We start from the raw sequence: 57,671 nt of genomic DNA, 5'->3' as shown, positions 1-57,671 counted from the left end.
CCCTACCGGCCGCCCTGTCCGTACCCGTCGCGTCCGCAGCATCGCCCTCAGGTTCGCCGGCCTCGGCGCTCAGGCCGCCAACCAGCTCACCGGCCTGCTCCAGGACCCCAATGACGGCCCGCTTCAGGTCCTCCGGGCGCCGGAAGGTGGGGATGACGATCGTCAGCCGGCTCATGCGCTCCTCCTGCCGGCCGACGTTGTGCTCCGCCGGCGGCGGGGGCGGCCGTACTCGCGCACGTGCCCGCCCAGCGCACCCACGACCATTCCCAGTCCCCCGCGTGAGGAGACCTCGTAGCGGGCCTGGGCGGGCACATCACCGCGGATACGGGCCACACCGGCGCGCACCCCGTCGACACCGGCCTTGGCCAGTCCCTTGGCGCCGTACCCCAGGCGCAGCCTGAGCCGCGAGAGCCGGCCGGAGGCACCGCCGTCGGCGGGCCCTGCCGTGTCGATGCGCACCCGGGCCCAGGACGAGCCCGAACGCAGGGAGCGCTCCAGCACCCAGGTGCGCCGGGCGCGGGCCGCGGGCACGCGCTTGGTGACGACCGCCCCGGCCGCGAAACGGATGACGCCGCCGGCGCGGGTGAGCTGGCGGGTGAACAGGGAGTCCTCGCCGCCAGTGAGCCCGTAGCGCGGGTCGAAGCGCAGCCCCAGGTCCTCGACGACGGCCAGGTCCAGGAGCAGGTTGCCGGTGTCGGCGCTGCGGACCTGGGCGCCGTCGGCGGCCTCCCAGGAGTCGAAGGCGCCTGAGGCGGTGACCCACGGGGAGGGGTCGACCTCGAAGGTCGGCGGCGTGGGGCCGGTGACGGCGGCGCAACCCTGGTCGCGCCAGGTGCTCACGAGGGCCTTGAGCCAGCCCGGCGAGGGGATCTCGTCGTCGTCGATGAAGATGAGGGCGTCGGAGCCGTGGGCCTGGCTCAGGGCGCGGTTGCGTCCGGCCACGATGCCCGGCTCGGGCTCGTGGACATAGACCAGCCTCGACGTCGCAGCCGCGGTGACCGTATCAGCCCGCCCTGCTGGCTCCGACGCCTCCGCCTGCTCGCCTGCCAGCGCAGCCCGGGCTGCCTCGACGACGGCCCGAGCCCCGGCCTGCGGGTCGTTGTCCACGATGAGCACGCTCGCCGTCGTCTGCGCGTCGGAGACGTCGTCGGCCTGAGCCAGCAGCTCGGGGATCACCTGGGCGAGGTAGTCGTTTCGGCGGTAGGTGAGCATCGCGATGGTCAGGTGCACGTCCAGCCCCGTCCTTCCTCCCGCCTGCCGGCGGATCGCGGCGTGATATCAGGGTCTAACGGTACTATCACGAACCGGGTGCGCCCCACGGCGAGAGCACCCGGGACACGACGTCGCACCACCGGCCCCTCGGAGGCGTGACGCCCGCAGCAACCGATCCCGCCTGCACCACTCCGACACCGTCCTGCACCAGGAAGGCTCCTGCTCCAATGACCGCCACCCCTGACCCCGCCCAGGGCACCGACTCCGCTGAGAACTCCGAGCCGACCGGCCCCAAGACCAGCGCTCCGGCCAAGACAGTCGAGATCACCGAGGCGTCCGGCGGGCTCTCCGGTGGCGAGCTGCTCTCGCGCACGGCGGTCATCGTCGTCAGCTACGACTCGGCGGCGCTGCTGGAGCGCACGCTGGTGCGCGTGGCCGAGGAGTCCCCCGAGGCCCGCATCATCGTCGTCGACAACTACTCCACGCCCACCGCCCGCGAGGAGCTGGTGGCACTGACCTCCTCACGGGGCTGGGAGGCAGTCCTGCCGGAGACGAACACCGGCTTCGGCGGCGGCATGAACCTGGGGGCGGCCAGGGCCCGCGAGCTCGGCGCCGACCTGCTCGTCCTGCTCAATCCCGACGCCGTCATCGCCCGGGCCGACCTCATCCGTCTGGCGGCGAGAGCGCACGCGGACAGACTCGCCCTGGTGGCGCCGGTGCTCAAGGACTCCGGAGGCCGCATCGTCTCCGACGGGATCGTCGTGTGCCTGGCGGACGGCTCGATGCGCTCGCGCCGCTCACCGCGCCCGATTCCTCCGGGCGGTACGCAGCCGTGGCTCTCGGGGGCCTGCCTGGCTCTGTCGGCCGACCTCTTCGAGGCCGCCGGCGGCCTGGACGCGCGCTACTTCCTGTACTGGGAGGACGTGGACTTCTCGGCCCGGGTGCTGGCGGCCGGAGGCAGCCTGGCCCTGGTGCGCGACGCCGTCGCCGTCCATGACGAGGGCGGGACCCACTCCGAGGGCGACCAGTCCGATCGGGCCAAGTCGGACATCTACTACTACTACAACGTGCGCAACCGGCTACTGTACGCCGGGCTGCACCTGGACCGGGCCACGCAGCGCCGGTGGGTGGCCACCGCGGGCCGGGCCGCCCGCGAGATCGTCCTGCGAGGTGGCAGGCGCCAGCTCCTGAGCACTCGCCGCCCGCTCCTGACGGCGGCGCAGGCCACCCGTGACGGAATGAGGCTCCTGCGTGCTGCCCGTCGCGGCGAGCTGCCCGACGTCGACGAGCCCCTCATCCGCGGCTGACTCAGCCGCTGCTTCGGCGTCCCGCCGCCGGCTCGACGCCGACGACGGGACGCCCCTGGCTGTCCGCCCGCCTCACAGGTAGTGGGCGCGCAGGTCCTCAGGAGTCGTGGGCGAAAGATCGGCGAGCGTCACGTCGAAGACGGTGCGCGCACCGGACTCGCCGCGGGCGGCCAGCCTCGCCACCGCACGCGCCGTGGCGACCAGGACCGAGCCGGTGAACTCCGGGTTGGAGCCGAGCTGCAGCTCGAAGCTCATGGTCTCGGCGACGCCCTCGGAGGTGTGCCCGCGGCGGATGACGGAGCCGCCGTGCGGAATCCCGGAGTGCTCGGCGGCCAGCTCCTCGGCGGTGATGAAGGTGACGGTGGTGTCGTAGTCGGCGAAGTAGTTGGGCATCTCCACGATCTCCCGCTCGATGCGGGCCAGGTCAGCGCCCTCCTCAGCCACCACGTAGCAGTCGCGCGTGTGCATGGAGCGGGTGGTCAGCTCGACGTCGTCGCCGGCCTTGACCGCGGCGACGGTGGCCTCCACCGGGCGGGTGTACTGCTTGGCGTCCACGACGCCGTCGATGCGGCGCAGGGCGTCGGAGTGCCCCTGGGAGACACCGGGCCCCCAGAACGTGGTGGTGGCGCCGTCGGGCAGAACGGCCTCACCCAGGACCCGCAGCATGGAGAACAGACCCGGGTCCCAGCCGGTGGAGATCAGGGCGACGTGACCGGAGGCCTTGGCGGCGGCGTCGACGGCGGCGAAGTGCTCGGGGATGCGGGCGTGGGTATCGAAGGAATCGACCGTGTTGAACAGGGCCGCGGCGGCCGGGGTCTGCTCGATCAAGTCGGTGGCCGAGCCTCCGCAGTTCAGGCAGACGTCGACCCTGTCGGCCCAGGCGGCCATGTCATCGACGTGGGCGACGGGAGTCCCCTGGGTGGCGACGGTGGCCGGGTCGCGCCGGGTGAAGACGACGGCGACCTCCATGTCCGCGTTCTTGGTGATGGCCTGCTCGACGCCGCGGCCGAGGTTGCCGTATCCGTTGATCGCTACCCTGATCATGGTTCCTCCTAGTGGGTCCTCGCTACAGGGTGATCCTAGGGACGCACCGTGTTGCCTCCGTGTGACATGTCGGGGAGTGGCCACCTCTTGGACGCCGGGGCCGCGGATACAGCACGCACCGACACGGGGCGGGCCGGGAAGCTCCTGAGATCTTCCCGGCCCGCCCCGTATGCGCACTGCGCTCGACGGCGTCAGCGCTGCTTGATGGTGACCTTGTCGACCGCCAGGGTCACGGTCTCCGGCCCGGCCGAGCTGGACATGTAGGTGGTCAGCCCCACGGTGCCGGCCTCGTTGAGGGTCTTGTCGTTGTCGACGGCCTCGATCCCCCACTCGGCGGGTTCGGCGTCACCGGCCCAGAGCTTGGCCTGGATGTTGGTCGACTCCGCACCGTCGACCACCATACGCAGGTGGAGCGGCTGACCGGCCGTGTAGGGCTGCGTCAGCACGTAGGAGCCCAGGGAGGTCTCCCGACCCTTGACCACGCGCGAGACCGTGACCACCGGGTTGCCGGTGCTGCCGATGCGGACCGTGGCCTGGTACTGACCGGCCTTGGTCGTGCGGGCGGCGTAGGAGATGAAGGCACCGTTCCCGGACGGCACCGCGTCCAGGGAGAAGTCCACGACGGCGTCGGTGGAGGTCGACTTGATCGGATCGGAGATGATGGAGGCCGAGGAGCGCGGACCGGCCATGGCGATCCGACCGCTGGTGCCGTCGACGGAGAATGCCGCCGCGTTCCAGGTGGTCTTCCACTCACCGCCGGCCTTGGCCTTGCCCCAGCCGCCGTTCACGCTGCGCTCGAAGGGGTCCTCCAGCAGAGCGCTGCCCTCGGGCTGCTTGTCCTTGCCCTTATCCTTGCCGGCGTTGTCCTTGCCGTTGTCCTTGCCGTTGTCCTTGCCCTTGTCCGGCTCGACCTGCTTACCGGTGGCAGCGGTGTAGTGCTCGGCGATCTGCCGTGCGGACAGCGGCGTGCTGTAGACGGCGGCCTCGTCGATGTCGGCCTGGATGTTGGTGTTGGAGGGCTGGCCGTTGACCCCGCTGAGGGCGTCCCCGCCGATGCGCCAGTAACCGGAGTAGCTCTGTCCCTCAGTCATGGAGCCGTCGAAGGCGGCGAGGTTGCCGTCCACGTAGAGCATGGCGCCGGTGGTGGGACTCATGGAGGCCACGATGTGGTGCCACTGTCCGTCGTTGTAGCTCTTGGGAGTCGTGATGGTGGTCAGCTTGCCCGGATAGAGCATGAAGCTGAGCGTGCCGTCATTGCGCATGTACACCACGCGGTCACGGCTCCACGACTGGTTGGCTGCAGAGGAGCCGTAGCCCATGATATGGCCACCCGAGGTGGAGTTCGTGCGGACCCACGCCTCCATGGAGAAGGCGGTGGGAGCCTGGGAGGCGACGCGCGTCGCGGCGTGCGACTTGTTCCCACTGTCCGAGGTCAGGCCCAGCGAGGCCCCCGAGTCCAGGACGGACTTGCTTCCGCGCTTGTAGGCCTTGCCGCGGATCGTCAGGTTGCGCTGGCCCACGAAGTCCTCGGCCTTGTCGCCGTCGGTCTCGTCGAAGGACCAGTAGTGGGCGGCGCCGTCGGCCAGGACGCGGGCACCGTACTTGCTCAGGCCCTGGCCCTCACCGGCCTTGACCGTCACCCAGTCCGAGACCGTGGAGGCCCCCCACTGGTCAGTCACCTGGACCCGGTAGCGGTGGGTGCTTCCGGGCTCGACGACGTCGGTGGCGCTGAGATCGGAGCGCTCCCAGAAGCCGGCGCTCACCGTCTGGCTGGTGACCGGCTGACCGTTCATGGCGTCGCGGTAGACGTTGTAGGTCAGGGCCTTGTCGTCCCTGTCCCAGTTGGCCTTGAAGGACAGGGAGACGACCCCGGCGCGCGGCGAGGAGCCGGTGACCTTGAAGGCACCGCCCTTGTCCATCGGGCCCTGCTTGTTCGGGGCGATGTCGCGGCGGGCGAATCGCACCAGCCCCTGCTGGGCAGCGCCGTTGACGGCCAGGAACTCGCCGCCGTAGACGACGTACTTGTCGTTGCCCTCAACGGTCCAGGTCGCCTGGATGGCACCGGAGATCTTGCCCGGCGTGAAGTCGGGGTAGAAGTTGAGGTTGGTGGTGGCGTTCTGCCCGGCGTAGTTCTTGTAGCCCGCGGCGCTGTTGTCCTTCACCGTTCCAGTGGCGGCGTTCGTGTAGGCCACCGCGTTGTGGTAGTGGTAGGAGACGTCCGGGAAGCCCCCGATGTTGGAGCAGTCGTGGGAGTGGCTGGCGGCGTAGACGACGTCACCGGCGGGCAGGACGTCGTAGGAGTCGCCGTGGCAGTCAGCCATGTAGTCGATGTCCCCGGTGGTCCAGTTCAGACGCATGACGCCTTCGAAGGTGCCGAGCCGGGAGTAGCTCGCCGCGTACAGGCCCTGCTCGTCGGCCTTGACGCTCATGACGGAGGCCTCGGCGCCGGCGCCGCGGACCACGCTGGAGACGTTGTTCTTGCGCAGGCTGCCGTCCTTCTCGAAGATGGCGATCCCGTGACCGGGCTTGTCGCTGCCTCCGACGGACTCGAAGGCCCCGCCGATAGCCACGGCCGAGCCGTCAACGGCTTCGACGATGCTACGCACGTAGTAGTTGTCGATCTTCGGCGCGAAGTTCGTCAGCTGCTGGCTGCCCAGGTTGAGCGCGGCGACGCGCTGGCGGGCCGAGGAGTTGATCTGAGTGAAGGCCCCACCGATGTACAGGGTCTGTCCGTTAGGGGAGACACTCAGGGCCTTGACGCTGCCGTTGGCCGAGGCGCCCAGCGGAGCGCGCTGACCGTCGGAGGTCCTGACCGCTCCGACGCGCCAGGCCGTCTGGTTGTTCAGTGTCGTGAACTCGCCGCCCAGGTAGAGGGTCTGACCATCGGCGGAGGCGGCAATGGTGTTGATGGTGCCGTTGGTGGTGGGCGCCCAGTCGACGATCTCACCGGTGTTGATGTTGTAGGCCATCGCGTTGCCGCGCGGTGTCTCGTTCTGACCGGCCGGCGATCCCGCCGGCCTCGCCGAGGAGAACTTTCCGACGGCATAGACGATGTCCCCGACCACGACCTGGTCCCAGACAATGCCGTTGATCTGGGCGGTGGGCAGGGCGTCGGCGGAGACGGTGCTGGGAGTGCCGGCGGCGCCGGCGGGAGCCGGATCCGCGGAGGCGGGGGATGCCGGAGCGAGCGTGACGGCACCAATGGGAACGAGAGCCGCGGCCAGCAGGCCGCTCAGGAGTCGGCGGGGGAGCTTCACAGGTATTCCATTCAGAACATACTCAGATCACGGACACACAACCTTACGAATGGCTGGTATTCCGCGCCCGGCCAGGGTCGACGGGCGCGCTCATCGTACACCGTCAACAACTTGCTCACCGCCCTTTTGGCGCACACCACAGGGCGGAACAATCCCGCAGCACACCGACCCTTCGCCCAAATGGCGCCATCATCCATACGTTTCAAGGAATCGGGTACACCCATAAGACCCTTCCATCGGAACTACCTTCTATATAGACAAGACTCAGGTTGTCTTCAGGACCGGTTCATTTCATGTCACAGCGAGGCAACAGTCGAGAACCTTCACCCGAGCTGTCCGAGCGGGTCGCGCGTCACACCAAGGCGCCGTCCGTTGCTCATGAAGGTGAGCAACGGACGGCGCCTTGATTGCAGACAAGAGGGAAGAGCGGCAACGCCCTCAGAGGACTCGTCCCGGATCAGCCGGCAGACCCCCTGAAGGTGGCGGCCCCACGGTCCGCACCCAGGTCGACGACGACCTTGACATTTCCTCGCTCCTCCGCCGGAATGACGAAGGCGCGATTGACGGTCACCGTCTGTCCGGCGGCAAGCGTGGCCGGCACCGCATCCGAGGCCGAGACGATCTCGCTGGCAGGCGTACCAGTACCCTCGCCGTAGTTGACGGTGGTGGACAGCACGCTGGCCAGCGGCATGTCCTGGCTGGACCTGTTCGTCACCTTCACCGGCACCAGGACTCCAGAGCCCCCCACCTCACCGGGCCCGCTGGCGAAGTCCTTCGCCTGCATCTGCCCCAGAGAGACCACCAGATCCCCGTCGACACGGACGGACTTGTCCAGGCCCACCTCAGGATACTCATCCTTCGACAGGTCACCGGTCTCAACGGCCTTGGGGTCGATCGAGGAGGCGTCCGGGGTGGAGACATCGTCCGAGGGAGACGGAGGCGCTGCCGTCGGCTTCGCGGTCTGAATCGTCGGCGTAGCGACATTCGAGGGAGCAGCCTGAGCAGAGGCCGAGCCACTGGCGGAAGCAGAGGCAGGGGCGGAGGGGCTGGCAGTGCTCTGGGACTTCCCGCTTCCACAGGCGGCCAGTCCCAGACCCAGCACCAGGATGGCGGGGAGGATCAGCATTCGAGTTCGAGACACGTGCCGAAGCGTACGACCTCTGCCGTGCACGACGCCGCCCTCTGCGGTCACTGAGTTCGGGAGCACACCACCACTGGCCATAGAACCGGATCGTTCAGAGGATAAACCGCAACGATCCGCCGACCCGACGGGCCTCATGGTCACCACCACCACCAGCCGTCGCCCTGGTTGTTCTCCTGGTCATCCTGATCCCAGCCGTCCTGGTTGTCCCAGTCGTCCTGCTTCTTCTTGTTCTTCTTGTCCTTCTTGTCCTTCTTGTCCTTCTTGTCCTTGCCGCCGTCGTTGTCGCCGTCGTCCCCGTTATCGCCGTTATCCCCGTTGTTGCCGTTGTTGCCGCCCTCATCACCGGGGTTGGGGGCGTTGACATCGCCTCCACTCATGGAGAAGCGGACGATGCCCTGCTGCCGGGTGCCGTTGACCGCGACGAACTCCCCGCCGTAGACGAGGTACTGGCTGTTGCCCTCAACGGTCCACACCGCCTGGCTCAAGCCGCTGTACTCGCCGACCTGGAAACCCGGCAGGAAGCCGTTGTACTGCGTGGGGGCGGGCAGTCCCGCATAGTCGCTGTAGCCGGGGGCCGTGTTGGAGCTCACAGTGCCCGTCGCCGTGCTGGAGAAGCCCACGGCATGGTGGTAGACCCCCTCCGTTTCTGAGCGGTCGGGGAATCCACCGATGTTGCTGCAGTCGTGAGTGTGGCTGCCGATGTAGATGACGTCATTGGTGGGCAGCACGTCGTAGGTGTCACCGTGGCAGTCGGCCATGAGGTCGATGTCCCCGGTGGTCCAGCTGGCACGGAACATCCCCTCGAAGGTCCCCTCCTGGGAGTATCCGGTGCCATAAAGGCCTCGGGAGTCCGATTTGAGGCTCATGATCCCAGAGTTCGACCCCGCGTTGCGGATGACGCTGGAGATGTTGGTGTGCCGCAGAGATCCGTCCTTCTCCAGGACGGCGATGCCGTAGGCGTCGGAGGATCCTCCCACCGAGGTGAAGGAGCCACCGATCGCCACTGCGGAGTTATCAGTGGCCACCGTGATGGAGCGAACCAGGGAGTCGTCGACCTGAGGGGCGAAGCTGGTCACCTTGTTCGTCTTCAGATCCACGGCACCGGCACGCTGACGCGACGCGGAGTTGACCTGGGTGAAGGAGCCGGCCAGGTACAGGGTGGAGCCGTCGGGTGAGACCTCCAGATCCATGACAGCTCCGTTGGCCGATGCACCCAGCGGCTTGCGCTTGCCTGCGGCGTCCACCGCTGCCACCCGATAGACCGTCTCATCGTTGACGGAGGTGAAGTTGCCGCCGAGGTAGATGGTGGACCCGTCGGCCGACGCCTCGACCGCATTGATCTTGCCGTTGACCTTGGGGGCCCAGTCCAGCAGCGCACCGGTCGTGATGTCGAAGGCCATGGCGTTGTAACGAGGAGACTCGTTCTCACCGGCGGCAGCGCCGGCGGGGCGAGCGTTCTTGAACTCTCCGACGACGTAGACGGTATTGCCCACAACCGCCTGATCCAGGACGATGCCGTCGATCTGAGCGGTGGGCAGTGGCTGCGGGGAGGCGAGCGTGGTCTGCCCCGGGGCGGCAGCAGCCGGGGGCGCAACAGTAGGGGCGACGAGCGCACCAAGAGCAAGAGGGAGGGCGGTCAGGACCGCCCCCACACTGGAGACAGCGCGGGAAGGATGCACGAGTGCTCCGTTCTTAAGACGTGAGGGAACCTGGGTAAGTGGCGCGGTATGACGGGGCGGCCTCGCCGCAGCGAGACCGGCGCCGGCACGAGGCTATTACAGCGGTAACGCTTTGATAACGGTTCCGAGAGCCTTTGTTCCACCTCCCGTTGTGCAATCAATCACTTCTCATGCGAGGAGGTGCCTCCTACCCACTTTTCTCACAGATAGCCTCTCATTAACCGCCGCTGGGTTCCACACCTGATTCTTGGCAGGAATACTCAGTCCGCACCCAGGTGGTGTGGACCAGTCGATCGCGGCCCCTCCACCATAGTTCCGGCGCGCCGCCAGCGCGCCGCCCAGACTCAGCTTTCCAGGGCGCCGGAGGTAATAACGGGATGACTCGTTCGGCGCCTATCGGAGGCCACCTGCCTCTAGACTTCTGACCGAGTGTGCCGCGTGTCCGCGACGCAGCGAGTCCGCAGAAGCCTGCGAGCTCGAGGGCGAGAGCCCAGTACCTCGTCTCCGCGCCAATCGCCTCATCATCACTGTTACCACCGTCATCACCGCCTCCCCCGTCACCCTCATCGACAATCCTCGATCCTCCGCCACTGCCGTGACCGGTGGTCGCATCGATCGAGATCATTGGTTCCCATCCCTTACCGGCTCCGCCGCTCTTCGAAAGGACTCCGTTGACTGCTGTGAACCCCGACAGGCTCCGTATCGCCATGATCGGGACGCGAGGCGTCCCCGCCCGCTACGGAGGTTTCGAGACCGCCATTGAGGAGGTCGGCCGGCGCCTGGCCGACCGCGGTCATCAGGTCCTCGTCTACTGCCGCAACCCTGAGCCGGACACCCCGCTCCCCCGCACCTACCTGGGGATGCGGCTGGTCGAGCTGCCCTCGGTCAAGAACCGCAGCCTGGAGACCCTGTCCCACACGGCCCTGTCGGTGGCCCACCTGCTGCGTCGCACCCACCCGGACGCGGCCTTCGTCTTCAACGCGGCGAACTCCCCCTTCCTGCCGGCCCTGCGCGCCGCGCGCATTCCGGTGGCCACCCACGTCGACGGCCTGGAGTGGCGCCGCGGCAAGTGGGGCCCCACCGGTAAGCGCTACTACCGCGCGGCTGAGGCCCTGGCCGTGCGGTACTCCGACGCACTCATCGCCGACGCCCAGGGCATTGCCGACTACTACACCGACGAGTTCAACGCCCCCACCGATCTTCTCTCCTACGGGGCACCCCGCATCTCCGCCGACACCTCGCGCCTGGCCGAGCTGGATCTGGCCCCCAAGGGCTTCCACCTGGTCGTGGCCCGCTTCGAGGTGGAGAACCACGTCGACGTCATCGTGGACGGGTACGTGCGCTCCGGGGCCGCGCTGCCGCTGGTCGTCGTCGGATCGGCCCCCTACGCCGACGACTACACCGCCCGCATCGAGTCCCTGGCCGACAGCCGGGTCCGCCTGCTCGGCGGCCTGTGGGACCAGGAACTGCTCGATGCGCTCTACTCCGGCGCCCTGGTCTACTACCACGGCCACTCCGTGGGCGGAACGAACCCCTCGCTCCTGCGCGCCATCGGCGCCGGGGCCGCGGTGGATGCCTTCGACGTCTCCTTCAACCGCGAAGTCCTGGGCGGGGCCGGACGCTACTGGACCTCGCCGGATGAGGTGGCCGCCCTGGTCGTCTCCGCCGAGTCCGACGTCGAGGCCCAGGCCGCACGCGGTGAGGAGTCCCGCGAACGAGCGGCCCTCTACGACTGGGACGAGGTGGCCTCCGGCTACGAGGCCCTGGCCCGGCGCCTGGCCCTCGAGGGCCCCACCCGCCGTCGCCCCTCCGGGCGCCGCACCGGGAAGGTGAGCCGATGAGCCGGAACGGGGCGGGCGGTGTGCGCACCAGTGCCGCCCGGATCCTCGTGGCCCACCCCTCCCCCGACCTTTACGGTTCGGACTGGCAGCTGGTGGAGACCATTCACGGACTCATCGAGACCGGTCACGAGGTCCTCGTGGCCCTCCCCCAGGACGGCCCCCTGGTCGAGGTGCTGCGCGACGCCGGCGCGCGCGTGGCCGTCATGCCCTTCACAGTCCTTCGCAAGGCCCTGCTGAGCCCCACAGGTCTGACGAAGCTGTCCGCGCAGGCCGCCCCGGAGATCGCCCGCCTACGGGCGGTCATCCGCGCCAGCCGCGCCGAGGTGGTCCTCACCAACACGGTGACGATCCCCTGGTGGCCGGTGGCCGCGAGCGCGGCCGGCGTCCCGGTGCTGGCCCACGTGCACGAGGCCGAGGACACCCAACGACGGATCATCCGCGCCGGGCTCAACGCCCCGCTTCTAGCGGCCTCCCGGATCGTGGCGAACTCCGGGGCGGCCCGCGACGCACTCCTGGACGCCCAGCCGCGCCTGGCCTCGCGCACGGAGGTGGTCCATAACGGGGTCGCCGGACCGGACCGGCCTCTGGAGCCGCTGCGCCCCAGGCAGCCCGGTGACTCCTTCCGGATCGCCATGGTGGGCCGGCTGTCCCCGCGCAAGGGTGTAGACGTGGCTCTCGACGCCGTCGGGCTGCTGCGCCGCTCGGGGGTGGATGCCTCCCTGAGCGTATGCGGCTCGGTCTTCCCCGGTTACGAGTGGTACGAGGCCGAGCTGCGTGAACGCGCCGGCCAGGACGACCTGAAGGGGCATGTCGAGCTGCTGGGTTACGTGCACCCCACCTGGCCGGTGCTGGAGGCCGCAGACGCCGTCGTCGTGCCCTCCCGGGCCGAGCCCTTCGGGAACACGGCGGTCGAGGCGATGCACGCTGCCCGACCACTCGTGGCCTCCCGGGTCCAGGGACTGGCCGAGGTCGTCACTGATTCGGTGACCGGTCTGCTCGTGCCCACCAACGACGCGCAGGCCCTGGCCGACGCCCTCGGCTCCCTGGCGGCCGACCCGTCCCTGGCCGGTCGGCTGGCCCAGCAGGGCGAGCGCGAGGCCGCCGAGCGGTTCTCCGTGGCCGGGTACCGCGCCACCATGACCCGGATCGTCGACGAGCTCCTCAAGCGCTGAGGCCCCTGGCTCGTCAGGTCGGGCGGGAGAGCTCAGCCCGCCCGACCTCACCGGCAGACGTCCCGCCCGCTGAATGAGCCGCAGGATGTCAGCGCTGAGCAGGGCGCAGCGGGTCCTCGGCCAGTCCCAGGGACAGGCTGAACTCGCCGTCCAGGGGCTGGTCGGGCCGCTCGAAGGGGACGACGCCGTCGCACAGGAAGACGGCCATCTCCACGAAGCTGGAGAAGGAGGCCCCGATGAGGTGCTGGGAGCTGGCCAGCAGGTAGAGGTCGACCAGGCCCGAACGCACGCCCTTGACGGTGTTGTATCCGCCCTTGTCGGTCAGGAAGACGCAGCCATCGAACTCTCCGGCCAGCTGCTCCTGGGCCTCGGGGGTGTCGCAGGACAGGAAGAAGGGGACGTCGGGGTGGTCGGCGCGGATCTGGCGCATCCTGTTGGCGAACCACTCCACTGGTGAGGACTCGATGGTCTTGGCGTGGGAGACCGCGTGGGTGCGTACCTGGATGCCGACGTAGGGGCGTCCCCGCAGGTGGGCATCGTAGAGGGAGAGGACCTCATCGGCGATCTCGTCGACGGGGGTGAGCTCGCGCAGCCGCTGGGTCCAGGGGCGCGGCCCGGTGGGTGTGCCCTCCTCGTCGCCCCCTCCGCTCCAGGACGGGTCCTCCCAGGTGACGGGCAGCCCGTGGGAGTGGATCTGCCACAGGTGGCGGCGGCGCAGCTCGGCGGTGATCCGGACGCCCTTGGGCTGTCGGTACCGGGCCAGGGGAAGGAGCGCCCGGGAGGTCAGGCGCGATACGGGGCTGCCCCCTTCGAAGCGCCACAACTCATCCATCCGGGGGCCGAAGTACTCGTCCGTGCTCCACACGTAGTAGAGGTCGCGGTCCTCGACCCGGGCGAGCTCCTGGGCGGACAGCAGCGCGCGCACGCGGTTGCCCAGTCCATCCTTGCGTCCCGTATAGACCAGTAGCGCCTTGCGGCCGGTAAGCAGAGACATAAGATTCCTTAACAGACGATTGAAGGAGGAGTTTTGGTAGGGATCTCAACAGGAGTGCCGGCGAGGCGATGAGCTACTGGAGGTCGTTGCGCAGGTCGCGGTACCACTTGGGCAGGGCCAGGGCCACGTAGCCGGTGTACCCCAGAAGCATGATGCCGTACACCCACAGGAAGGCCGTGGGGACGAAGCGGGTCATGAGCACGAAGCACATGAGTCCGTAGTCCGTGGGAGCCGACAGGACCGACTTGATGATGCCGGGACGGGCCTCATCCTTGGCCAGAGGAGTACCGCCGTGATAACGCAACTGATATGTCAGAATGTAACTGAAGAAGTGAATATTCTGAATCGCCCCGAAAGCGAGCGGAATAAGCAGAACCTGGGGCGGCAATTCCGTGAAACGGAACAGCGAGATTGCAATGGCTCCATGAATTGTCGAGAGCTTAATAACGTCGGCGACATGGTCGAGCCATTCACCGGCTTTTGACCCTCCATTGCGCAATCTCGCCAGCTGTCCGTCTGCGGCGTCGAGGGCATATCCGAACATGAGCAGCAGGGCGGTCGCCACGGCGGACACGGCTGTAGGACGCCACAGGGCGATGAGGGCGATGCCGCTGTAGGTGCACAGTGCCGACAGGACCGTCACCTGGTCCGGGGTCGCGCCCAGCCGGTGGGCGATGGCGGCCAGGACCCGACCTGCGGGGCGGTTGATGATGCGGGAGTAGAGGGGGGCACCGGCCTTGGACTTCTGAGCCCGGGACAGGGCCCTGATGTTCTCGGCGATGGTGGGGGAACCAGCAGGGGAGCTCATGAGGCTTCTCCTTGAGCGGGGCCCGGGGAACCGGGCCGGGTGTTGGACTGATGAGGAACGACGAGATGAGGGAGTCGGGGGACGTCAGGGAGCGACCGGGCAGGAGGACGCGGCGCCGGCGCCCAGGTGGCACGAGCCGACTCGGCGCCGTCGGCCGACGAGGAGGGGGTCACTGCCGCGCCAGCTCTCGACGACGCCTGGCCACGTCCCGGCGCACCCACCAGGCATACGGGATGATCTGGCACAGGATCACCGAGATCACCGAGCCCAGGATAGGTCCGGCCGCATCGTAGCGCCCAATGAGGGCCCAGGAGATGGCGAGGTTCATCGGCACCAGGACGAGCACCGGGACGACCTGGAACTGCAGTCCGCGCGGGTCGGTCATGTACATGCCCAGCGGCTGCTTGCCCGCCTCGACGGCGACATAGGCGGCGAAGGCCCACACGAGCGCGGCCGGCAGGACGATCTTGCCGTGGGACATGACCCGGGCGGCCCAGGGGGTGACGGCGACGAGGGCGAGAGCCAGGAGGAAACCGCCCCCACTGAAGACGATGGCCGGCTTGAAGGGGCTCTCGATGCGCTTGTCGGCCCGAGCTCTGGCGAACATGGGCCACATGGCGACACCGGCCGCCATGACCGTCTGAGTGAGCATGTTGAACAGGTTGTTGGCCAGGTTGTACTCGGCCAGGGCCTGCGACTGCCCCAGGTGGGACAGGAGGAGCCGGTCGGTCTGGAAGGCGATCGGGATGGCCAGGGACTGGAGCAGCTGGGGGCCCGCGGTGTTGACGATGCGCACGCCGCGCACGCTGCGGACACGCGGCACGTCCCTCAGGGCGCCTTTGAACAGCGGACGAGTGGCGCGCCAGGCGACGACGATGCAGATGACCGACACCAGGGCGTTGGCGATGTAGGAGTAGATGGACACGGCGTTGCCACGCCCCAGACCAGTGACGATGGCCAGCAGCAGGAAGCAGGACATGGCCGGGGAGACGACCCCCTGACTGATGACCTGCGTGGTCGAGCGCCCCAGGCCGATGATGACTCGCTGCCCCACGGACAGCGGCAGGGCCGCGGCGTAGATGATGAGACAGACGGTGGCGGTGAGGCCGCCGCCCTCCATGAGCTTGTCGCCCAGCAGCCAGGGCCAGGCGCCCAGCAGCATGATGACGATGCCGATGGTGCTGATGACCAGGGCGGAGCCGAGCAGCACCCGGACGGCGGTGGTGATCGTGCGCCGCACGGTCGAGTCGTGGGCCGGGTCGGTCGAGCCCGCCACCGTGTTGAGGATGACCGCGCCGATGCCCAGGTCGGTGAAGGGCATGAGGGTCGGGAAGGTGGCCAGCAGACCGTATTGGGCAAAGGCGTCGGCCCCAAAATGCCTGATGATGAGACTGGTGTTGACCAGCCCGAAGAGGCCCGAGACGCCCATGACCACCACCTTGGCCACGGCTGTGGTTCCCACAGACGACCAGCTGGCGCCTGACGACGACCCCCGCCTGAAGGCCCCGCCGAGCCTCCTCAGCGGCGAACGACGAGGAGCCCGGGGCGGGATCGCCCCACCACTCGCCTCAACCGTCGAGAGGCTTGCGGCGCCTGAGGTGCCCACAGGTGGTCGGCGGTCGCCGGCGCCCGACGGGGCGTCACCGGCCTCCGCCTGAGGCGAGGCCGGCTCGGAGGCCGGCACAGGCGCCGAGGAACTCGACTGGGTCACATCGCACTCCTGATGTTGTAGGAAGGTCACAATCCGGCATCGGAAAGATCCTCGAAGACAGGCACGAGAGTAGACGCATCAGGATCGGCGACCTGCTATCTTTTGTTTATCGTCTTGTGACATAGACCGTCCCCCACCCAACCCCCCTTGGCACAACCCCAGCAAACCGGCTCTGACCAGCCAAAACACTGCCTGCTGGAAGAACCCTGAAAGGTCTCTTACAGGTGCATTGACGTCCCCATATCGTTGCTCACCTGTAACATACAGATACCTCAGAAACATCTCGACTCCTCATCTTGCCCCTGCGATCTTGGCCACTTCCCACAAATAACGTCCACTAGAGTTAGTAGCATTCTAAAACGCTGCTGTTCACGACGTCCCGTCAGCACTAGCCGACCAGTTATTGCCCACCCTCGATCATCCCTGCGGAGTCCACCTTGTCTAGTTCGACCCTGACACTGCCCCAGCGCGAGCAGCACCGGCGTCCCTCGACAGCAGCAGCAGCCGACGCCACCTCCCCCACCGCTCCGCGCAGTCCTTGGGCACGCACGCGCCACGACCTCGTCATCTGGCTCGTCCTGTCCGACCTCTTCGCCGTCGCCGTCCCCTTCTGGCTCGCCCTCCTGGGTGGCCACCTACCACTGGTCTGGTCTACGACCACCGTGGGCATCACGATGGTGCTCGTCGCCTGGTTCCTGGGAGCTCTCGGCATCGACGCCGTTGAGCAGGCCGGGCCCGGTACGGGCCGTTTCGTCGCCGCGGCCGCCGTGAGCCTCCCGGTGGCCCTGCTGCTGGCCGACCTGTCCGGAGTTGCCCGGACCACTCTGCTGGCCGCCCTGGCGGCCCAGCTCCTTCTGGCCGTCACCGGACGCTCCATCGAGTCCGGGTGGCTGCGCCGCCGCCGCCTCGAGGGACACGCCCTGCGCCGCACCCTCATCGTCATGGGGTCGGGCTCCCAGCCCATGCTCACCCAGCTGCGCCGTCACCCCATGGACGGCTTCCTCATCGTGGGCTACCTGTCCTCCGGGCAGGACCGCGCCTTCCACTCGGCCGAGCCCGTACGCAGCCCTCAGCACATCGCTCAGACCCTGCACGCCGAGCGCATCGACGCCGTCATGACGGTCGGATCGGTCCTCCCCGAGGACCTGGTCACCCTCATGCGCGGCCTGGAGAACACTCAGGTTCGGCTCGTCGTCGCCCCCGGACTGCAGGACGTCGTACCCGGGCGCATGCGGGCCCTGACGGTCACTCACGGCTGGACAGGCCTCATCGCCGTCAAGACCCGCCGCACCCGCGCCGTGGGCAAGGCCCTGTTCGACCGCCTCGCCGGCGCCATCGGCCTGGCCCTCATCTCGCCGCTGCTGGCGACCACCGCGCTCGCCATCCGCATCGACTCCCCCGGCCCGGTCTTCTACACCCAGACCCGCGTGGGGCAGGACGGCAAGCCCTTCACCATGTGGAAGTTCCGCTCCATGTACATCGACTCCGACGCTCGCCGCGCATCGGTGGTCAAGGCCGGTGGCGACGCCGGCAACGAGGTCATGTTCAAGGACCGCCAGGACCCGCGCATCACCCGCGTGGGCCGCTGGATCCGCCGTCTGTCGATCGATGAGCTCCCCCAGCTCATCAACGTCGTGCGCGGAGACATGAGCCTGGTGGGGCCCCGCCCCGCACTTCCCGTGGAGGTCGCCAAGTACGACGCCGAGGCGCTGCGCCGTCTCCTGGTCAAGCCCGGGCTGACCGGTCTGTGGCAGATCTCCGGACGCTCGGACCTGTCCTGGGCCTCGACCGTGGCCCTGGACCGTCACTACGTGGAGAACCGGGGCGGGGCCCTGGACGCGAAGATCTTCGCTGGAACGCTGCGCGCGGTTATCGGCGGAAAGGGAGCCTACTGATGATCACCGGCTACGTCCCCGGCGGCTTCGACATGCTGCACGTAGGGCACCTCAACATCCTCACCGAGGCGGCCAAGCGCTGCGATCACCTCATCGCGGGGGTCGCCACCGACGAGTCGCTGGAGCGGATGAAGGGACGCGGCCCCATCGTGCCCCTGGCCGAGCGCATGGCCATGGTGGCCGCCCTGCGCATGGTGGACTCCGTGGTTCCCGACTACGACCAGGACAAGCGCCTGGCCTGGAAGCGCTCCCCCTTCGACGTGCTGTTCAAGGGCACCGACTGGGAGGGGACGGACAAGGGCCACCGCCTGGAGGCCGAGATGGCCGAGGTCGGGGCCTCAGTGATCTACCTGCCCTACACGCCCACCACCTCCTCGACGATGCTGCGACGCACCCTCGTCCAGGAAGTCGCATCCCGTAGTCCCCAAGGGGCCCAGTGACCACTTCACGTAACGACTTCGAGACGCCCGACACCCCGTCGAGCAGCATCGACTCCGCCGCAGCCGCCTCCGGTGCCGGTGACGGCGGAAGCAACCGTTCCGACTCCGGCACCCCTCAGACCGAACCGTCCGCCACGGACCGCCCCGGTCTGCTCGCCCGCGCCGCGAGCGCCCTGCGCCCCCGGCGGCGGAGCAAGGCCGCCCAGTCCGGTGACTCCGGTCAGGACGTCGGCTCGGGTCTCACCTCCGGTACCACCACCTCCCGACTGGCCGCGACCTTCCGCATCCCCCAGTCGCGCGCCCAGCGCGTGCGGCTGCGCAAACGCATGTCGTCGCTGGCCGCAGCCGTGTGCGTCGCGGCCCTGGGAACGGCCGCCTGGCTCCACGAGGGCGTGGCCCAGGCAGACCTGCACCTCAACGACGGCGGCGTATGGGTCACCTCCACCTCCAAGCACCTGGTGGCCCGCCTCAACTACCCCTCCCGCGAGGTCGACGGAACGATCCGCACCTCCTCGTCCTCCTTCGACGTCACCCAGAACGCCGAGGACGTCCTGGTCCCGGACTCCGGTGACGCCTCCGTGTCCTCGGTCGATCCCTCCCAGGTCGCCTTCTCCGGACGCACCCAGCTCACCAAGGGCGTGACCATCGCTCAGGGCGGGGACCGGGTCATGGCAGTCGACAAGGTCCAGGGCACCATCCGCGCCGCCAAGACCAAGTCGGCCGGCTCCCTGACCGCCGCCGCCCCGGTCGTCACCGGCATGCCCGACGTCGTGGCCGCCATCGGCAAGGACGGCGCCATCCACGCCGTCTCAGCCACCAGCAAGTCGCTGGTCTCCCTGGAGACCAGCGACAAGGGCTGGAAGGAGGCCACGAACACCTCCCTGAAGCTGACCGCCGGCACCGATCTGGCCATCACCGCCGTCGGGGACCAGCCCGTGGTCCTCGAGCGCAGCACCGGCATCCTCCACCTGCCCGAGGGCAAGTCCGTCAACCTGGGGACCTCCGGCCTGGTGATCCAGCAGCCCGGCCCTGAGGCCGACTCGGTCCTGCTCGCCTCCCGCAACGAGCTCATCTCCGTCCCCCTGGACGGGGGCAAGGTCACCAAGACGCCGTCGGCCAAGGAGGGCCCCGCCCCTGAAGGGGTGCCCGCCCAGCCGGTGCGTCTGGGCAAGTGCGTCTACGCGGCCTGGTCCGGCTCGGGCCAGTTCGTGCGCAGCTGCTCGGGACTGTTCGACGGCGGCACCGACACCGTCCACGACGACAAGCTCGCCTCGTCCTCCGCCCCGGTCTTCCGGGTCAACCGCGACGCCATCGTGCTCAACGACCTGGATACGGGCTCAGTGTGGCTGCCCAACGAGGACCTCGTCCTCATCGACGACTGGACGGACAAGACCGCCCAGACCGACGACAACGCCGATCAGAAGGACGACTCCGCCAATACCTCGGACTCGCAGACGCCCCCGGAGCGCACCGAGGAGAACCACGCCCCCAAGGCGACCGATGACAGCTTCGGCGTACGCCCGGGCCGCTCCACGCTCCTGCCCGTGCTGGCCAATGACACCGACCCCGACGGTGACGTCCTCACCGCCACCCCCCAGGACAACGGCGGGTCACTGAAGGCCACCAAGGCCCAGGGCGGACTGGCTCTGCGCATGGACGTCCCGGACAACGCCTCCGGCAGCTACTCCGTGCCCTACACGGCCGACGACGGCCGCGGTATGAGCGACTCCGCCGTCGCCACCGTTGACGTCCACGGCTGGGACGTCAACGGCGCCCCGAAGCAGATCACCACCCCGACCCTCACGGTTGCCGAGAAGACCTCCGGCTCTTTGGACGTGCTGGGGCACTGGCTGGACCCAGACGGGGACGACCTCTACCTGGTCTCCGCCCAGGGCGAGGGGCTGGACACCAAGGTCTCCAACGAGGGCACCGTCACGGTGCGCGAGCTGGGCGCCGGCACCGGCACCCGCGACCTGACCGTCACCGTCTCCGACGGCCGGGAGACCACCTCCGGCGTGGTCAAGGTCGACGTGCAGCCGGCCCAGTCGGCCAAGCCGATCGCCAACGCCGATCACGTGCGCGTCGTCGCCGGCTCCAAGGCCGTCGTCTCGCCCCTGGACAACGACACCTCGCCCTCCGGGGGGACCCTGCGTCTGGCCGCGGTGCAGGAGGCCCCGGCCGGGACCTCGATCAACGTCGACCAGCAGGCCGGTGTCTTCACCTTCTCCACCGAGGCCAACGCCCAGGCCCAGACCTACTACCTCACCTACGACGTCATGGACGGGGCCAACACGGCCCAGGGCATCGTGCGCGTGGACGTCACGCCCAAGGCCGACGCCACGGTGCCGCCCGAGGTCGAGAACGACACCGCCCTGCTGCGCAACGGCGGTTCGACGACCATCGCCCCGCTCAACAACGACTTCGACCCCTCCGGGGGGATCCTGGTCCTGCAGTCGGTCAAGGCCCCGCCGGACTCCGGAGTCACCGTCACGGTCGTGGACCACTCCCTGCTGCAGATCACCGCGGCCAGCACCGTCCCGGCCAATCTGACGGTGGACTACACCGTCACCAACGGCACCTCCAGCGCCACCGGGAAGATCTCCATCGTCCCGGTGACCCAGTCCCAGCCCCAGCCGCCAGTGGTCACCAACGACACCGCCGTCGTACGAGCCGGCGACGTCGTCACCGTGCCGGTCCTGGACAACGACTCCTCCCCCGCGGGTCTCAACCTGTCGGTGGACTCCCAGGTCAGTCTCGTCGGCGACGAGCTGGGCACCGCCTGGGTCAGTGAGAACACCGTCCGCTTCCGCGCCGGCAGCCAGCCCGGCCGCACCTCCTACGCCTACACGGCCAAGGACGATCAGGGGCAGACCGCCTCGGGCATCGTCACCGTGGAGGTGCGTGCACAGGACGCCGAGCACAACTCCGCGCCCTCACCGCGCAACCTGGAGGCCCGCACCCTGGCCGGCTCGACCACGAACATCACCGTGCCGCTGGACGGCATCGATCCCGACGGCGACTCGGTGAGCCTCGTGGGCCTCAACCAGGCCCCCTCCCTGGGCTCGGTGGAGATCAACTCCTCGTGGCTGACCTACACGCCCTCCGAGGGTGCCACCGGCACCGACACCTTCACCTACGTCGTCGAGGACCGCTTCGGGGCCCAGGCCACCGGCACGGTCCGCGTGGGCGTCGCCCAGGCCTCACCGCTCAACGTGGCCCCGGTGGCCACCGATGATCTGGTCGTGGCCAAGCCCGGGCGCACCGTCGCCGTGGACGTCCTGTCCAATGACCTGGACACCGACGGCGACAGCCTGTCCCTGGAGGGGGACCCGGTCTCCAGCGACCCGTCCCTGGGCGTGTCCACCCGGGCCGGCCGCCTGGTGCTCGACCTGCCGGAGAAGGAGGGCAACCACTCGGTCACCTACACCGTCTCCGACGGACGAGGCGGTACGGACACCGGCACCGTCACCGTCCAGGTCTCGAGCAACGCTCCCCTGGCCAACCCGGTGGGCGTGGACGACTACGTGACCGTCGACCAGGTCGACGCCAACGGCCATGTCACCGTCCCGGTGCTGGACAATGACAAGGACACCGACGGCTCGCCGTGGGACCTCAAGCTGTCCTCCTCCGACCCCGACGTGGAGGTGGGCAAGGACTCCCTGAGCCTCACGGTGGGCGAGACCCAGCGGCTCGTGCTCTACACGATCACCGACGCCGACGGACTGACCGGTCACGCCGTGGTCGTGGTACCGGCCCGCTCGGCCCTGCGGCCCCGCATCAACCCCTCTGCCGTGCCCGCCCGCGTGCTGGCGGACAAGACCACGGACATCAACCTGTCCTCCTACATCCTCACCCGTGAAGGCACCAAGCCCGTCATCACGGACACCTCCTCCATTCACATGGCCAAGGGCACCAAGGACGCCAAGGTCGCCTCGGGCGGGTCGGCACTGTCCTTCACCCCCGACTCGGGATTCACCGGGCAGACCTCGGTGACCTTCACCGTGGCCGACGGCACCGGCTCGGACGCCCTGAGCTCAACGCTCACACTGCCGATCATCGTGCAGTCCTCATCGAACAGGCCGCCGACCTTCACCCCCACCGAGGTGACGGTGGCGCCAGGCGAGGGCGCCGTGACGGCCAACCTGGCGGCCATGGCCACCGACCCCGACCCGGGTGACAAGCTCTCCTTCCAGGCCGGTCCCGCCCCCGCGGGATTCGAGATCTCCTTGAGCGGCTCGACGCTGTCGGTCAAGGCCTCCGACAAGACCACCGAGGGCGCCACGGGCTCCATCCCGATCACGGTCTCCGACGGCGTCAACCCGCCGGTGAGCGCCTCCCTGCCCGTTCGGGTCAGCGCGTCCAACAAGCCCCTCATGACCACGGCCCCCATCAACCTGGAGTCCCGCAACGGCGAGGCGGTCAGCGCCGACGTGTCCAAGGCGGTGAGCAACCCCTTCCCGGACAAGCCGATCACCCTGTCCGGCACTCCGACGATCACCGCCGGCCAGGGCGCGATCAGCGTCTCCGGCACGACTGTGACGATCACGCCGAACAGCGGGTTCCACGGCACCATCACCGCGCAGTACAAGGTGCTCGACTCCACCGGCTCGGAGTCCCGGGCCGTCACCGGCACCATCACCGTGCAGGTCGGCGGGGTGGCGCCCGCAGCCCCCTCCGGGGTGAACGTGGCTCCGGTGGACGCCGACTCGGCGCGCGTGTCCTGGACCGATGGTTCCGCCAACGGCTCCCCCATCACCGGTTACAAGGTCAGTGTCAACGGCGCCGAGCAGACCTGCTCGACCTCGAACTGCCTCATCAGCGACCTGGCGCCCGGTCAGAGCTACAACATCCAGGTCGTGTCCACCAACAAGTACGGCGACTCCGAGGCCGCGACGGTGTCCTACCAGCACAATGCCACGGCCAAGACCCCGGCGGCGCCCACGCTGACGGCCGGCTCGGGCAGGCTCACCGTCGGCTGGACCGAGGTGGACGATCCCTTCGGGGGCGCGACGACCTACGACGTGCGCCTGTCGGACGGAACCGTGCAGACGGGCATCACCGGAGGATCCGCATCCTTCGACGTCGCCCCGGGACGCGCCTATACCGCTCAGGTGCGCGCCAGGTCGAGCCAGGGGACGGTCTCGGAGTGGTCCTCCTCCTCCAACTCGGTGACGCCCTACGGTGAGCCCGGAACCCCCGGGACCCCCGTCATCACCCCCAACGGGGACACGGTCACCGTCAGCTGGCAGGCGGCCAACGGCAACGGCAGCCCCGTGAGCTACACGCTGCACTACTCCAACGGGCACACCAGCGACTCCAAGGACGTGGGAGGCTCCACCTCCACCACGGTCTCGGTCTCGCGCGGAACCTGGACCTTCTGGGTCGAGGCCGACAACGGTCACGGCTCCAAGACCTCGGGTCAGGCCAGCTACAGCTACAAGCCGGCCCCGCTGACGCCGTCGACCCCCGCCGTCAAGGCCACCGGCAACAGCGGCGAGCTGTCCGTGAGCGCCTCGCCCCGGGCCGGCAACGGCTGGGGCGTGGGCGAGCTGATGGTGGAGTACTCCGTCGACCAGGTCACCTGGACCAGCTCCTCGACCATCCGGGGGCTGACCGACGGGCAGGCCTACACCGTCTACGCCCGCACCAACGGTGGCGGGCAGTACTCCGACGTCGTCGCCTCCTCCCCGGTGGCGCCCTACGGTCCGCCGTCGGCGCCCTCGGTCAGCTGCGAGCTCACCGGCAAGAAGCAGAAGAAGGTCTCCTGCTCCTGGAGCCCCGGGGGCAACAACGGCGCGAGCGCTGAGTACGAGCAGACCGATGACGGCGGCAAGTCCGTGGAGGGCGTCGAGATCGGCGACACCTACGACGGCAAGCTCAAGCGCGGTGAGTCGCTCACCTGGTGCGTACGGGCAAGGACCAACGCCGGCACCTCCGAGTGGGGCTGCGACACCGTCACCAGGCCGTCCAAGCACGACAATGATGACGACGACGACGATGACGACGACGACAAGAAGCAGGCCTTCCCAGTCGGCACCGAGAAGCAGTTCTATGTGGACCACTCGCAGAGGTGCCGCCCCTTCGGCCCCTGGGGCGCCTGCTACCAGATGGTCTTCGACATCACCGGCAACCCCAATAGCACCATGTCCTGCGGATACTGGTACTGGGACACCTGGAACTGGCAGCCGGCCTGGAATGAGGAGGAGGTCACTCTCGATAGGAACGGCTACGCCCGGCACAAGTTCCCCCACAGGACGCCGCACTGGAACCAGTCCATCACCTGCACCCAGCAGTAACCGGATCATTAACCGGATCGATGCCCAGTACGCAACAAGTCACACACTCACCTCTCTCCACCCGAAGGATCATTGATTCCATGCCGATGACTCCCGAGAACGCGACATGGTTCGCTGACGCCTTCTCCACCATTGTCAACAACGTCGGTCAGGCGCTGCTCGACAAGGAAGACGTGATCAAGCTGGCCCTGACCACCATGCTCTCCGAGGGGCACCTCCTGCTCGAGGACGCCCCCGGAACCGGCAAGACAGCCCTGGCCCGGGCTCTGGCGGCCTCGGTGCAGGGGACGCACTCGCGCATCCAGTTCACCCCCGACCTGCTGCCCAGCGACATCACGGGCGTGACGATCTACGACCAGAAGACGGGCACCTGGGACTTCCACGCCGGCCCGATCTTCTCCTCGATCGTCCTGGCCGACGAGATCAACCGGGCCAGCCCCAAGACCCAGTCGGCCCTCCTGGAGGTCATGGAGGAGTCCCAGGTGACGGTCGACGGCGTGCGCCACACGACTGAGCGCCCCTTCATGGTCATCGCCACCCAGAACCCCATCGAGCAGGCCGGCACCTACCGCCTGCCCGAGGCCCAGCTCGACCGCTTCCTCATGAAGGCATCCGTGGGCTACCCCAACCGGGAGGCGCTCACCCGGATCCTGTCGAGCTCGGCCCACCCGGACCGTTCCAAGAACCTGTCCGCGGTCGTGGCCTCCAGCGTCGTGGCCTCCATGGCGGACCTGGCCGCGTCCAACCACATCGAGAACTCGGTGCTGGACTACATCGGGGCCCTGGTGGAGGCCACGCGCGCAGCCGAGGAGACCCGCATGGGCGTGTCCACCCGTGGTGCCATCGGCATGGCTCGGGCCGCCCGGGTGTGGGCGGCCTCCCAGGGGCGCAACTTCGTCCTGCCCGACGACATCAAGGATCTTGCCGAGGTCGTGTGGGCCCACCGCCTGGTCATGGACCCCGACGCCGAGTTCAGCGGCGCCACCGCCTCCGGCGTCATCACCGCCGCCCTGGCCCAGGTCCCCGCCCCCACGACCCGCGATTGAGTCGTATGACGCCTCAGACGACGTCGCAGAATCCTGCCCGCCAGGCCCACCCGGGTTCGGCGGGCGGGTCCGGTGCATCCGCCTCTCCCGCCGTACCACCGAGCGCCTCGGGGGCGTCGGCGTCCTCGCAGTCCACGGCATCGGCTGCGTCGTCGGCCTCCGCGAACGAGGCCCTGACCGCCAGGCCCTCGCAGTCCCGGCTGACCGCAGCGGCCGCAGTGCTGTTGCGGCCGCTGCGATGGCTGCTGCACACCGTGACCCCGATCGGGTGGGGCAGTCTGGTGCTGCTCGTGGCCTGTGGGCTGGTCGGAGCCGTCATGGGCTGGCAGGAGGCATGGAGCGCCACAGTCGTCGTCGGCATCATCGTGGTGAGCGCCTGGCTGTGGCTCATCCCCCGCCGCGGCTACTCGGTCAACCACAACCTGCTCGAGTCCCGCGTCACCGTGGGCGACCACGCCCTCATTCGCCTGACCGTCACCAATCCCCGAACCCGGCCGCTGCTGCCCTCGCGCATGGAGATGCCGGTGGGGCCGGGGCGCGCCGTCTTCGTCGTCCCGACCCTGACCCCCGGGGCCGTGCACGAGCGCGGCTTCGTCCTGCCCACGCAGCGTCGAGGCGTCGTCACCGTGGGGCCGGTCCTGGCGGTCCAGCGCGACCCAGTGGGCCTGCTCCAGCGCGAGCGCTCCCTGAGCACCCCGCAGGACATCCACATCCACCCGCGTACCGTGCGCCTGGGCACGGTCCTGCACGGTGTCCTGCGGGACATCGAGGGCGCCGTCACCCAGGACCTGTCCAGCTCCGACGTCGCCTTCCACGCCCTGCGCGAGTACGTCCCCGGCGATGACCGACGCAACGTCCACTGGCGCACCACGGCCCGCACCGGTCGGCTCATGGTGCGTCAGTTCGAGGAGACCCGTCGTTCCAGCCTGCTCGTCCTGCTGTCCACCCGCCAGGACGACTACGCCGGGGAGGAGGACTTCGAGACCGCGGTATCCATCGCCTGCTCACTGGCCATGGATGCGATCCAGGACGGGCGCGAGGTCCGCTTCATCACCCAGATCGGGGCCCTGCCCACCTCCTCCGCCCTGCGGATGCTGGACACGTCCTGCCTGCTGAGCACCGGTGAGGACGACATCAGCTGCGACCTCCTGGTGCGACACGCCTGCACGGCGCACCCCGATGCCTCTATCGTCGTCCTTGTCACCGGTCAGCAGGTCGACCGCGCCGTGCTGGCCCGGGCTCGCGGCTTCGCCCCCCTGCCGATGGTGGCCGTCGCCTTGCGCGCGGGCCAGCACGGCCTGTCGCGGCACCACGCCGGAACGATGCCGGTCGTGGACATGGACCGTCTTGAGCAGCTTCCCACCGCCCTGAGGCGAGCACTATGACCCCCACGACGACCCCCACCACCATCTCCCCACGCACCGCGAGCTCCCCGCTCTCCGGTGCCTCACCCGCCGGGGCGTCCTCTCCGGCCGAGGCTCCCTCGCGGACCACCGCGGAGTCCTCCAGTAGCACGACCGAGTCGTCCTCCTCCTGGTCGACGGCGACGTCGTCGCGCACGCGCAGCCTCTCCAGCAACGAGACGACTCGTCGTGCCCGCTCGATCACCGGCGCCGGCCCGCTTCTGGCACGTCCGTCCCGGCCGGCGCTCTCCGCCCGCCGCTTCCTGCCTCCCCGGCGCGGCGCCAAGCCGCCCACACCAGCGGCCGCCGCCCTCGAGCTGGTTCTGATGGCCGGGATCCTCGCCATCGGCGCGGTCCCCTTCCTGCCGGTCTTCGCCTCCGTGGTCGGCTGCCTCGCCGTCGGCTACGGCGCGCTCATCGGCGCCCTGACCTCATTGGTCTGCTCGCGCCTGCGCCTGTCGGTGCTGCCGAGCATGGCTGCCCTGGCGCTGGTGCACGTCCTGGTGGCCCCCTGGCTGCTGACCGACGTCGGCTCCGGGATGGCGGCGATCAAGACCGTGCTGGGATCCACGGTCACCGTCTGGCGCGACGCCCTGACTGTGCCGATGCCGCTGAGCTCCTTCAGCGGCATGACGGTGCTGCCGTGGATGACCGGGCTGGTGGTCTCAGCACTGGCGACCCGCCTCATCCTGGCTGGTCGTGAGGTCCTGGCCGGCCTGATCCTCGTCTGCCTGCCCGCCGTCGGCATCGGCTGGGGCGGACAGGAGGCCGTGCGTCCCACTGCGCTGGGCATCCTGTTCGTCGTCGGGATCCTGGCCCTGTGGACCTGCGGGTCCCTTCGTCAGCGGCGCAGCCACGTCGTCGAGGCCCTGGACCTGAGCTCCTTCTCCACGACCTCGGGCGCCACGAGCGCCCGCTCCACCGGGGACCTCGGTCGGGCGGCCCTGCGCGGAACGGTCATCGCCGCCGTGCTGCTCCTGGTCACCTCCCTGGCCGCCATGATCCTGACGCCCACCGCCCCCGCCTCCCGGACGGTGGTGCGCGACCTGTTCCAGCCGCCGCTGGACCTGACCGAGTACGCCAGCCCGCTGTCCCTGGTGCGCACTCTGGAGACGGACAAGGCCCACACCCGGCTCATGAAGCCCACCAACCTGCCCTCGGGCGGGCGTATCCGCATCGCCGCCCTGGACTCCTACGACGGCCTGTCGGCCCACATCGGTCAGAACGAGAACGGCCAGTCGCGCTTCGAGCGCATCGGTGACAAGACCCAGCTGACGGCCAACCGGCTCGACGGACGCAAGCAGACCTCCTCCCTGACCATCGAGGACTACAGCTTCCCCTGGGTGCCCACGATGCCCGAGACGATCCGCATCGAGTCCTCCGGGCCGCGTCAGTCCGCCCTGCGGGAGGGCATGTACTACGACAAGTTCTCCTCCACCGGGGTCGCCACCAGTGGCCTGGCCACGGGCGACGTCCTCACCGAGCGGGTCGCCCCCTACACGGCGCCCTCCGAGGCCGCTCTCAACAAGGCGTCCCTGGAACAGACCTCACTGGGACCGATCGAGCAGGTGCCGCCGTCGGTGGCCTCCCTGGCCAAGGAGATCGTCGGGGCCGAGTCCAACCCCATCGCTCAAATCCGGGCGCTCCAGCAGCGTCTGCGCACGAGCTACTACTCCGACGGCACCAAGAGCCCCTCCCAGCCCGGGCACGGGGCCGCCCGCATCGCCTCCATGGTGGAGGCCGACTCCCTCATCGGCGACGACGAGCAGTACTCGGTGCTCATGATGCTCATGTGCCGCTCACTCAACATCCCGGCCCGCGTCGTCATGGGCTTCGACCCGGCCACCGACGGCGACGCCAAGACCGTCACCGGCGAGGACGTCAAGGCCTGGGTGGAGATCCCCTTCGAGGGGCTGGGCTGGGTGTCCTTCGACGTCACGCCGGACCGCGACCAGGTTCCCCAGCAGCAGACCACTCAGAAGGTCTCCAACCCCGAGCCCAACGTCCTCCAGCCCCCGCTGCCCAACGAGGACCCGGCCCAGCTGCCTCCCAACTACGAGGACCCGCAGCGCGACGACCCCCAGGACAAGGACAAGGGCGGTCTGCCGACCGCGGTCATCGCCGTCGGCGGCTCCATCCTGGCGATCGCGACGATCGTGGGCTCCATCCTGGGCTGGAAGGCCTGGCGGCGCAGTCGACGGCGCGCACGCACCGGCGTCGGTAAGGCCCTGGGGGCCTGGGAGGAGATCCTCGACCGGGCCCGCGATCTGGGGCGCTCCCCGGGGTGGGGAGCCACTCGGCGTGAGGCGGCCACGCAGCTGGCTCCTCACTTCCCGCAGGTCGATCTGCCTCGATTCGCCGGAGCAGTTGATACCCAGGTCTTCAGCTCCGGGGAGCCGCCGTCGTACGCTCTAGGGGAGTTGTGGGACTCCTCAGATGCGATCGTCCGCTCCATGGGGGCGGAGCGCTCACGCCTGGGACGGGTATGGGCCCGTTTGTCCCCGCGCTCCCTTGTCCACCCCGCCGGGAGGCGGTCACGTCGACCCAGGAGGTTGCGGTCATGACGATCACTGCTGACGCCCGTAGCAGCGCCTCGACCGCTGCGGACCCACCAGCATCCTCCCACCTGCCCGATGACGCGTCGCAGAGTGACGTCGTCAGTCCGTACGGCATGATGTCGGCCGCCCCCGGTGATCCGCACGGCGGCGCTTCCCACGGTGGCGCAGAGCCGGCCGTCTCCCGGGGTTCGAGCCCCGGAGCGGCCGAGCCGGATGCGCACACGCCGTCCCCTCCGCATCGTCGCCTCCCCCCGGCCCCGGTGCGGGCGCGTGTCGTTGCCGGGGTCATCGACCTCGTCGTCGGTTCGCTTCTGGTGGGGGGCCTGACCACGGCCATCTGGCAGGTGAGCGGCCGCCCGGCCCTGACCAGTGGGCTCATCGCCTTCGGAGTGATCGTCGGGGCACGCTGGCTCACCATCGCCGCCACCGGCTGGTCCCTGGGAGGGCGACTGCTCAGGATCCGCATGCTGGGGGCCCGCAACCAGGCCCCCTCACCGCTGGGCTCCTTCCTCCACGCCGATCTCATCCTGGCCGTCAGCATCACCACGCTCGGCCTGGGCACCATCGCACTCATGCGCACGGCGGCCGCCGACCCCGAGGGGCGCGGCTGGCACGACAAGCTCTCCGGGATGGCGTTGCTCAATGCCCGCAGGGCCAAGCGCCCCAACCGGCCGGCTCCCTCAGCGGCCGAGCCGGAGAGGCGTCCTGTGACCGAGCCCGCCTCCACCGCTCCCCGGGCCGCGACCACGTCCAAGGCACCGCAGGAGTCCTCTTCCCAGGACATCGGTGAGGCGTGGGACGCCGCCAGGCGCGCGTCCTTCTCCTCATCGCCCAGCGAGCAGAGCACCGCGAGCCAGGAGCCCGCCGCGACACCGCCCTCCCAGGCCACCGAGGTGCAGGACGAGTCTGCCTCCCGCCGGCGACACTCCGAGAGGGCCGAGCGCAAGGCCGAGAAGAAGGCGGGTAGGGCGGCGAAGTCCAAGCAGGCCAAGAAACGCGGCTCCCGTCCGAGCTCGACGCGCGCACGGACCGGTCAGGAGGCGGCGCAGGACGCCGAGCAAGCCACCTCTGCGGGCGCCCAGAGCGCCGTCGAGGCCGGCATTGTCGGCTCTCCCGGGGGGACCGCGCACCCGACGACGTCGGATCCGGTCTCCTCCTCGATCCGTCGGCCCCGACCGGCACGCCCGGGCCGGCCCGCGCGCCACGCCGGCCGGGCACTGACTGCCGGTCCGTCCAGCCGCACCGTCTCCCGCCCGGACTCGGCCACGGCGACCGCGGCCGCACCTCGGACCAGCGTCAAGGCCACCAAGGCGGCGACCGTGTCGTCGTCCTCCTCGGCGAAGTCGGCGGCCTCTGCCGGACCGGCGATCGTAGACACCGACGCCGAGGCCGTCGCAGCTGCTTCCGCCACCCCCATGGACCCCCAGACCTACGCCGCGATGGCAGCCACTCAGGTCACGTCACGACCGGTGGTGGAGGATCCCTCGAGGCCCTCCGCAGGGCCGGTGGAGGAGGGCGCCGTCAAGACCGCCCCCAAGGCCCCGGAGGACGCCGCTTCCCCGGCTCAGGAGGACGCGGAGGCGGCACAGACCGCCCCCGTGGGGACCAGGGAACCGGCATCGGGCAATACCGCACCGTCCACGTCACCCGCGCCGAGCTCTGCCGCGTCGACCGAGGGACGAGTCGAAAAGCGGCCGGTGCCCGCGTCCTCTGGGTCCAACAGCGCCCCTTCACGGCTGTCCTCGCAGATGGATGGCGATACCGCTACGCTCGACGTCGTGGAGGACGCGCCGCCACAGTCCACGGATGGCGCCGACGGTCAGGGCGACGAGGCCGAGAAGCCCTCAGCGGAATCCTCCAAAACTGCGGCCGATTCCGAGGCATCCCAGTCCTCCACGCCGCCAGATGCGACATCAACACCACAAGTCCCGCGCTCGAAAGCCACAAAACCCGTAACATCACAGACGATGGAACCACGACACGCCCACGCCCAGCGCTGGAGGAATCAGTCCGGTCACACCGGTAAGAAGACCTCCGGCTCGTCTGCTGCACCTGCCGAGGATCAGCGAGAGTCGGTGTCACAGCCCGGCGTTCCTCGTCGCGAAAGCCTCTTCACCACCGAACGGCAGCGCTTCGCCTCCGGAGCGGGCCCCGTCCCGGAGGTGGCGCACACCTTCGACACCTCCAGCATCCTGCCCTCAGGGGACCGCAACACGCAGGCCCTCATCGACTCGGTGCCCTGGTCCTCGGTTCCCACCTCGGTCGACGCCGCCACGGTCGACTCCCTGCCGGAAGGAGCCATCGTCTCCGACGACGGCCTGCCCCAGCAGCCCGAGGCGGCCTCAACACCTCCGCAGCGCACGTCCCCGATGGACCTGACCAACCCCGCCACGGTACCCGGTGGGGTGCCGGCATCCTCGGAGGGCAGCACGCACCCGACCGTGCGCAGTCACCGCAGCCACGCTCGGACCTCCGCCGACAGCGCGACGAGCGCGGCCGCCCCGGAGGCGAGTTCTCCGCGCCGGTCCCACGCCTCACACCGCTTCCAGGGACCGGGAATCCCCTCACCTGCGGACGGACACGCCGCACCCGACGAGTCCCGCAGTGACGCCCAGGCCGATGAGGCCGGCGCCTCGCGTCGCGAGCGCCCCACCTCCGCTCAGGGGCCGACGCAGTCCCGAACCAGCGTGTCCCGGCGCAGTGCCAGCAGCATGCCGGAGGCTGCCGCGTCGACCTCCGCCCCTGCAGGTGTCTCCCTGCCCCCGGTCACCCCGGTTGTCGGCGCGAGCGCCCAGGCGGCCACGCCGTCGCTCCCATCGGCCTCCTCGGCCGCTCCGGCCCTGTCGGTGCGTCTTGTCCCGCTGCTGGGAGGCAACCCGATTCTCATCCACGAGCCCACGGTGGTGGGCCGCGACCCCGACAACATCTCGGCCTACCCCGGGGCGGAACGCGTCGCTCTTGATGACCCCACGCGCTCGGTGTCCAAGACGCACGCGGCGATCTTCCCGCTGCTCGACGGGGTGTGGGTCACCGACCTGCACTCCACCAACGGGACTCGGGTGGAGTACCGCGACGGGCGCACCGTCGAAGCCATACCGGACAAGGCGCTGTCCGCTCTGGAGGGCAGCACGATCTTCTTCGGCCGCGTCGCCTTCAAGGTGGAGGTCGTCTGAGTCCGGCACCGGTTCCCCTCAAGCACTGGGGCCCGCACTTCCTTCAAGGAGTGCGGGCCCCACTGTCTCTGGTTGTCGGCGGCGCTCGTTCAACCACCTCTCGTGAGCGATCCCCCTCAAGGTGACCTGTTCCACGAGGTTGGGACGGCCTCAGCCGACGTCGAACCACGGCCTCCGAGCCCCTGTGCAAAAGCCGGAGGGGGTCAGGTAGGAAAGGTGAAGCCGGCCCCGGGATGAGAGCACCCGGCTTCCCCACCAAGACCCCGCGGAGTCGACCCCGCCGGCAGCCCAGTGTCCACAGCGCTGACATCAACGGGCCCGGCGTCAGGGCGTCCAGCGAGGATCGTTGGAATACTGCGGTTTTCCTTCGGGGTGCGGCGTCGGTGCGGTGTTGATGTCAGCACCGTGGACACCGACAACCCGTCATGCTTCTCCCCTCGGCCCACCATCGCCTCCAGGACAACCGGCCCGCCCCGAGTTCCCGCCCGAGCGAGCGCCTCGGAAGCCATGACCCTCACATGTCTCAGAAGTGAGGAGGCAAGACAGAGCCCCGATCCACGTGGAGTGCCGCCTCAACTGTGAAGAGCCGCGCAGCTGGCACGGGGCGACTGGCTACGTGAACTGCCACCCGGTGTACAGGATCACGACCTCGACGAGGCTTAGGATCTGGCGGTAACGACGAGAGGGGACAACGTTGATCGAGGTTTCCGCCGAACAGGTGCTCGCATGGCGACTGCGCAGGCACTACCTGGAACCGTTGACGGACGCGAGTCCTGTTGAGATCGTCGGACGGCTCTGCGGTACGCAGGCGCAGGTGGCTTCCGCTGCTGAGACCGCTATCGCCTTACGGCAACGCAACCCGCGACCTGACGGGGTCAAGCGTGCGTATTCCGAGCGCTCGCTTGTCAAGACGTGGGCAATGCGCGGAACGCTGCACGCGATGCGTTCTGCGGACGTGGCGGAGTACCTGTCACTGCTGGCCGGCGCTCGTACGTGGACCAAGCCCTCCTGGTCACGGCACTTCGGCGCTACACCGGAGGACGTCGCTCAGCTGACGGAGACTGTCGCAGAGCTCCTCGACGGTCAGGTACTGTCTCGCGACGAGCTAGTGAGCGAACTGGTTCAGGACAAACGGTTCAAGGGGATGGAAGAACAGCTGCGCTCCGGGTGGGGCGCTCTGCTCAAACCTCTCGCATGGCAGGGTGTGCTGTGCCACGGCCCAAACCGTTCTTCGAAGGTGACGTTTACCCACCCTGCCAGTTTTCTGAAGAACTGGAATGGGCTACCTGATCCTGAGGAGGCGGCACCAGCGGTCATTGAGCGATACCTCTCCGCCTACGGCCCAGCGACCCCCGAAACCTTTGACGCGTGGCTCTCACGCAACAGCAACAAGAAGTCAACGCTCAAGGGCTGGTTCGCCAGTCTTGGCGAGCAGATCGTCGAGGTGAAGGTGGAGGATGAGACACGATATCTGCTGGCCGAGCATGAGGACGAGCTCGCGGCCACTCGGCCCAGCCGCGCCACCCACCTCCTAGGAGCGTTCGACCAGTTCGTCCTTGGTCCTGGTACGAAGGACACTCACATGCTGCCGAGCGAGCATCGCTCGCGGGTGAGCAAGGCTGCGGGTTGGATCGCCCCCGTCCTGACCCAAGGGGGTCGGATCACCGGCGTCTGGAAACTGGATGACGGGAATCTTGTCGTCACCCCGTTTCCAGGTGAGCAGGCGCCGCCGTCCGCGGTGCTGGAGGATGCGGCTGCGCGGCTTTCATCAGTGCATGGTTTGGTGAAGGTGACACTGCGGGCGGAGTGACTTCCCAGCCTTCCCCGGTAGTCCCGGCCCTCGGTCAGTACACGCCGGACACCGTCACGACTGCGAGCGACTGTTCCCGGGAGGCGACCTCAGGGGGTGTCGACGCAGGCGGTCTTGGCCGGGGAGGCCTTACCGTCTGAACGCACAGCGGTGACCTCCAGGCAGGTGCGCGCCGGCTGGGCATCGACGACGACCTCGTTGGTGCGGACGGAGTCCACCTCGGTCTCCTCATCGGGAAGCTTGACCCGGTAGAGGTAGCTGCCGGTCCAATCCGTCTCCGGCTCGCCCCAGGTGAACTTCACCGTGCCGTCGCCCTGCGCCTCACCCACGATATCGCCCACCATGGGCACCGAGGCCTGCAGGGGGTTGGCGTCGGTCTGCGGGGCGATCGTGGCAATGGGGTTGCCGGGCTTCTTCCGCTTGTCCTGGTTCTGGGAGACGATGATCGCGGCGACGACGGCAGCGACCATGGCCACGACCAGCAGACCGGTCAGCACGGCCCGCATGCGGTTCGGGCGGCTAGGTTCGCCGGCCTCCGAGTCCGACGACGAGCCCTTGTCGTCACCGTCGGGATCCACCCGCATGGCGATGTGCTCGCTGGTGACGTCGACCTGGTTGAAGACCCCCATCTTCGTGGCGGTGTCGGCCTCATCGGGGTTGGGGCGCCTGGCGGACTTCGCGGCCTTGTCCGGCTCCTGGAACAGGTCGACGGTCGTGATCGGCAGATCGAGCTCGGCCTGGACCTGCTGGAGCGCCCGGGCGAAGGCCAGTGCCGTCGGGTAGCGCGAGTCCGGGTTCTTGTCCATCGCCACCGACAGCACGCGGTGCAACGACGGCGGGGCGTCCTGACGCCCCAGCGGCGGCAGGGGATCCTTGACGATACGGCGGGAGAGCTCGTAGACGTCCGGGATGCCATCGGTCTCGAAGGGGCTGCGCCCCGTGAGCATCGCGAAGGTGGTTGCACCCAGGGAATAGATGTCGGAGGCGGGATTGGCCGAGCGCATCCCGACCAGCTGCTCGGGGGGAGCCCAGGGCACGCTCATCCCCCGCAGCTCCTCGGATCCCTCCGGACCGCTCATGGCGGAGATGCCGAAGTCCGAGAGCACCGGACGACGGTAGGTGGTGAACAGGATATTGGCGGGCTTGATGTCTCGGTGGACGATGCCGGCCCGGTGAGCGGTCTCCACCGCTCCGGCGATCTGGATCGCCGTCGACAGGGTCTCAGCGACATTGAGGGGACCCTGGCGCAAGATGGCGCCCAACTGCGGCGGCGGGCAGTACTCCATGACCAGGAAGGGGTGGCCGTCGGCGGAGACGCCCGCGCCGTAGATGGACAGGATGGCCGGGTGGGAGGAGACCCGCGCCATGAGGTTCGCCTCCGACTCGAAGCGGGAGGCGGTCTTGTCCTCGACGTCAGCGTTCATGACCTTGACCGCGACCTCGCGGCGGGGCATGTGCTGCTCGAAGAGGTAGACCGTGGAGTAGCCTCCCGCTCCGAGTCTCTCCAGGTACGTGAACCCGGAGATGACCGGAGGCGGTCCCTTGTGATCCAGCATCAGGGGAGGTTCTCAAAGGCGAGGGTCTGACCATCGCCGAGATCGAGGACGTCTCCGCTGCGCAGGAGCACCGGATTCGCCGAGGACAGGCGCACAGGCGCCTCGTTCTGGCGGTTGAGAACGGTGCCATTGCAGTTGCCCAGGTCCTGGGCCAGAACGCTCCACGCATCCAGGTCGATGAGGATGTGGTTGCGGGAGACGAGCTGGTTGGGGCTGGCGACGGTCAGCGGACGGAGGGGGACCTCCGCGACGCTGGTGATGTCGTCGGCCACAGGGTTGCGACCCACCAGGAGGGGACGGTTGAGCTCGATGCTCTCTCCGCCGGAGGTGACCACGCGCCCCAGTGGGGGGCAGGCCACCGACTTGGCCGGACGGTTGAGCTCAGCTCCGCAGACGCGGCACACGGTGTAGTTCGTGGGGTTGGGGTGGCCCTGGGGGCACACCGCCGACAACACGATCCGGATGGCGTCGGGTTCACTGGGAGAGCTCGCCGAGACAGGGGACGCCGGGCTGGAGGGCCCGGACCCCACGAGGGAGACGAGCTCGCCGACCAGGTCCTCGGGCAGGCCGTTGATGGTCTGTCCGTCGTGGTCCCCGCGACCGAGGTCCGCGGTCATGGGCTCACCGGCGGAGGGCTGCACGAGCTCGACCGCCGTCGCGGCCGCAGCCGCGGATCCGGCCGACTCGGCGGCTTCCGCCGACTGGCTCGGCTCCAGGGGACCGAGCCCCTGATTGAGCAGCTCGGCGCGCAGCTCCTGGGAGAGGTCCTCAGGCAGGCCGTTGATGGTCTGTCCGTCATGGTCCCCGGAGCGTACGGGCTCTTCCTCGGCGTGCGCCTGCGCGGCGGCCTCGGCAACAGCAGTGGCCTCCGCGACCACGGCAGCCTCGGCGGCCTCAACGGGCACGAAGTCGGCCGGGGTCTGGGCGACCTCGGTGACCTCAGCGGCAGCGTCCTTGATACCAGCAGCCTCAAGATCCTCGCTCGACGGGGGCGGAGGGGGCGGGATCATGGCCTCTGCCTCCTGAGCGGAGGGGATCGGCAGGGCCGGGATATCGAAGACGGGGGCGATCAGCAGGTCCTCATCGGAAGCCTCCGGTGAGGACTGGGTGGCGACCTCGGCAGCCTCAGGAGCCTGAGCGTCCGGAGTCGCGACGGGAGCCTCGGGGGACTCTGGGGACTCGGGCGACGGCGTCGCCTCGGTGGCCTCAGTGACCTCGGTGATGCCGGCCACGACGGCAAGCAGGTCAGCGGGTCCCTCGGAGTCGGCGATCAGGGCCGGCTCCTCAGAGGCGTCGGAGTCCTCGGCGGAGTCCGCGGACTCACCGGCGGTGGGCACGGCGGCTTCAACGGCCTCAGCGCTCTCGAGGGACGCGGCGAGCTCGGCACCGTCAAGGGCCTGCTGCTCGGCGTTGTCCTGCGCGATCTCAATGAGGTCGTCGACGACGTCGGGGGAACCAGCGGTCTCGGCAGGCGCCCCTTCAGACGAGTCGTCCTGCTCCGAACGGTCCGATGAGGCGGACTGACGGCGTGAGGCACGACGCGACGCCCGACGGGAGGACCGAGAGGTCCTCACCGCAGCAGCTGGGGATCCGGCGGAACCGGCAGAAGTGGTGGAGTAGTCAGAACCAGCCGGGTCAGGGTCATCGTCGTCGGAGTCACCGGACCCCTTCGACGATGCACGGCTGGGGGACGGGGTCCCACTCGACTTCTCCGATCCGCGCAGCACCAGGTGGCCGGTGCTCACGACGGCGTCGACCGCCGGGCGACGCACCTGACCGGCGCCGTCGGGCGCGCTGACGATGACCGAGTTGGGAGCGGTCACCGTCGTCTCGAACCAGGTGGTGACCGCGGAGGCGTCCAGCGCCTTACCGTCGACCTCCATCTGCGGGGCACCGCGCAGCGCCACGTGGAAGACGTCCTCGGGCGCCGAGACGGCGAGCACGAAGTCCGGGATCGCACCCAGACGTCCGCCCATCCCCATCACGAGCTCATCCAGGGCGCGCGTCAGCGAGGCCTCCTCACTGCGCAGCAGCCGCCACAGGCGCTCGGTGAGGTCCTGCGGCACCGACGGGGGCAGGATCATCACAGCACGTGGCGTGACCACGCCTGTCCACGAACCCTCGGTCCACCAGACCTCGTTGTTCGCGCTGCTGTTCGGGCTGTTTGTCATCATTTTTCTCCTCAACGGACGATACAGACACCGTCACCCAAGTATGCCTGGCGTCCCCGGTGCACGTACTCCGGTCGGCCGGGTGAGAGTCGATGAACGCCCTCCTCGTCCTCGATGTGGGTGCCGTTCGTCGAACCCAGATCTGTGACGAGCACCCCATCCGAAGCGGGCACGAACAGGGCGTGCGTCTTGGACACGGAGTCCTCCGAACGGAGCACCGCGACGAGCTGGGCATCCGGGTGGGACTCGATGGGGGCCGGTCGACGCCCAAGAACAATCGGCCCCAGAACTGGGATTACTGAGCCCTCAACCACCAGGGAGCAGGCCGACACCGAGGTCGGCCTGGCACTGAGAAGAACCGTCCCGGCCAACCGGTCGAACCAGGTGCGCTGTTCAGCACGCCATAGTGAGAGAATCCACAAGATCAGGGGGGCCAGCCCTGCGGTTGCCACCAAAGAAAGGCCCAAAAATGCGACGTAAATCACCGCAGAGCGCCCGGGGGGACTGTTCGTGTCCGTCACCCTCCGGAGGCGGACCCCCGTCACCAGACCACCGGGTGTGGCGCCTGTCATCGCCATCATGGCAGTCATCACAGCAATAAGCAGCACAACCGCCCCGACAGCGAATAAGATTCCACAGCAGCGCTCCGAGACGGCACAGAGTGCGATGATGAGCCCCGCATCCACCAGCACGCGGACCACACGGCGGCGTGCGGATGCAGGCATAATTGTCGTATGTCGCTCTCGGGTCCTCATAGGACAGACATGGTAGGCGCCCAGCCCACTGCCTCGCAGTCGGACGAGGTCTCGGAAGGAACACACAGTGCAGATCGCGGTCACTCCTGATCCCCAGCGATGGGTGATCATCCCGCCCTTCCCGCCTCCGGGGTGGGCACGGGAGGAGGCCAGGCACCGCAGCGCCCATCTGGGAGTGACTGGACCGCAGTGGCGCTCCGAGCTGGAGTCCCTGCTCAACGAGCTCCAGGCCATGGAGCGTCAGGGCCGCTTCGCCCGTCTCATGCACATCGACGACGTCGCCCACCCGCCCTTCGTCATCGACCTCAGCCTGGAGATCGCCAAGGATGACGGTTCCAAGGAGGGACGCCGCGCCACTCAGCGTCAGATCATCGCCGCACTCCTGCCCGAGGCCGAGCTGGTGCGCCTACGTCCGGGCCCGGACATGGTGGGGTTCTCCGCCTTCTACGAGTCCAACGGTCCCACCCAGGGCGTCGTCGTCCTGAGGCTGGCGGGACTGCCCACGGTCCCGGTGGACCTGGTCATGCGCCTGTGGGGCGCCGCCGCCGAGGACATCGCCCCCAACCTGGATCATCTCGTCGAGCTGGCCCGCCAGGTCGCCCCCGTCGTCTGAACGGCACAGAAGGTCCCGGCGATCACGAGCAGCGACGCCGCCGCTCAGCGCCAGTCCCCGCCTCCCTCTCCCAGCCCCCCCCCCGATCCCTCCCCACCGCATTCCGATGAGGCCCCCCGCGGGGGCGCGGCGGCAGCGTCGTCTCTCAGGCCTCCAGCGCCTCCGCCGCCTCGAGCCACTGCTCCTCCAGCTCGGCGTGCGTCGCCTCAGCGGCCACGAGCTCACGGCCGAGCTCAGCCAGCTCCCCCACTCGCTTCGGATCGGCTGAGACCTCCTCCATGCGCGCGTGCAGCGCGGCGAGCGTCTGAGCCGCGCGCTCCATCTTCCGCTCGATGCGACCCAGCGCCTTGCGGGCCTCGTGACGCCTGGCCCCGCTCGAGGCGCTGCGCTCAGACATGGACTCGCCCGCTGCCCGCGTCGTCGCGGATACCGCAGCGCCCACTGAGGCTCTCGGGCCCCCCGAGGCCCCCATGGCCTCACGGCGCATCTGGAGGTACTGCTCGACCCCGCCGGGCAGGTCACGCACGCTGCCGTCCCCCAGCAGCGCGACCTGGTGGTCGGTCACCCGCTCCAGGAGGTAGCGGTCGTGGGAGACGACCACGAGGGTGCCGGGGAAGGAGTCGAGGATGTCCTCGACGGCGGCCAGGGTGTCGGTGTCCAGGTCGTTGGTGGGCTCATCGAGCAGGAGCACGTTCGGCTCGGTCATGAGCAGGCGCAGGAGCTGGAGGCGACGGCGCTCCCCGCCGCTGACCTCACCCACCCGGGTCCAGGCGCGCTGGCGGGTGAAGCCCAGGCGCTCGACGAACTGGGCCGCAGTCATCTCCTTGTCCCCGACGACGACCCGCTCCCCCACCATGGCCACGGCCTCGACGACACGCATGTCCGCGAGCGCGTCGAGCTCATGAGTGGACTGCGACAGGGTGGCCACCTGGACGGTCTTGCCGCGGACGACGCGGCCTTCGGTGGGCTCCTGAACGCCTTCGAGCAGGCGCAGCAGGGTGGTCTTGCCGGCTCCGTTGACGCCGACAATGCCGACCCGCTCGCCCGGTGCCAGCCGCCAGGTGACATGGCGCAGGACCTCCCGCTCGGCCGGGGCCCCGCCCCTGTCAGCCTCGGCGGCCCGGCCGGTGGAGGCCGGGTAGCGCACGGTGACGTCCTCGAGGTCGAGGACCTTCTTTCCCAGTCGGGCCGTGGCCATGGCGGTCAGGGCCACGATGTCGCGCGGGGGCGGCACGTCGGCGATGAGGGCCTCGGCGGCCTCGATGCGGAAGCGGGGCTTGGAGGTGCGGGCGGGGGCGCCGCGGCGCAGCCAGGCCAGCTCCTTGCGCAGGAGGTTCTCGCGCTTGACGGCGGCCACGGCGGCCTGGCGGGCGCGCTCGGCCCGGGCCAGGACGTAGGCGGCGTACCCGCCGTCGTAGGTCTCGATGCGGCCGGCTACCTGGGGGCGTCCGCCGCCGGGGTCGACGCCGGGGACGACCTCCCACACATTGGTGCAGATGGCGTCCAGGAACCAGCGGTCGTGGGTGACGGTGACCAGGGCGCCGGAGGCTCGTCCGCCGGGGCCGTTGAATCGGGCCCGCAGGTGGCGGGCGAGCCAGTCCACGCCCTCGACGTCGAGGTGGTTGGTGGGCTCATCGAGGATGACGATGTCGGCGCGGCGGGTGAGGACCGCGGCCAGGGCGACGCGACGGCGCTGGCCTCCGGAGAGGGTGTCGACGTCGGCGGACAGGTCGAGGTCGGCGATGAGCCCGGCGTGGATGTCTCGCACGGCCGGATCGGAGGCCCACTCGTGCTCAGGGGACTGGCCGTGAATGGCGGTGCGCACGGTGGCGCCCGGCGGCAGGTCGTCGGCCTGGCTGAGGACGGCCACACTCACGCCACCGGTGCGGGTGACGCGGCCGCCGTCGGGCTCGCGCCGACCGGCCAGGGCAGCCAGGAAGGTGGACTTGCCTGCGCCATTGGGGCCCAGGACTCCGACGCGGGTGCCGTCCTCCAGCCCCAGGGTGACCTCGTCCAGGAGCAGGCGGGAGCCCACTGTCAGGCGCAGGTTCTCCACGCCGAGCAGGTGCGCCATCAGCCCACCACCCGGGCGCCGGCCACGGGGGCGTCGGCACGCAGGACGCCGGCGACCAGACCCGAGGCCTTCAGTGCGCGCGAGACGCACTGGGCGCTGCCGGGGTCCTCGACCAGGGCGGCGATGGTGGGGCCGGAACCGGAGACGATGGCGCGCAGGGCCCCGGCCTCCTCGGCCACGGCGATGACCTGGGCCAGCTCGGGGCGCAGGTCGAGGGCGGCGGCCTGGAGGTCGTTGTGGAGGGAGCCCGCCAGACCGCGGGCGTCGCCGGCGCGCAGGGCCGCGGTGAGGGCCTCGGGCACGTCGCGCACGGCGGGTTCTCCGGAACCGGCCAGCTCGTCGAAGCGCTGGAAGACCGCCGGCGTGGACAGGCCCTCATCGGCCAGGGCGAAGACCCAGTGGTAGGAACCTCGGGTCATGATCGGGGTGACGAGGTCGCCGCGGCCGCTCCCGACGGCGGTGGCCCCGGTCAGGGGGAAGGGGACGTCGGCCCCGAGGCGGGCGGCCAGGGCGGAGAGCTCGGGCAGGGACAGGCCCGTGCCCCACAGGGCGTTGCACGCCACGAGGGCGGCGGCGGCGTCGGCGGATCCTCCGGCCATTCCACCGGCGACGGGGACGCGCTTGCGCAGCAGGAGGTCGACGCCCTCGCTGATGCCGGTGGTCTCCGCCAGGAGCGTGGCGGCCCGCACGGCCAGGTTGGACTCGTCTACGGGGACGTCGGCGTCGGGCTCCTCGAGAGTGAGCGTGACGGTGCCGTGGTCCTGGGCGGACTGTCGGCGGGCGGTGACGGTCTCGATGAGGCGGACCGCCTGGAAGACCGTTGTGAGCGGATGATAGCCGTCAGCGCCGGGGGCGCCGACGGACAGGAAGAGGTTGACCTTGCCCGGGGCCTCGACGCGCACCGAGCTGGCCGAGCCGCTGCGGGGCGGCGCAGAGGACTCGCGCGGACCGGTGGGATCGTCGGGAACGGCACGCAGATGGCTCATGACTGCTCCTGTGAGGTGGGAGGCGTTGGCGCAGCGGTCTCATCGGCGGCGACGGGCTGCAGCACCTCGGCCAGGGCGGCGAAGGCGGTGATGTCGAGGGTCTCGCCGCGCCGCGTCGGGTCGATGCCGGCGGCGCGCAGGGCGCTCTCGGCGGCGTCGGCCCCTCCGGCGAGCTTGGCCAGGGCCTTGCGCAGGGTCTTGCGGCGCTGGGCGAAGGCGGCGTCGACCACGGCGAAGACCTGCTCACGGGTGGCGCGCGTGGCGGGAGGACGACGGCGTACGAGCTCGACGAGGGCGGAGTCCACGTTGGGCACGGGCCAGAAGACGTGTCGGGAGATGGTCAGCGTGCGACGGGCCGCGGCGTACCAGGCGGCCTTGACGCTGGGGACCCCGTAGGTCCGCGAGCCGGGTTCGGCGGCGAGGCGGTCGGCGACCTCCGCCTGGACCATGACGGTGACGCTCTCCAGGCTGGGCAGGGCCTCCAGCGCGGTGAGCAGGACGGGGACGGCCACGTTGTACGGAAGGTTCGCCACGAGGCGGGTGGGAGGGTGCCCGGCCTCGCCCAGCGACTGCGGACCGGTGATGCTCAGCGCATCGGCCTCGATGAGGCTGAGGCGGCCGGCGGCCTGCGGCATGCGGTCGGCGACGGTGACGGGCAGGGCCCGGGCCAGGACGGGGTCGATCTCGACGGCGATGACGCGCGCGCCGGTCTCCAGGAGGGCCAGGGTCAGGGAACCCAGTCCCGGTCCGATCTCCAGGATCGTGTCGTCGGGGCGCACGCCCGCGCTTCTGACGATGCGGCGCACGGTGCCGGCGTCGTGGACGAAGTTCTGTCCCAGCGTCTTGGTGGGGCGGATGCCCAGTGCCTGGGACAGGCCGCGGACCTCGGTGGGGCCCAGGAGGCCGGCGGCCCGGGAGCCCGAGGAGCCGCTGTGATCCTGGGGATCGCGAGGGTCCGGGCAGGCGGCATCGGCGGAGGTCTCAGAGGTGGCCTCACAGGCTCCTGCAGGGTTGTGCCCGTCGGCGCGGGTGGCTCCTGCCGGGGGTACCTGTGAATCGGGGGCCGGCAACGTCATGGGGACACAGTAACCGGCGCCCACCTTTTGTCACTGTGAGATATCTGGGAACATGCCGCATGCTCTCTGCATGATCGGGTTCCGGAGCGTGCGTGCCCTCCGTGGAGACTTCGGCCGCTCAGTGCAGGCCGAGCTTGTCGGCGCAGCCGGGCCACTGGCCCCAGCCGGCCTGGGCCTGAAGCTTCTTAGCCATGGCGGTCTGGGTGGCGGCGTCGGCCTCGTGGGGGTAGCCGGTTCCACCCAGGGACTGCCAGGTCTCCAGGGTGAACTGGTACATGCCGTAGAAGCCGTTGCCGGTGTTGGTCGCCGGATTACCACCGGACTCGCACTGGGCGAGCTTGGCCCACACGTCGTCGCCGGCCTCACCGCCGGTCGTGCCGGCACTGCCACCTCCGGATGCCGAACCGCCAGAACCTCCAGAACCTCCGGAGTTTCCAGAGCCGCCGGAACCCCCGGAGCTGCCAGAGCCCCCTGAACCGCCAGAGGAGTCCGACGACGCCGAGGGCGCGGGGGTCTGCTCCTGGTCCTGCTTGCTCTCCTGCTTCTTGGCGGCGCCGGTGCCGACGAGGACGACCTCATCCACCTTCTGGGTGACGACGACCTGGGCGACCGGGGTGCGGGAAACCTCCTTGCCGCCAACGGTGGTGACCTCATAGGTGGTGCGCACGACGCCGTCGACACCGGCGGTGGCCACCTTGGTCTCACCTTCGGGCAGGTCGCTGCTCTCCTGCTGGACGGTTCCGTGGGGGTCGGCGGCGTCAACCGTCTCGGTCGTCACTTTCTGAGTGTTCGGCGTGACTGAGACCCTGCTGCGACCGCCCTCAGCGTCGAGGCCATCGGCGCGCTGCTCAGCCGCATCGACACCAGAGGCCCGAGAGGGCTGCCCCACTCGCACAGCGGCATAGGCGGCCCCGGAGACCGCGACCGACAGGGCCAGAGCCGCCAGGCCGGCGCGCAGCGCGATGGCGCGCATGCCGTGCTGCTCCCGGACCGCCTCCTCCTGCGAGACCGGCGCCTGCGGCTCCTCCGGCAGGGCACGGGTGTGGGACTGGGCGAGGGGAGTCATGGGGAGACGTCCTTCCGATCGACGGCGAGTGCCACGGTAGTGGAAGCGTCGCGGCGGCGACAATAAACCGCCTCACTCCTTTGTGACATGCATCTCGCAGCAATGGCGACGGCGCCCGCCTCCCACAGGGAGACGGGCGCCGTCGACGACGTCCCGGACGGCCGGTTCGACTCAGTACCAGCCGACGGACTCGGAGTGAGCCCAGGCCGAGCAGGGGGTGCCGTAACGGCCGGAGATGTAGTTCAGACCCCAGGTGATCTGGGTGGTGGGGTTGGTGGCCCAGTCGTCGGCCACCTCGCTCATCTTGGTGCCGGGCAGCGCCTGGGGGATGCCGTACGCGCCCGAGGAGGCGTTCTCGGCCTGGTAGTTCCAGCTGGACTCACGGGTCCACAGGTTCTCCAGGCAGGAGAACTCGGAGTCCCCCCAGCCGTGGCCGGCCATCATGGACCGGGCGATGGCCTTGGCGCTCTCAGGGTCGGTCCCCGCGCCGGGGTTGGCCGCAGGCGCCGGAGTGCTGTTGCCCGAGCCCTCACCACCGCCGTCGGCCTGAGGGGCGGCCTGCCCGTCACCGGAGGACTGAGCCTGGGCGGCCTCCTGCTGGGCCTGGGCGGCCTCCTGCTGGGCCTGCTGCGCTCCGGTACCCACCAGGACGACCTCATCCACCTTCTTGGTGACGACGACCTGGGCGACCGGGGTGCGAGAGACCTCCTTGCCGTCCTGGGTGGTGACCTCATAGGTGGTGCGCACGAGCCCGTCGACGCCGGCGGTCTCGACCTTGGTCTCACCCTTGGGCAGGGCGTCGCTCTCCTTCTTCACCGTGCCGTGAACCTGCGGCTCGTCGACGGTGGTGGTGGAGGTCTGAGCGCTGGCGATCTTGCCGGAGCCCGCCTTCTCGGTGGCGGCCGCCTTGGCCTGCCCCTCGGACTCACCGCCGATCAGCCCGAAGGAACCGCCCGAGGAGGAACGCCCCTCGTCATCCCCCGCGGAGATGGCCGCGTACGCGGCACCGGAGACCGCCAGGGAGAAGGCGGCTGCGGCGCCCCCCGCCTTGAACAGCATGGGGGTCAGGGAGGTCTTGGCAGGCCCATCGGCACGACGACGGCCGTGGACGCCTGAAGCGGTCCCCTTCTTGGAGGCCAAGGAGCCAAGGCCGGCGAGTGTAGTACTCAGGGAGCTGGTCTGGGAGTGACGACCCACGATAGAACTTCCTTCGTTTGACGACTGCGTGTCACCGTAACCGATGACCCAGGGGCGTGCCAATGCGTCTGCTCACACCCTGTGAGCTTGTGATGGAACCGTGCAGAGACCGCCTGATTCCCACCTGCCACCCACCTGGGACAGTCCTGAACGAACAGTGACAACCTGGGAACCATCGTCCGGACAAAATCGGCCGCACCGGGTCTCCTGCCCCCTCTTTCCCGCTTCCCCGGATTCCGGGCGCCCACCCCCGCAGGACGTCAGGAGCCGCTATGTCCGAGCATCCCGGCGGCCCCAGGAGGCCGAAGCGATCACCAGGACCCGTAGACCGCCTCGGTGGTGGCCTGCAGACGGCAGCAGAGGTCTTCCTCACTCAGGCCCCGCTGCTCGGCCAGGAAGCGGACCGTATCGCCCAGGAGGTAGGAGGCGTTGGGGCGGCCGCGCCAGCGTTTGGGAGGGAGGTAGGGGGCGTCGGTCTCCACCAGGAGGAGTTCGTCGGGCAGGATGGCGACCGCTTCCCGCAGGGAGGTGTTGGCCGGGTAGGTGAGCGGGCCGGCGATGGAGGCGTACCAGCCGTGCTCGGCGCAAGCGGCGGCCAGCTGCGGGCCGCCTGAGAAGCAGTGGAAGACGGTGCGCCCGGGAGCGCCGTCGGCCTTGAGTACCTCCACGCAGGCGGCGTGCGCGTCACGGTCGTGGATCTGCAGGGGCAGGTCGAGGTCCTTGGCCAGGGCGATGTGCGCCCGGAAGGCCTCGCACTGAGCGGCGGCCCCCTTGTCACCAGTACGGAAGAAATCCAGGCCGCTCTCTCCGACGGCGACGACGACGTCAGCGTTCGCCCTGAGCGTCTCCTCCAGGCGGACCATGACTTGCTCGAGCGGCTCGTCGTGGCGCGCCCGGGCGCGCGGGGCGAGCCCGTCGGGCCCGGTCTCGCGCACCCCGGCGTGGAGGACGGCCTCGTTGGGATGCACGGCCAGCGCCACGCGCACCCCTGGCAGCTCTCGGGCCAGGGCCAGGCTCTCCTCCCAGGTGGTGACCTCGCAGGCGGAGGTCACCACGCGGGCCACGCCCACGGCGGCGGCGCGCTCGACCAGCTCGGCGGCGCTCAGCGGCGCCTCCGATCCGGGACCGCCGGGATCCGAGGGAACCGGCAGGTGGGTGTGGTTGTCGGTGACCGGGGCCGCCAGGGGGGCGACGGCGTCGGCCGGCGGCCAGGAGCGGTCGCGCTTCCTCGAGCCCATGCGCCCTCAGGAGCCGGTGACGTCGTCGGGCACGGAGCCGGCGTAACGGGCCAGCTCGGCCTCGATGATCGACTCGTCCAGCTTGGTGAACACCGGGGCCGGCTTGGCCACGGGGGTCCCGACGGTCACCGGGTGGCGCTCCCAGGTGGGGGCGTCCTGGTAGTCACCGGTGATGATCGGGTAGCCGGTGCGGCCGTCGAAGGCCTCGGGCAGGTGCTCGGGATCGAGCTCGTCGACCTCCTCGATGCGGGGCATCGGGGCGATCCGGCCGTTCCCGCCCAGGACCCGGTCGACGTCGTTGGCGGCGTGCGGCAGGAAGGGCGAGAGCATGAGGTTGAGGTCGGCAACCGCCTGGGCCAGCGTGTACAGGACCGTGGCCAGGCGGGCCTGCGTCTCGGGGTCCTCGCCCTTGAGCTTGAAGGGCTGGGTGTCGGCGACGTACTTATTGGCCTCACCGACCAGGCGCATCGCCTCCCCCAGGGCCGCCTTCTGGCGGTGCTGGGCGATAAGGCCGCCCACGGAGGGGAAACCGGCCTCGACGGCGTCGAGCAGGGCCCGGTCGATGTCCTGGAGCTCGGCGGGCTCGGGGATCTGCCCGAAGCGCTTGTGGATCATGGAGGCAGTGCGGTTGACGAGGTTGCCCCAGCCGGCCACGAGCTCGCCGTTGGTGCGCCGCACGAACTCCGCCCAGGTGAAGTCCGCGTCCGCGGTCTCCGGGCCGGCCGCGCAGATGAAGTAGCGCAGCGCGTCGGCCTGGTAGCGCTGGAGGAAGTCGCGCACGTAGATGACGATGCCGTGGGAGGAGGAGAACTTCTTGCCCTCCATGGTGAGGAACTCGCTGGAGACGACCTCGGTGGGCAGGTTGAGCGAGCCCAGGCGCCCGGGCTCGCCGCCGCGCTCCCCCTGGCCGTTGTAGCCCAGGAGCTCGGCCGGCCAGATCTGGGAGTGGAAGACGATGTTGTCCTTGCCCATGAAGTAGTAGGACAGGGCCTGCGGGTCGTTCCACCAGGCGCGCCAGGCCTCGGGGTCGCCGCTGCGGCGCGCCCACTCCACGGAGGCGGACAGGTAGCCGATGACGGCGTCGAACCAGACGTAGAGGCGCTTGGTGGGCTGGTCCTCCCAGCCGGGCACCGGGATGCCCCAGTCGATGTCGCGGGTCATGGCGCGCGGGCGGATGTCGCCCAGGAGGTTATGGGAGAACTTGATGACGTTGGGCCGCCAGGTGCCGGAGGCCTCGCGCTCGTCGAGCCAGGCGCCCAGGGCCTGGGCCAGGGCGGGCAGGTCCAGGAACCAGTGGGTGGTCTCCACGAACTCGGGGGTCTCGCCGTTGATCCGCGAGCGCGGGCTGATGAGGTCGGTGGGGTCGAGCTGGTTGCCGCAGGTGTCGCACTGGTCCCCGCGGGCGCCCTCGGCGCCGCAGATCGGGCAGGTGCCCTCGATGTAGCGGTCGGGCAGGGTGCGCCCGGTGGAGGGGGAGATCGCCGAACGGGTCACCTGCTGGACCATGTAGCCGTTGTCCCGCACGGTGGTGAACATGTCCTGGACCACGTGGTAGTGGTTGCCGGCGGTGGTGCGGGTGAACAGGTCGTAGGACAGGCCCAGGGCCACGAGGTCCTCGACGATGAGCCGGTTGTTGCGGTCGGCGAGCTCGCGGGCGCTGAGGCCCTCCTCGTCGGCGGCGACGAGGATCGGGGTGCCGTGCTCATCGGTGCCCGAGACCATGAGGACGTCATGACCGGCCATGCGCATGTAGCGCGAGAAGACGTCTGAGGGAACACCGAAGCCGGCGACGTGGCCGATGTGACGCGGGCCGTTGGCGTACGGCCAGGCGACTGCGGACAGGATATGGGTCATGGAGGTCAGCCTATCGGGTTCCCGGCCGCTTCAGTCCACGGCCGCGGATCCGGTCCATGGCCTGCGGGGCCGCACCGGCACCCGGTAGTCTGTCCGAGTCGTGCGGCGTCCGCTCGGTGGGTGTTCCGGCACGTTTCAGCACCTTCCGACAGGTCTCGGGGTGCGTGAGGTCTCAGCATCGCGATACTGCCGTGCACGCCGTCATGACGTGTTCCCACGCGCTTCTCACACGGACACGATGGACCAGAAAGGCCAGTTATGTCCCAGTACCCCGGCTCCCAGTACTCAGCGAACTCAGCAGGCTGGGCGGCGAACGGTTACGACCCCGCCCTGGCCGGCGGCCGGCCTCCGCAGTACTCGCCGGCCACACCGTTCCAGACGCCCCAGGCCGGCTACCCGGGCGCCGAGGGACGGCCGACGACGTCCAGGAGCCTGGCCGCCCCGACGGCGTTGGCGGCGGCCGGGCTGGCCCTCCTCCTCATCGCCATCATCGGCGGGATCGGCTCGGCGGTCACCCGCGGCCAGTTCAACGCCACTGTCACCAGCCTTCCGGACGATCAGGCCGCCACGGTGGAGCTGAACAAGGGCCGCACCTACGGGCTGTTCTACAGCACCGGCGACGACGCACCGGAGTGCTCGGTGACCTCTCCCGGTGGTGACGAGGTCGCCACGAAGTCCGGCTCGTCGTCCACGAAGGTCAAGGGAGGTCAGCTCTTCACGACCTTCTCCTCCCAGGAGTCGGGCGCCTACACCGTTGACTGCCACAGCACCGCGGGAGTCTCAGTGGGCGAGATCGTCGCCCCCTCGTCGGCGAAGGCCACGTTGCTGTCACTGTTCGGGGTTGTCGGCGCGATCATCATGGCGGTCATGGGCCTGGCGATGGGTGCCGGCGGCATGGCCTGGCGCTCCAAGCTGGCCGCCGCCGGTACGGCTCCGGCCGGGACGAGTGAAGCGTTCAGCACGATGACCGGGGCGGTCCCCGGGGCCCCGACCGTCTACACCCAGGGCGCATGGCAGTCCGACCAGCAGCCGCAGGCGGCGCCGTACGCCCAGCAGCCCCAGTACCAGCAGCCGGAACCGACCCCTTACGCGCCCTCGGCCGCTGGGGCGGGAGCCGCGCCTCAGTACTCGCAGATCGCGCCGACCGCCCAGTTCGGGTGGGCGGGTCAGCAACCGGCTCAGCAGCAGGCTCAGCCCGAGCAGCCGTCGGTATTCACTCAGCCTGTGCAGCAGGGCCAGCACAACCAGCAGGGACAGCCCGGACAGCCGGGCCCGTACCAGCAGCCCGGTGGCTGGCTGGCCCAGTAGCCCGCCTCAGGCAACGCAATGGGTGCCCTCACGACAGTCGGTGAGGGCACCCATGTTGTTCGGGGCCGCGGCCCTGGTGACCGGCGTCGACGGCCTTCAGTGGGAGGGCGCCAGCTCAATGCCGGCGGCGCTCATGTCGGCGCGGGCGGCACGTCCCAGCTCGGGGCTGACCGGCTCAGTCAGATCGGTCAGGACCCGCACCCGGTAGCCCTGCCGGGCCGCGTCCAGGGCGGTGTCCTTGACGCAGTGGGACTCGGCCAGGCCGACGACGTCGACGGCTTCGATGCCCGCGGCGCTCAGGATGTCCGCCAGGGTGCGTCCGTCCTCGTCAACACCCTCAAAACCGGAGTAGGCGGCGGCGTACTGGCCCTTCTTCACGGCGGCGTCGGCGTCCAGGCCGCTCAGGGCGGGGTGGAGCTGGGCCTCGGAGGAGTCGGCCACGCCGTGGACGGGCCAGGTGTCGATGAAGTCGGGCTCGCTGGAGAAGTGCTCACCGGGGTCGATGTGCCAGTCCTGGGTGGTGACCACCAGGTCGTAGTCCCCCCGGTGGGAGGACAGGTGGGCGGCGATGCGCTCGGCGACGGCGTTGCCCCCGGTCACCGCCAGGGCGCCTCCCTCGCAGAAGGTGGGCTGGACGTCGACGATGATGAGGGCCCGGCGAGCGCGGGCCTGGGAACCGGTGCGGTGCTCGGTGTTCATGACCCGACCATAGCGGAATCGACCGCGCCGGTGTCCCGGCCGGTTCAGTCGGCGGAATCACGCAGCTCAAGAGCCGCGCGGTAGACCTCGTTGGGGCGAAGACCGCTCTCGCCGGCCACCTGGGCCGCAGCCGCTTTGAGGCGCATGCCGGTCTCGGCCAGTGACAGGGCCTCACGTGCGGCGGCCTCGGGGCTGGCGGCGACCAGCTCGGCTCCGGCGACGACGAGCACCACCTCCCCCAGGACGCCGTCGGCCGTGGCCCGGGCCAGCTCGGCCAAAGGGGCCCGCAGCACCTCCTCATGGGTCTTGGTCAGCTCCCGGCACAGCGCCGCGGGACGATCAGCACCGAGGGCCTCGGCCATGGCGGCCAGGGAGTCGTGGACGCGGCGGGGCGACTCCAGGAAGATTATGGTGCGCTCCTGGGTGGCCAGGGACTCCAGGGCACGACGCCGCTCCCCCGGTTTACGCGGCAGGAACCCCTCGAAGCAGAACCGGTCGGAGGCCAGCCCGGACAGGGCCAGAGCGGTCAGTACCGCAGAGGGGCCCGGTGCGACGGTGACGGGCACCTGCTCGCGGACCGCGGCCTGCACGAGCCGGTACCCGGGGTCGGAGACCGATGGCATACCGGCGTCGGAGACGACCAGGACGCGCAGGCCGCTGCGGGCCGCCTCGAGCAGCTCAGGGGCGCGCTCGCGCTCATTGTGCTCGTGGAAGGCGATGACGCGCCCAGGGGACTCGACGTCGAGGCGCTGGGCCAGGGCCCGCAGCCGGCGGGTGTCCTCGGCGGCGATGAGGTCGGCCTGCTCCAGGGCGCAGCGCAGGCGTCGGGAGGCGTCGGAGACGTTGCCGATCGGGGTGGCGGCCAGGGTGATCGTCCCACCACGCAGGTCCGGGCTGTGGGCGGCGGGAGCAGCGACACCGTCGTCGGCAGTGGACTCGACCTGGCCGCCCGGGCCGGGTTGGTCATCGTGGCTGTCTCCGCCAATCGCGGCTTCTGGGGACGGGCTGCTCTCAATCATAGGGACACAGTATGTCGGTGCGCTCTCGGTGAGGCTGCCGCCTAGACTCGGGGTGTGACGACTCCGAGCGCGCTGTCCCCTGAACAGTCCCCCGAGCAGTCCCGTGACGGTTCCTCCGGCCCGGACGTGGAGCAGGAACGAGCACAGGAACCCACCCCGAGGCGGGATGAGGCCACGGACCCCGCACCGGCCGAGCCCGCCGTCGCCGAGCGCACCGAGGCCGAGCTGCGCACCCTGCTCGGGCTGGGGCCGGTGGATGACATGATGCCCCGCGCCGTGAGGGTCCGCGGTTGGGTCGTCACCGGCGTCGTCGGCGTCATCGCGGCGCTGCTGCGCCTCATCGGGCTGAACCACCCCAAGACGCTCATGTTCGATGAGATCTACTATGTCAAGGACGCCTATTCCCTGTGGCGCCTGGGCTATGAGGGGAGCTGGGCGCACAACTCCGATGCGGCCTTCGCCGCCGGGGACTTCTCCGGACTGTCCGACGAGGCGGCCTACGTCGTCCACCCCCAGCTGGGCAAGTGGCTCATCGGCGCCGGCATGGAGGTCTTCGGGCCGGAGTCGCCCTTCGGCTGGCGGATCATGCCGGCCATCGCCGGGATCCTCACGGTGATGCTGCTGGCGCGTCTGACGATGCGCCTGACCCGCTCGCCGCTGCTGGCGGGCCTGGCCGGGCTGCTCCTGGCGATCGACGGCGTGGCCCTGACCGAGTCCCGCATCGGGCTGCTGGACGTGTTCATCGGTTTCTTCGCCACCGTGACCCTGTACTGCCTGGTCCGTGACCGGGAGTGGTCGCGGGCGAGGCTGGCCCGCAAGATGGCGGGGACGAGCCCCGGGGCGAGGGCCCCGCACGCCACGATCCGCCCCTGGCTGCTGGCGGCCGGCATCGCGCTGGGTCTGACCTGCTCCATCAAGTGGTCGGGGCTCTACCTGGTGGCGGCCTCCGGCATCGTCGTCGTCATCTGGGACACTCTGGCGCTACGGCGGGTGAGGGCACGGGCCTGGTTCCTGGAGGGCACGGTCGCCCAGGGCGTGAGTGACTTCCTTCAGACGATTCCGGTGGTGGTCGCGGTCTACGTCGGCTGCTGGTGGTCCTGGTTCACCCACCCCAGCGCCTACATGCACGGCTGGACACTGGCGGAGCCCAATGCGCGCAGCCAGATCCCCGCGCCATGGCTGTCCGGGTACGTCAGCGACTCGGTGTTCCAGAACATCAACGACTTCATCGCCTACCACCAGAGGATGTACACGTTCCACGTGGGCCTGGCCGAGCCGCACACGTACCAGTCGAAGCCCTCCGGCTGGCTGCTGCAGACCCGGCCGACCTCCTTCTTCTGGCAGGACAAGGCTCAGGTACCGCAGACCTGCTGGGGTGGGGACTGCATTCAGGCGATCACCTCGATCGGGAACATCGTCATCTGGTGGTCGGCCGTCGTGGCACTGGCGGCCGTGGTCATCATCGGGGTGAAGAACCGCGACTGGCGGGTCTGGGTGCCTCTCATCGGCTACCTGGGCCTGTACGTGCCGTGGTTCCAGTACCGGGACCGCACCATCTTCACCTTCTACACAGTGGCCTTCGTGCCCTGCGTCGTCCTCGTCCTCGTGCTGGCGCTGGGCATGAGCTCCGGGCTGCTGCCACCACTGCCGGGCTCGCGAAGCGCCCAGGCTCAGATGGAGGCCCTCAGAAGGGGGCAGATCGGCCCGGGTATCCGGCCGTGGCGGGGCGTGGGGGCCAGATTCCTGGGTTTCGGTCCGCAGTTCGGGCGCACACCCGTGTGGACACCCCCGGTGGTGGAGACCGATCCCGGCATGTACCGCATCAGCACGGCCGTAGCCGATGCCGACGACGCTCTCTCCGGTACCGGTCCTCGGACCGATACGGCGCAGCAGCAGGCCTACGCCGAGCTGACCGGCTACCCGGCCCCGTCGACGTCGTCGGAGGGCACCGCCACGCCGGAGCCCTCCGACGACGGAGCGCCGCAACCAGCCGGTCGGCGCAGGCCGTGGTCCTCCCTATCGAACTGGACGATGGCGCCCACCTGGCAGATCCGCACCGAGGGCATCTCCCTCATCATCGTGGTCACGCTCCTGGCCTGCGCGGCGGCGGCCTTCTGGTGGCCGATCTGGACCGGGCAGACGGTCTCACGCTCCTTCTGGCTCTACCACATGTTCTTGTCGTCCTGGGTCTGAGTCCCCTCAGGCCGAGGCGATGACGGTGACGTGCTGCTCGCCGCCGGGGTGCTCCAGCTCGTCGACGACGGCGAGCGCCAGGTCCTCGGGGCTGATGCGGGATGCTCCGTGGGCGTCCCGCAGAAGCGTGGTGGTTCCGCGGCGGTAGGCGCCGGTGACATCTCCCGGGCCGAAGATCGCCGGCGGGCTGAGGTAGACCCAGCCCTCGTAGCTGTGCGCCTGGCAGGCCCGGAACTGATCGAGGCTCGCCTGGGCCACGTCTCTCCAGGCCGGCGGCACAATGGTGGGGTCGTCGATGGCGAGGGTGCTGGGATCTGTGGGCGAGCTCAGCGGAGCTGCGCCCCCGATGATGAGCAGAGGCGTTCGGCTCCTGGAGGCGGCGTCCAGGACGGCCGTTGTCAGTCGGACCAGGTCGCTCTCGTGACCCGCGGGCGGGCGGAGTGCGACGACGGCGGCATCACTGTCTTCCAGGAGGCCGGCCACGCCCTCGACGTCGGTGACGTCCAACAGGCAGGAGGTGAGGTGGGCGCCGCCCTGATGGCGTCGCCGCCGGGAGACGGCGGTCACCTCGTGACCGCGGCGCAGTGCCTCGTTGACGACGGCTGTCCCGGCCATGCCGGTTGCGCCTAGGACAGTGATTCTCATGAGGGGTCCTTTCGAGAGGAGGATCGGAAAGAGGGCGGGGCCAGCTGGCCCGCGCTCATCGCGCTCAGAGCGAGAGCGAATCCCAGGAGCTGGATGGCTGTGAGCACCTCGCCGGCGATGACGCTCCCGAGGAGTGCCGCGGTCAGCGGTGAGAGCAGCCCCAGTAGCGTCGTCGGCGTGACCGGCAGCCGTCGGATGCCCTCGAACCACAGGACGTAGGCGGCCAGCCCTCCCACGAGCCCGAGCCAGGCGTATCCGGCCGCGGCCGCCGCATCGATTCCGGTTGGGATGCCGTCGATGAGGAGGGCGGGCGCGATGAGCAGGAGGCCGGCTCCGGTGAGCTGCCAGCCGGCCAGGCCGAGGGCGCTGACGCCGTCGGGCCTGCCCCACCGTTTGGTGAAGACGACTCCCAGGCCCATCGAGACAGCCCCTCCCAGGCCGGCCGCCACCCCGAGGGCGTCGAGCTGCGCCTGCGGCCCCAGGACGACGAGGGCGATACCGACAACGCCGAGCGCGCCCCACATCAGCCTCCATGCCGACAGGCGCTCATGGAGCACGGCGACGGCGAGGCCGGCGACGATGATCGGCTGCGCGGCCCCGAGTGTCGCGGCCACGCCTCCGGGCAAACGTTGTGCGGCGACGAAGAGGAGAGGGAAGAAGCACGTCATGTTGAGGGCCCCGAGGACGAGGCTCTTCCACCACCACGTTCCGCGCGGCAGCTGCCGGGAGGCGAGGAGGGCGAGGATGCCTGCAGGGAGTGTCCGCATCAGTGCCGCGAAGACCGGATGCCCCGAGGGAAGGGCGCGGGTGGTGACGATGTATGTCGTCCCCCAGACCGCCGGCGCCAGGGCCGTCAGAGCGATCCAGGCGATTCTCGGCCGGCCGCATGACAGGGCGCCGTCGGGTGTGGCCGACCGGGAGTCGCACCTGGCGTTCGAGGGTTCGGCATGAGTCGTCATGCGTCCACCCTGAGGGGTGAGCATCGATCCGTCGATGACATAGATGTGATGACAGCGATGCTCGTTTAAGATTGATGGGTGGAACTGCAGCAGTTGAGATACGCCGTGGCCATCGCTGAGGAGCAGAGCTTCACGCGCGCGGCTGAGCGGTGCTTCGTGGTGCAGTCGGCCTTGAGCCGGCAGATCAAGTCGCTGGAGAGCGAGCTCGGGGTGAGGCTGTTCGCGCGTACGAGCCGCAAGGTGGAGGTGACGCCCGCCGGGGAGGCGTTCATGAAGCAGGCTCGGTTGTGCCTGCAGGCGGCTGAGCGGGCGAAGGTCTCGGCCGCGGCCGCTCACGGCGAGATCAGAGGGTCGCTGAGCATCGGGGTGATCCCGACCGTCAGCGCAGTGGATGTTGCGGCCGTCCTGGGGACATTCCGTCGCAGCTATCCCGAGGTCGGCGTGCACGTGCGCACCGGCGGCAGTGATGACTTCCTCCGTCGTATTGCGGCAGGGGAGCTGGACGTGGGGTTCCTCGGCCTGGCGGAAGGCGTGGCGCCGCGGGGCGTGCAGACGCGAGAACTCTCACGGGAGCGCCTGGTGGCGGTACTGCCGGAGGGGCACCGACTGGCGGGCCGGCGCCGGCTCCGCCTTGAGGACCTGGCAGACGAGCCGTTCGTGGATTTTCCGGAAGGGTCGTCGGGACGTGAGCAGTCCGATCTGGCCTTTGACGGGGCCGGGCTCCGCCGTGAGGTGAGCTTCGAGGTGAACACGGCCGACCTACTCACTGGATTGGTGCGTCAGGGGCTGGGGGCGGCTCTTACTGCTCCCAGTGTGGCCTACGACGCACCTGGCTGCGTGTGCATCCCCGTCAGCGACGGTCCGGTCCGGGTGGAGTACCTGGCTTGGGACTCCTTCAACCCCAGCCCGGCGGCACAGGCCTTCGTTGATTCCGTAGGATGAGATCAGGACGTTGCGTAGGTGAATTGCTGCTCTCTGCGATCGACGCCGGATGAGTGCCACCGAGAACGCAGTTCAGCCCCCGAACTCCACGTGGAGCCGGGGGCTGAACTGGTGGTTTGTGCTCGGTGGTGTCCTACTCTCCCGCACCCTGGCGGGTGCAGTACCATCGGCGCTGTCAGGCTTAGCTTCCGGGTTCGGGATGGGTGCCGGGCGTTTCCCTGTCGCTGTGACCACCGAGACGACTGGTTAGGCAGTGCGTCAGTGTGTTCCTGTGATTGTGTTGTCGGGTCGCCCCGTTAAACCACGCACGCACGAGCACGCTGTGTTTGTGTGTGTGGTTGGTGGTTGGGTTGGGTGTGGACCGTATAGTGGACGCTTCGCTCTTACTCTCACCGCCCCCCGGGTGTGGGGGTGTTGTTGTTTGTGTTGGCCTATTAGTACCAGTCAGCTCTGCAGACCGTTGCCGGTCTTCCACTCCTGGCCTATCAACCCAGTAGTCTGCTGGGGGCCTACCAGGACACCGAGGTGCC

Annotated in this window: 38 protein-coding genes and 2 rRNA genes (1 of these 40 running past the window's edge); 15 read left to right on the top strand and 25 right to left on the bottom strand. The window is 69.5% G+C overall.

What is annotated here, in order from left to right:
* Together RIV12_RS09495 and RIV12_RS09490 are read right to left on the bottom strand one after the other, a co-directional pair.
* Positions 1 to 175 carry the 5' end (the start) of a glycosyltransferase family 2 protein gene (locus tag RIV12_RS09495; protein ID WP_309323413.1) on the bottom strand. The gene continues 878 nt to the left of window position 1, outside the view, so only the first 175 of its 1,053 coding nucleotides appear in the window; its start codon is at positions 173 to 175; the stop codon falls past the left edge of the window.
* Positions 172 to 1,230: a glycosyltransferase family 2 protein gene (locus RIV12_RS09490; protein WP_309323411.1), complete on the bottom strand. Its 1,059-nt coding sequence runs from the start codon at positions 1,228 to 1,230 to the stop codon at positions 172 to 174. Before RIV12_RS09490 ends, RIV12_RS09495 begins: the two co-directional genes overlap by 4 nt.
* A 209-nt stretch (positions 1,231 to 1,439) precedes the next feature.
* Between RIV12_RS09490 and RIV12_RS09485 the strand changes: the two genes are divergently transcribed.
* Positions 1,440 to 2,519: a glycosyltransferase family 2 protein gene (locus tag RIV12_RS09485; protein ID WP_309323409.1), complete on the top strand. Its 1,080-nt coding sequence runs from the start codon at positions 1,440 to 1,442 to the stop codon at positions 2,517 to 2,519.
* A 72-nt stretch (positions 2,520 to 2,591) separates the two neighbouring features.
* Here the strand turns inward: RIV12_RS09485 and RIV12_RS09480 are convergent, their stop codons facing one another.
* From RIV12_RS09480 to RIV12_RS09465, 4 genes are all read right to left on the bottom strand, one after another.
* Complete coding sequence (locus RIV12_RS09480; protein WP_309323407.1) at positions 2,592 to 3,563, bottom strand: diaminopimelate dehydrogenase; 972 nt, start codon at positions 3,561 to 3,563, stop codon at positions 2,592 to 2,594.
* A gap of 191 nt (positions 3,564 to 3,754) precedes the next feature.
* Positions 3,755 to 6,820 carry a LamG-like jellyroll fold domain-containing protein gene (locus RIV12_RS09475; protein ID WP_309323406.1) on the bottom strand — a complete coding sequence of 1,022 codons (3,066 nt, stop codon included), beginning with the start codon at positions 6,818 to 6,820 and terminating at the stop codon, positions 3,755 to 3,757.
* Between the two features lie 457 nt (positions 6,821 to 7,277).
* A complete protein-coding gene (locus tag RIV12_RS09470) occupies positions 7,278 to 7,961 on the bottom strand; it encodes a hypothetical protein (RefSeq protein WP_256695407.1) in 684 nt (227 codons plus the stop codon).
* A gap of 140 nt (positions 7,962 to 8,101) precedes the next feature.
* Positions 8,102 to 9,643: a hypothetical protein gene (locus RIV12_RS09465; RefSeq protein ID WP_309323404.1), complete on the bottom strand. Its 1,542-nt coding sequence runs from the start codon at positions 9,641 to 9,643 to the stop codon at positions 8,102 to 8,104.
* A gap of 707 nt (positions 9,644 to 10,350) precedes the next feature.
* Between RIV12_RS09465 and RIV12_RS09460 the strand changes: the two genes are divergently transcribed.
* Both RIV12_RS09460 and RIV12_RS09455 read left to right on the top strand, forming a co-directional pair.
* Positions 10,351 to 11,484 (top strand): DUF1972 domain-containing protein, encoded by a 1,134-nt coding sequence (locus RIV12_RS09460; RefSeq protein ID WP_309323417.1) that lies wholly within the window; start codon positions 10,351 to 10,353, stop codon positions 11,482 to 11,484.
* Entirely contained in the window at positions 11,481 to 12,656 is a 1,176-nt protein-coding gene (locus tag RIV12_RS09455; protein ID WP_309323402.1) for a glycosyltransferase family 4 protein, read from the top strand. The genes RIV12_RS09460 and RIV12_RS09455 overlap by 4 nt, the downstream gene beginning before the upstream one ends.
* Positions 12,657 to 12,744: 88 nt before the next feature.
* Here the strand turns inward: RIV12_RS09455 and RIV12_RS09450 are convergent, their stop codons facing one another.
* The 3 genes from RIV12_RS09450 to RIV12_RS09440 form a co-directional block, all read right to left on the bottom strand.
* Positions 12,745 to 13,650 carry an O-fucosyltransferase family protein gene (locus RIV12_RS09450; protein WP_075417030.1) on the bottom strand — a complete coding sequence of 302 codons (906 nt, stop codon included), beginning with the start codon at positions 13,648 to 13,650 and terminating at the stop codon, positions 12,745 to 12,747.
* 73 nt (positions 13,651 to 13,723) lie between these two features.
* A complete protein-coding gene (locus RIV12_RS09445) occupies positions 13,724 to 14,458 on the bottom strand; it encodes a CDP-alcohol phosphatidyltransferase family protein (protein WP_075417029.1) in 735 nt (244 codons plus the stop codon).
* Between the two features lie 169 nt (positions 14,459 to 14,627).
* The gene (locus RIV12_RS09440; protein ID WP_309323415.1) at positions 14,628 to 15,887 is read right to left on the bottom strand and encodes an oligosaccharide flippase family protein; all 1,260 of its coding nucleotides are present in this window, start codon (positions 15,885 to 15,887) and stop codon (positions 14,628 to 14,630) included.
* A gap of 719 nt (positions 15,888 to 16,606) precedes the next feature.
* On the opposite strand from RIV12_RS09440, the gene RIV12_RS09435 reads away from it, so the two are divergent.
* The 8 genes from RIV12_RS09435 to RIV12_RS09400 all read left to right on the top strand — a co-directional run bounded on the left by RIV12_RS09435 (position 16,607) and on the right by RIV12_RS09400 (position 34,790).
* A complete protein-coding gene (locus tag RIV12_RS09435) occupies positions 16,607 to 18,064 on the top strand; it encodes a sugar transferase (RefSeq protein WP_309323400.1) in 1,458 nt (485 codons plus the stop codon).
* Positions 18,064 to 18,504, top strand: coding sequence for an FAD synthase family protein (locus RIV12_RS09430; RefSeq protein WP_309323399.1), 441 nt, complete (start codon positions 18,064 to 18,066; stop codon positions 18,502 to 18,504). Before RIV12_RS09435 ends, RIV12_RS09430 begins: the two co-directional genes overlap by 1 nt.
* Positions 18,501 to 24,800, top strand: coding sequence for an Ig-like domain-containing protein (locus RIV12_RS09425; RefSeq protein WP_309323397.1), 6,300 nt, complete (start codon positions 18,501 to 18,503; stop codon positions 24,798 to 24,800). The genes RIV12_RS09430 and RIV12_RS09425 overlap by 4 nt, the downstream gene beginning before the upstream one ends.
* A gap of 80 nt (positions 24,801 to 24,880) precedes the next feature.
* Positions 24,881 to 25,846 (top strand): AAA family ATPase, encoded by a 966-nt coding sequence (locus RIV12_RS09420; RefSeq protein WP_075417026.1) that lies wholly within the window; start codon positions 24,881 to 24,883, stop codon positions 25,844 to 25,846.
* A 5-nt stretch (positions 25,847 to 25,851) separates the two neighbouring features.
* Complete coding sequence (locus tag RIV12_RS09415) at positions 25,852 to 27,231, top strand: DUF58 domain-containing protein (protein WP_309323395.1); 1,380 nt, start codon at positions 25,852 to 25,854, stop codon at positions 27,229 to 27,231.
* Positions 27,228 to 29,813 (top strand): transglutaminase-like domain-containing protein, encoded by a 2,586-nt coding sequence (locus RIV12_RS09410; protein ID WP_309323394.1) that lies wholly within the window; start codon positions 27,228 to 27,230, stop codon positions 29,811 to 29,813. The genes RIV12_RS09415 and RIV12_RS09410 overlap by 4 nt, the downstream gene beginning before the upstream one ends.
* Positions 29,810 to 32,980 (top strand): RDD family protein, encoded by a 3,171-nt coding sequence (locus tag RIV12_RS09405; protein WP_309323392.1) that lies wholly within the window; start codon positions 29,810 to 29,812, stop codon positions 32,978 to 32,980. The genes RIV12_RS09410 and RIV12_RS09405 overlap by 4 nt, the downstream gene beginning before the upstream one ends.
* A gap of 694 nt (positions 32,981 to 33,674) precedes the next feature.
* The gene (locus RIV12_RS09400) at positions 33,675 to 34,790 is read left to right on the top strand and encodes a winged helix DNA-binding domain-containing protein (RefSeq protein WP_309323390.1); all 1,116 of its coding nucleotides are present in this window, start codon (positions 33,675 to 33,677) and stop codon (positions 34,788 to 34,790) included.
* An 89-nt stretch (positions 34,791 to 34,879) separates the two neighbouring features.
* Here the strand turns inward: RIV12_RS09400 and RIV12_RS09395 are convergent, their stop codons facing one another.
* The 3 genes from RIV12_RS09395 to RIV12_RS09385 are packed head-to-tail and all read right to left on the bottom strand — an operon-like array spanning position 34,880 to position 39,242.
* On the bottom strand, positions 34,880 to 36,346 hold the full coding sequence (locus RIV12_RS09395; RefSeq protein WP_075419106.1) for a serine/threonine-protein kinase: 1,467 nt from the start codon (positions 36,344 to 36,346) through the stop codon (positions 34,880 to 34,882).
* Positions 36,346 to 38,520 (bottom strand): FHA domain-containing protein, encoded by a 2,175-nt coding sequence (locus RIV12_RS09390; protein WP_309323388.1) that lies wholly within the window; start codon positions 38,518 to 38,520, stop codon positions 36,346 to 36,348. Before RIV12_RS09390 ends, RIV12_RS09395 begins: the two co-directional genes overlap by 1 nt.
* A gap of 8 nt (positions 38,521 to 38,528) precedes the next feature.
* On the bottom strand, positions 38,529 to 39,242 hold the full coding sequence (locus tag RIV12_RS09385) for an FHA domain-containing protein (RefSeq protein ID WP_178388891.1): 714 nt from the start codon (positions 39,240 to 39,242) through the stop codon (positions 38,529 to 38,531).
* A gap of 97 nt (positions 39,243 to 39,339) precedes the next feature.
* On the opposite strand from RIV12_RS09385, the gene RIV12_RS09380 reads away from it, so the two are divergent.
* Positions 39,340 to 39,885 carry a hypothetical protein gene (locus RIV12_RS09380; RefSeq protein WP_075419103.1) on the top strand — a complete coding sequence of 182 codons (546 nt, stop codon included), beginning with the start codon at positions 39,340 to 39,342 and terminating at the stop codon, positions 39,883 to 39,885.
* Positions 39,886 to 40,030: 145 nt separating this feature from the next.
* On the opposite strand, the gene RIV12_RS09375 is transcribed toward RIV12_RS09380, so the two are convergent.
* The 7 genes from RIV12_RS09375 to metG all read right to left on the bottom strand — a co-directional run bounded on the left by RIV12_RS09375 (position 40,031) and on the right by metG (position 49,376).
* On the bottom strand, positions 40,031 to 41,959 hold the full coding sequence (locus tag RIV12_RS09375; protein ID WP_309323385.1) for an ABC-F family ATP-binding cassette domain-containing protein: 1,929 nt from the start codon (positions 41,957 to 41,959) through the stop codon (positions 40,031 to 40,033).
* Positions 41,959 to 42,945, bottom strand: a complete 987-nt coding sequence (locus tag RIV12_RS09370; protein WP_309323383.1) for a 4-(cytidine 5'-diphospho)-2-C-methyl-D-erythritol kinase — start codon at positions 42,943 to 42,945, stop codon at positions 41,959 to 41,961. Before RIV12_RS09370 ends, RIV12_RS09375 begins: the two co-directional genes overlap by 1 nt.
* Positions 42,942 to 44,021 carry a 16S rRNA (adenine(1518)-N(6)/adenine(1519)-N(6))-dimethyltransferase RsmA gene (rsmA, locus tag RIV12_RS09365; RefSeq protein ID WP_309323381.1) on the bottom strand — a complete coding sequence of 360 codons (1,080 nt, stop codon included), beginning with the start codon at positions 44,019 to 44,021 and terminating at the stop codon, positions 42,942 to 42,944. Before rsmA ends, RIV12_RS09370 begins: the two co-directional genes overlap by 4 nt.
* A 118-nt stretch (positions 44,022 to 44,139) precedes the next feature.
* Positions 44,140 to 45,087 (bottom strand): resuscitation-promoting factor, encoded by a 948-nt coding sequence (locus tag RIV12_RS09360; protein WP_309323379.1) that lies wholly within the window; start codon positions 45,085 to 45,087, stop codon positions 44,140 to 44,142.
* Positions 45,088 to 45,258: 171 nt separating this feature from the next.
* Positions 45,259 to 46,284 carry a G5 domain-containing protein gene (locus RIV12_RS09355; RefSeq protein WP_075419098.1) on the bottom strand — a complete coding sequence of 342 codons (1,026 nt, stop codon included), beginning with the start codon at positions 46,282 to 46,284 and terminating at the stop codon, positions 45,259 to 45,261.
* Positions 46,285 to 46,595: 311 nt separating this feature from the next.
* Entirely contained in the window at positions 46,596 to 47,522 is a 927-nt protein-coding gene (locus RIV12_RS09350) for a TatD family hydrolase (protein WP_309323377.1), read from the bottom strand.
* A 6-nt stretch (positions 47,523 to 47,528) separates the two neighbouring features.
* Positions 47,529 to 49,376 carry a methionine--tRNA ligase gene (metG, locus tag RIV12_RS09345; protein ID WP_309323375.1) on the bottom strand — a complete coding sequence of 616 codons (1,848 nt, stop codon included), beginning with the start codon at positions 49,374 to 49,376 and terminating at the stop codon, positions 47,529 to 47,531.
* A gap of 258 nt (positions 49,377 to 49,634) precedes the next feature.
* On the opposite strand from metG, the gene RIV12_RS09340 reads away from it, so the two are divergent.
* Positions 49,635 to 50,684: a hypothetical protein gene (locus RIV12_RS09340; RefSeq protein ID WP_309323373.1), complete on the top strand. Its 1,050-nt coding sequence runs from the start codon at positions 49,635 to 49,637 to the stop codon at positions 50,682 to 50,684.
* Positions 50,685 to 50,780: 96 nt separating this feature from the next.
* Here RIV12_RS09340 and RIV12_RS09335 read toward each other — a convergent pair whose 3' ends face one another.
* Both RIV12_RS09335 and rsmI read right to left on the bottom strand, forming a co-directional pair.
* Positions 50,781 to 51,383 carry an isochorismatase family protein gene (locus tag RIV12_RS09335; protein ID WP_309323371.1) on the bottom strand — a complete coding sequence of 201 codons (603 nt, stop codon included), beginning with the start codon at positions 51,381 to 51,383 and terminating at the stop codon, positions 50,781 to 50,783.
* Positions 51,384 to 51,427: 44 nt separating this feature from the next.
* Positions 51,428 to 52,402 carry a 16S rRNA (cytidine(1402)-2'-O)-methyltransferase gene (rsmI, locus tag RIV12_RS09330; protein WP_309323369.1) on the bottom strand — a complete coding sequence of 325 codons (975 nt, stop codon included), beginning with the start codon at positions 52,400 to 52,402 and terminating at the stop codon, positions 51,428 to 51,430.
* Positions 52,403 to 52,456: 54 nt separating this feature from the next.
* On the opposite strand from rsmI, the gene RIV12_RS09325 reads away from it, so the two are divergent.
* Positions 52,457 to 54,595 (top strand): dolichyl-phosphate-mannose--protein mannosyltransferase, encoded by a 2,139-nt coding sequence (locus tag RIV12_RS09325; protein WP_309323367.1) that lies wholly within the window; start codon positions 52,457 to 52,459, stop codon positions 54,593 to 54,595.
* A gap of 6 nt (positions 54,596 to 54,601) precedes the next feature.
* Here RIV12_RS09325 and RIV12_RS09320 read toward each other — a convergent pair whose 3' ends face one another.
* Positions 54,602 to 55,240 (bottom strand): NAD(P)-dependent oxidoreductase, encoded by a 639-nt coding sequence (locus RIV12_RS09320; protein WP_309323365.1) that lies wholly within the window; start codon positions 55,238 to 55,240, stop codon positions 54,602 to 54,604.
* Positions 55,237 to 56,199 carry an EamA family transporter gene (locus RIV12_RS09315; RefSeq protein WP_309323363.1) on the bottom strand — a complete coding sequence of 321 codons (963 nt, stop codon included), beginning with the start codon at positions 56,197 to 56,199 and terminating at the stop codon, positions 55,237 to 55,239. Before RIV12_RS09315 ends, RIV12_RS09320 begins: the two co-directional genes overlap by 4 nt.
* 78 nt (positions 56,200 to 56,277) lie before the next feature.
* Between RIV12_RS09315 and RIV12_RS09310 the strand changes: the two genes are divergently transcribed.
* Positions 56,278 to 57,141, top strand: coding sequence for a LysR family transcriptional regulator (locus tag RIV12_RS09310; protein ID WP_309323361.1), 864 nt, complete (start codon positions 56,278 to 56,280; stop codon positions 57,139 to 57,141).
* 120 nt (positions 57,142 to 57,261) lie between these two features.
* On the opposite strand, the gene rrf is transcribed toward RIV12_RS09310, so the two are convergent.
* Together rrf and RIV12_RS09300 are read right to left on the bottom strand one after the other, a co-directional pair.
* Positions 57,262 to 57,379 (bottom strand): 5S ribosomal RNA (rrf, locus tag RIV12_RS09305).
* A gap of 175 nt (positions 57,380 to 57,554) precedes the next feature.
* Positions 57,555 to 57,671: ribosomal RNA gene (locus tag RIV12_RS09300) — 23S ribosomal RNA — on the bottom strand; the annotation flags it as partial.

Origin of the sequence: Actinomyces stomatis, assembly GCF_031292835.1 — a bacterium.
Classification (GTDB): domain Bacteria; phylum Actinomycetota; class Actinomycetes; order Actinomycetales; family Actinomycetaceae; genus Actinomyces; species Actinomyces stomatis.
Note: the sequence above shows the minus strand (reverse complement) of the source record. Positions and strands in the feature narration are given on the sequence as shown.

Bases quoted from the DNA above. Each gene is read 5' to 3' on its own strand.
- RIV12_RS09485 (WP_309323409.1), top strand. From the start codon at position 1,440: ATGACCGCCACCCCTGACCCCGCCCAGGGCACCGACTCCGCTGAGAAC.
- RIV12_RS09480 (WP_309323407.1), bottom strand. From the start codon at position 3,563: ATGATCAGGGTAGCGATCAACGGATACGGCAACCTCGGCCGCGGCGTC.
- RIV12_RS09460 (WP_309323417.1), top strand. From the start codon at position 10,351: ATGATCGGGACGCGAGGCGTCCCCGCCCGCTACGGAGGTTTCGAGACC.
- RIV12_RS09455 (WP_309323402.1), top strand. From the start codon at position 11,481: ATGAGCCGGAACGGGGCGGGCGGTGTGCGCACCAGTGCCGCCCGGATC.
- RIV12_RS09450 (WP_075417030.1), bottom strand. From the start codon at position 13,650: ATGTCTCTGCTTACCGGCCGCAAGGCGCTACTGGTCTATACGGGACGC.
- RIV12_RS09445 (WP_075417029.1), bottom strand. From the start codon at position 14,458: ATGAGCTCCCCTGCTGGTTCCCCCACCATCGCCGAGAACATCAGGGCC.
- RIV12_RS09440 (WP_309323415.1), bottom strand. From the start codon at position 15,887: ATGGGCGTCTCGGGCCTCTTCGGGCTGGTCAACACCAGTCTCATCATC.
- RIV12_RS09430 (WP_309323399.1), top strand. From the start codon at position 18,064: ATGATCACCGGCTACGTCCCCGGCGGCTTCGACATGCTGCACGTAGGG.
- RIV12_RS09420 (WP_075417026.1), top strand. From the start codon at position 24,881: ATGCCGATGACTCCCGAGAACGCGACATGGTTCGCTGACGCCTTCTCC.
- RIV12_RS09415 (WP_309323395.1), top strand. From the start codon at position 25,852: ATGACGCCTCAGACGACGTCGCAGAATCCTGCCCGCCAGGCCCACCCG.
- RIV12_RS09410 (WP_309323394.1), top strand. From the start codon at position 27,228: ATGACCCCCACGACGACCCCCACCACCATCTCCCCACGCACCGCGAGC.
- RIV12_RS09405 (WP_309323392.1), top strand. From the start codon at position 29,810: ATGACGATCACTGCTGACGCCCGTAGCAGCGCCTCGACCGCTGCGGAC.
- RIV12_RS09395 (WP_075419106.1), bottom strand. From the start codon at position 36,346: ATGCTGGATCACAAGGGACCGCCTCCGGTCATCTCCGGGTTCACGTAC.
- RIV12_RS09390 (WP_309323388.1), bottom strand. From the start codon at position 38,520: ATGATGACAAACAGCCCGAACAGCAGCGCGAACAACGAGGTCTGGTGG.
- RIV12_RS09385 (WP_178388891.1), bottom strand. From the start codon at position 39,242: ATGCCTGCATCCGCACGCCGCCGTGTGGTCCGCGTGCTGGTGGATGCG.
- RIV12_RS09375 (WP_309323385.1), bottom strand. From the start codon at position 41,959: ATGGCGCACCTGCTCGGCGTGGAGAACCTGCGCCTGACAGTGGGCTCC.
- RIV12_RS09370 (WP_309323383.1), bottom strand. From the start codon at position 42,945: ATGAGCCATCTGCGTGCCGTTCCCGACGATCCCACCGGTCCGCGCGAG.
- rsmA (WP_309323381.1), bottom strand. From the start codon at position 44,021: ATGACGTTGCCGGCCCCCGATTCACAGGTACCCCCGGCAGGAGCCACC.
- RIV12_RS09360 (WP_309323379.1), bottom strand. From the start codon at position 45,087: ATGACTCCCCTCGCCCAGTCCCACACCCGTGCCCTGCCGGAGGAGCCG.
- RIV12_RS09350 (WP_309323377.1), bottom strand. From the start codon at position 47,522: ATGGGCTCGAGGAAGCGCGACCGCTCCTGGCCGCCGGCCGACGCCGTC.
- metG (WP_309323375.1), bottom strand. From the start codon at position 49,376: ATGACCCATATCCTGTCCGCAGTCGCCTGGCCGTACGCCAACGGCCCG.
- RIV12_RS09340 (WP_309323373.1), top strand. From the start codon at position 49,635: ATGTCCCAGTACCCCGGCTCCCAGTACTCAGCGAACTCAGCAGGCTGG.
- RIV12_RS09335 (WP_309323371.1), bottom strand. From the start codon at position 51,383: ATGAACACCGAGCACCGCACCGGTTCCCAGGCCCGCGCTCGCCGGGCC.
- rsmI (WP_309323369.1), bottom strand. From the start codon at position 52,402: ATGATTGAGAGCAGCCCGTCCCCAGAAGCCGCGATTGGCGGAGACAGC.
- RIV12_RS09320 (WP_309323365.1), bottom strand. From the start codon at position 55,240: ATGAGAATCACTGTCCTAGGCGCAACCGGCATGGCCGGGACAGCCGTC.
- RIV12_RS09315 (WP_309323363.1), bottom strand. From the start codon at position 56,199: ATGACGACTCATGCCGAACCCTCGAACGCCAGGTGCGACTCCCGGTCG.